This window comes from Shewanella sp. SM23, from assembly GCF_025654295.1.
GTDB classification, from domain to species: Bacteria; Pseudomonadota; Gammaproteobacteria; order Enterobacterales; family Shewanellaceae; genus Shewanella; species Shewanella oncorhynchi.
Genome location: NZ_JAKKRM010000011.1, coordinates 115,343 through 163,203, shown reverse-complemented (window position 1 = coordinate 163,203; position 47,861 = coordinate 115,343). Strand labels below are relative to the sequence as shown.

At 45.8% G+C, this 47,861-nt stretch carries 41 protein-coding genes, 8 tRNA genes and 1 pseudogene (1 of these 50 cut by a window edge); 28 read left to right on the top strand and 22 right to left on the bottom strand.

Translation table 11 applies throughout. The annotated features are described in order from the left end of the window. A pseudogene (locus L5L98_RS14640) lies at window positions 1–237 on the top strand (IS4 family transposase); the annotation flags it as partial. A 61-nt stretch (window positions 238–298) separates the two neighbouring features. On the opposite strand, the gene nadA reads toward L5L98_RS14640, so the two are convergent. The 5 genes from nadA to astE form a co-directional block, all read right to left on the bottom strand. After that, window positions 299–1,381 carry a quinolinate synthase NadA gene (nadA, locus tag L5L98_RS14635; protein WP_028759980.1) on the bottom strand — a complete coding sequence of 361 codons (1,083 nt, stop codon included), beginning with the start codon at window positions 1,379–1,381 and terminating at the stop codon, window positions 299–301. A gap of 132 nt (window positions 1,382–1,513) precedes the next feature. Next, window positions 1,514–3,151, bottom strand: a complete 1,638-nt coding sequence (locus tag L5L98_RS14630) for a dihydrolipoyllysine-residue acetyltransferase (protein ID WP_263141979.1) — start codon at window positions 3,149–3,151, stop codon at window positions 1,514–1,516. A gap of 9 nt (window positions 3,152–3,160) precedes the next feature. Continuing rightward, window positions 3,161–4,138, bottom strand: a complete 978-nt coding sequence (locus L5L98_RS14625; RefSeq protein ID WP_028759982.1) for an alpha-ketoacid dehydrogenase subunit beta — start codon at window positions 4,136–4,138, stop codon at window positions 3,161–3,163. A gap of 3 nt (window positions 4,139–4,141) precedes the next feature. Continuing rightward, the gene (locus tag L5L98_RS14620) at window positions 4,142–5,320 is read right to left on the bottom strand and encodes a thiamine pyrophosphate-dependent dehydrogenase E1 component subunit alpha (protein WP_263141975.1); all 1,179 of its coding nucleotides are present in this window, start codon (window positions 5,318–5,320) and stop codon (window positions 4,142–4,144) included. Window positions 5,321–5,512: 192 nt separating this feature from the next. Next, window positions 5,513–6,547, bottom strand: coding sequence for a succinylglutamate desuccinylase (gene astE / locus L5L98_RS14615; protein WP_263141972.1), 1,035 nt, complete (start codon window positions 6,545–6,547; stop codon window positions 5,513–5,515). A gap of 330 nt (window positions 6,548–6,877) precedes the next feature. Here astE and msrA point away from each other — a divergent pair, with 330 nt between their 5' ends. Then, window positions 6,878–7,357 carry a peptide-methionine (S)-S-oxide reductase MsrA gene (gene msrA / locus L5L98_RS14610; RefSeq protein ID WP_028759985.1) on the top strand — a complete coding sequence of 160 codons (480 nt, stop codon included), beginning with the start codon at window positions 6,878–6,880 and terminating at the stop codon, window positions 7,355–7,357. Between the two features lie 113 nt (window positions 7,358–7,470). On the opposite strand, the gene pgm is transcribed toward msrA, so the two are convergent. Both pgm and seqA read right to left on the bottom strand, forming a co-directional pair. Further along, window positions 7,471–9,123 carry a phosphoglucomutase (alpha-D-glucose-1,6-bisphosphate-dependent) gene (pgm, locus tag L5L98_RS14605; RefSeq protein ID WP_131524180.1) on the bottom strand — a complete coding sequence of 551 codons (1,653 nt, stop codon included), beginning with the start codon at window positions 9,121–9,123 and terminating at the stop codon, window positions 7,471–7,473. Between the two features lie 73 nt (window positions 9,124–9,196). After that, window positions 9,197–9,739 (bottom strand): replication initiation negative regulator SeqA, encoded by a 543-nt coding sequence (gene seqA, locus L5L98_RS14600; protein ID WP_105252468.1) that lies wholly within the window; start codon window positions 9,737–9,739, stop codon window positions 9,197–9,199. Between the two features lie 298 nt (window positions 9,740–10,037). Between seqA and L5L98_RS14595 the strand changes: the two genes are divergently transcribed. From L5L98_RS14595 to efp, 6 genes are all read left to right on the top strand, one after another. Further along, window positions 10,038–10,814: an alpha/beta fold hydrolase gene (locus L5L98_RS14595; protein ID WP_173496693.1), complete on the top strand. Its 777-nt coding sequence runs from the start codon at window positions 10,038–10,040 to the stop codon at window positions 10,812–10,814. Between the two features lie 101 nt (window positions 10,815–10,915). After that, entirely contained in the window at window positions 10,916–11,137 is a 222-nt protein-coding gene (locus tag L5L98_RS14590; protein WP_006081578.1) for a DUF2788 domain-containing protein, read from the top strand. A gap of 10 nt (window positions 11,138–11,147) precedes the next feature. Next, a complete protein-coding gene (gene ybfE / locus L5L98_RS14585; protein ID WP_006081577.1) occupies window positions 11,148–11,420 on the top strand; it encodes a LexA regulated protein in 273 nt (90 codons plus the stop codon). Window positions 11,421–11,474: 54 nt separating this feature from the next. Then, the gene (gene fldA, locus L5L98_RS14580; protein ID WP_006081576.1) at window positions 11,475–12,002 is read left to right on the top strand and encodes a flavodoxin FldA; all 528 of its coding nucleotides are present in this window, start codon (window positions 11,475–11,477) and stop codon (window positions 12,000–12,002) included. An 85-nt stretch (window positions 12,003–12,087) separates the two neighbouring features. After that, complete coding sequence (gene earP / locus L5L98_RS14575) at window positions 12,088–13,269, top strand: elongation factor P maturation arginine rhamnosyltransferase EarP (RefSeq protein ID WP_263141964.1); 1,182 nt, start codon at window positions 12,088–12,090, stop codon at window positions 13,267–13,269. Window positions 13,270–13,314: 45 nt separating this feature from the next. Continuing rightward, window positions 13,315–13,875 carry an elongation factor P gene (gene efp, locus L5L98_RS14570; RefSeq protein ID WP_105252465.1) on the top strand — a complete coding sequence of 187 codons (561 nt, stop codon included), beginning with the start codon at window positions 13,315–13,317 and terminating at the stop codon, window positions 13,873–13,875. A 132-nt stretch (window positions 13,876–14,007) separates the two neighbouring features. Here the strand turns inward: efp and L5L98_RS14565 are convergent, their stop codons facing one another. Then, a complete protein-coding gene (locus L5L98_RS14565) occupies window positions 14,008–15,342 on the bottom strand; it encodes a glutamine synthetase family protein (RefSeq protein ID WP_263141963.1) in 1,335 nt (444 codons plus the stop codon). A gap of 296 nt (window positions 15,343–15,638) precedes the next feature. Beyond that, window positions 15,639–17,021, bottom strand: a complete 1,383-nt coding sequence (locus L5L98_RS14560) for a Na+/H+ antiporter NhaC family protein (protein ID WP_263141960.1) — start codon at window positions 17,019–17,021, stop codon at window positions 15,639–15,641. A gap of 755 nt (window positions 17,022–17,776) precedes the next feature. On the opposite strand from L5L98_RS14560, the gene L5L98_RS14555 reads away from it, so the two are divergent. The 3 genes from L5L98_RS14555 to L5L98_RS14545 all read left to right on the top strand — a co-directional run bounded on the left by L5L98_RS14555 (window position 17,777) and on the right by L5L98_RS14545 (window position 21,163). After that, window positions 17,777–18,991 (top strand): pyridoxal phosphate-dependent aminotransferase, encoded by a 1,215-nt coding sequence (locus L5L98_RS14555; protein ID WP_105252462.1) that lies wholly within the window; start codon window positions 17,777–17,779, stop codon window positions 18,989–18,991. Window positions 18,992–19,200: 209 nt separating this feature from the next. After that, window positions 19,201–19,788 (top strand): 5'-deoxynucleotidase, encoded by a 588-nt coding sequence (yfbR, locus tag L5L98_RS14550; protein WP_263141958.1) that lies wholly within the window; start codon window positions 19,201–19,203, stop codon window positions 19,786–19,788. A 25-nt stretch (window positions 19,789–19,813) separates the two neighbouring features. After that, a complete protein-coding gene (locus tag L5L98_RS14545; protein ID WP_173244953.1) occupies window positions 19,814–21,163 on the top strand; it encodes an anti-phage deoxyguanosine triphosphatase in 1,350 nt (449 codons plus the stop codon). A 185-nt stretch (window positions 21,164–21,348) separates the two neighbouring features. Here L5L98_RS14545 and L5L98_RS14540 read toward each other — a convergent pair whose 3' ends face one another. The 4 genes from L5L98_RS14540 to zwf are packed head-to-tail and all read right to left on the bottom strand — an operon-like array spanning window position 21,349 to window position 26,042. Further along, window positions 21,349–21,990 (bottom strand): bifunctional 4-hydroxy-2-oxoglutarate aldolase/2-dehydro-3-deoxy-phosphogluconate aldolase, encoded by a 642-nt coding sequence (locus tag L5L98_RS14540; RefSeq protein ID WP_028759995.1) that lies wholly within the window; start codon window positions 21,988–21,990, stop codon window positions 21,349–21,351. A gap of 20 nt (window positions 21,991–22,010) precedes the next feature. Beyond that, window positions 22,011–23,837: a phosphogluconate dehydratase gene (gene edd, locus L5L98_RS14535; RefSeq protein WP_198573512.1), complete on the bottom strand. Its 1,827-nt coding sequence runs from the start codon at window positions 23,835–23,837 to the stop codon at window positions 22,011–22,013. A 24-nt stretch (window positions 23,838–23,861) separates the two neighbouring features. Beyond that, window positions 23,862–24,560: a 6-phosphogluconolactonase gene (gene pgl / locus L5L98_RS14530; protein WP_105252460.1), complete on the bottom strand. Its 699-nt coding sequence runs from the start codon at window positions 24,558–24,560 to the stop codon at window positions 23,862–23,864. A 9-nt stretch (window positions 24,561–24,569) separates the two neighbouring features. Next, window positions 24,570–26,042 carry a glucose-6-phosphate dehydrogenase gene (zwf, locus tag L5L98_RS14525; protein ID WP_028759998.1) on the bottom strand — a complete coding sequence of 491 codons (1,473 nt, stop codon included), beginning with the start codon at window positions 26,040–26,042 and terminating at the stop codon, window positions 24,570–24,572. A 311-nt stretch (window positions 26,043–26,353) separates the two neighbouring features. Between zwf and L5L98_RS14520 the strand changes: the two genes are divergently transcribed. Then, complete coding sequence (locus L5L98_RS14520) at window positions 26,354–27,208, top strand: MurR/RpiR family transcriptional regulator (RefSeq protein WP_006081563.1); 855 nt, start codon at window positions 26,354–26,356, stop codon at window positions 27,206–27,208. Between the two features lie 186 nt (window positions 27,209–27,394). Further along, the gene (gene pyk / locus L5L98_RS14515) at window positions 27,395–28,834 is read left to right on the top strand and encodes a pyruvate kinase (RefSeq protein ID WP_105252459.1); all 1,440 of its coding nucleotides are present in this window, start codon (window positions 27,395–27,397) and stop codon (window positions 28,832–28,834) included. A 244-nt stretch (window positions 28,835–29,078) separates the two neighbouring features. Here the strand turns inward: pyk and L5L98_RS14510 are convergent, their stop codons facing one another. Both L5L98_RS14510 and L5L98_RS14505 read right to left on the bottom strand, forming a co-directional pair. Beyond that, complete coding sequence (locus L5L98_RS14510; protein WP_263141949.1) at window positions 29,079–31,358, bottom strand: acyl-CoA dehydrogenase; 2,280 nt, start codon at window positions 31,356–31,358, stop codon at window positions 29,079–29,081. 16 nt (window positions 31,359–31,374) lie between these two features. Next, a complete protein-coding gene (locus L5L98_RS14505; RefSeq protein ID WP_028760001.1) occupies window positions 31,375–32,013 on the bottom strand; it encodes a TetR/AcrR family transcriptional regulator in 639 nt (212 codons plus the stop codon). Between the two features lie 220 nt (window positions 32,014–32,233). Here L5L98_RS14505 and L5L98_RS14500 point away from each other — a divergent pair, with 220 nt between their 5' ends. Beyond that, complete coding sequence (locus tag L5L98_RS14500) at window positions 32,234–34,099, top strand: M2 family metallopeptidase (RefSeq protein ID WP_263141945.1); 1,866 nt, start codon at window positions 32,234–32,236, stop codon at window positions 34,097–34,099. An 83-nt stretch (window positions 34,100–34,182) separates the two neighbouring features. Here the strand turns inward: L5L98_RS14500 and smrA are convergent, their stop codons facing one another. Continuing rightward, complete coding sequence (smrA, locus tag L5L98_RS14495; protein ID WP_263141943.1) at window positions 34,183–34,773, bottom strand: DNA endonuclease SmrA; 591 nt, start codon at window positions 34,771–34,773, stop codon at window positions 34,183–34,185. A gap of 118 nt (window positions 34,774–34,891) precedes the next feature. Between smrA and L5L98_RS14490 the strand changes: the two genes are divergently transcribed. Next, entirely contained in the window at window positions 34,892–35,467 is a 576-nt protein-coding gene (locus L5L98_RS14490; protein WP_028760004.1) for a DUF4440 domain-containing protein, read from the top strand. 104 nt (window positions 35,468–35,571) lie between these two features. Beyond that, complete coding sequence (locus L5L98_RS14485) at window positions 35,572–36,090, top strand: YchJ family protein (RefSeq protein WP_113939684.1); 519 nt, start codon at window positions 35,572–35,574, stop codon at window positions 36,088–36,090. Window positions 36,091–36,260: 170 nt separating this feature from the next. Here the strand turns inward: L5L98_RS14485 and L5L98_RS14480 are convergent, their stop codons facing one another. From L5L98_RS14480 to L5L98_RS14470, 3 genes are all read right to left on the bottom strand, one after another. Further along, window positions 36,261–38,444 (bottom strand): putative bifunctional diguanylate cyclase/phosphodiesterase, encoded by a 2,184-nt coding sequence (locus tag L5L98_RS14480; protein ID WP_198573477.1) that lies wholly within the window; start codon window positions 38,442–38,444, stop codon window positions 36,261–36,263. Window positions 38,445–38,688: 244 nt separating this feature from the next. Then, entirely contained in the window at window positions 38,689–38,976 is a 288-nt protein-coding gene (locus L5L98_RS14475; protein WP_113939682.1) for a DUF406 family protein, read from the bottom strand. Between the two features lie 208 nt (window positions 38,977–39,184). After that, on the bottom strand, window positions 39,185–39,673 hold the full coding sequence (locus L5L98_RS14470) for a VC2046/SO_2500 family protein (RefSeq protein WP_263141936.1): 489 nt from the start codon (window positions 39,671–39,673) through the stop codon (window positions 39,185–39,187). A gap of 125 nt (window positions 39,674–39,798) precedes the next feature. Between L5L98_RS14470 and L5L98_RS14465 the strand changes: the two genes are divergently transcribed. The 4 genes from L5L98_RS14465 to L5L98_RS14450 all read left to right on the top strand — a co-directional run bounded on the left by L5L98_RS14465 (window position 39,799) and on the right by L5L98_RS14450 (window position 41,642). Then, window positions 39,799–39,883, top strand: a tRNA-Tyr gene (locus tag L5L98_RS14465). A 71-nt stretch (window positions 39,884–39,954) separates the two neighbouring features. After that, window positions 39,955–40,039 (top strand) — tRNA-Tyr (locus L5L98_RS14460). A 143-nt stretch (window positions 40,040–40,182) separates the two neighbouring features. Beyond that, window positions 40,183–40,267: transfer RNA gene (locus tag L5L98_RS14455), tRNA-Tyr, on the top strand. Between the two features lie 229 nt (window positions 40,268–40,496). Beyond that, entirely contained in the window at window positions 40,497–41,642 is a 1,146-nt protein-coding gene (locus L5L98_RS14450) for a PLP-dependent cysteine synthase family protein (RefSeq protein ID WP_263141934.1), read from the top strand. 98 nt (window positions 41,643–41,740) lie between these two features. Here the strand turns inward: L5L98_RS14450 and queE are convergent, their stop codons facing one another. Next, window positions 41,741–42,409 (bottom strand): 7-carboxy-7-deazaguanine synthase QueE, encoded by a 669-nt coding sequence (gene queE / locus L5L98_RS14445; RefSeq protein ID WP_131524163.1) that lies wholly within the window; start codon window positions 42,407–42,409, stop codon window positions 41,741–41,743. Window positions 42,410–42,580: 171 nt separating this feature from the next. On the opposite strand from queE, the gene queC reads away from it, so the two are divergent. Together queC and rrtA are read left to right on the top strand one after the other, a co-directional pair. Continuing rightward, window positions 42,581–43,303 (top strand): 7-cyano-7-deazaguanine synthase QueC, encoded by a 723-nt coding sequence (gene queC / locus L5L98_RS14440; RefSeq protein ID WP_263141931.1) that lies wholly within the window; start codon window positions 42,581–42,583, stop codon window positions 43,301–43,303. Further along, the gene (gene rrtA / locus L5L98_RS14435; RefSeq protein ID WP_263141929.1) at window positions 43,300–43,896 is read left to right on the top strand and encodes a rhombosortase; all 597 of its coding nucleotides are present in this window, start codon (window positions 43,300–43,302) and stop codon (window positions 43,894–43,896) included. Before queC ends, rrtA begins: the two co-directional genes overlap by 4 nt. A 77-nt stretch (window positions 43,897–43,973) precedes the next feature. On the opposite strand, the gene uvrB is transcribed toward rrtA, so the two are convergent. Next, window positions 43,974–45,980 (bottom strand): excinuclease ABC subunit UvrB, encoded by a 2,007-nt coding sequence (gene uvrB, locus L5L98_RS14430; RefSeq protein WP_028760013.1) that lies wholly within the window; start codon window positions 45,978–45,980, stop codon window positions 43,974–43,976. A gap of 304 nt (window positions 45,981–46,284) precedes the next feature. After that, on the bottom strand, window positions 46,285–46,437 hold the full coding sequence (locus L5L98_RS14425; RefSeq protein WP_263141926.1) for a hypothetical protein: 153 nt from the start codon (window positions 46,435–46,437) through the stop codon (window positions 46,285–46,287). 610 nt (window positions 46,438–47,047) lie between these two features. Here L5L98_RS14425 and L5L98_RS14420 point away from each other — a divergent pair. The 6 genes from L5L98_RS14420 to L5L98_RS14395 form a co-directional block, all read left to right on the top strand. Next, a tRNA-Asn gene (locus L5L98_RS14420) sits at window positions 47,048–47,123 on the top strand. Between the two features lie 57 nt (window positions 47,124–47,180). Beyond that, window positions 47,181–47,256, top strand: a tRNA-Asn gene (locus L5L98_RS14415). A 32-nt stretch (window positions 47,257–47,288) separates the two neighbouring features. Further along, window positions 47,289–47,364 (top strand) — tRNA-Asn (locus L5L98_RS14410). A 43-nt stretch (window positions 47,365–47,407) separates the two neighbouring features. Continuing rightward, window positions 47,408–47,483, top strand: a tRNA-Asn gene (locus L5L98_RS14405). A 50-nt stretch (window positions 47,484–47,533) separates the two neighbouring features. Next, a tRNA-Asn gene (locus tag L5L98_RS14400) sits at window positions 47,534–47,609 on the top strand. 211 nt (window positions 47,610–47,820) lie between these two features. After that, window positions 47,821–47,861: the 5' end (the start) of a GGDEF domain-containing protein gene (locus L5L98_RS14395; protein ID WP_105252446.1), read on the top strand. The gene runs 1,864 nt beyond the window's last position; the window shows 41 of its 1,905 coding nt (coding positions 1–41); it begins with the start codon at window positions 47,821–47,823; its stop codon lies off the right edge, out of view.

The following is a 47,861-nucleotide window of genomic DNA, read 5'->3' as shown; positions in this document are numbered from 1 at the left end:
AGCCTGTTAAGCCCATTGGCCTGGAAGTTGTTATGGCTAAAGACGGAAAAAAGCCAACCGCCCGAACAAGTCCCCAGTGTGCATTGGGCTTATCTAAGATTAGGAAAACTCGCGGGCTGGAATGACAGCAAACGAAGCGGAATTGTAGGCTGGGAAAGGTTATGGCAAGGATGGTTTAAACTGCAAACCATCCTTGAAGGTTACCAGCTAGCCTTGTCTCTTGAGCAAAAGATGTGATCAAGAGACAGACGCTATGGTAGGGATTTTTATTAGGCTGAAGAAAAGCTAAATAATGGGCTTAGGCATTACCCTTCACTTTCATATTCAGTGTCTTGGCAAAATCAAGCATGCGCGTCAGCGGGATCAGCGCTTTAACTCTTAAGTCTTCATCCACAAAAATCTCATGGGTGGTTTTATCGCTGTCGGCGAGTGACGCTTCAATGGCCTGTAGACCGTTCATCGCCATCCAAGGACAGTGGGCACAGCTCTTACAGGTTGCGCCATTTCCGCCCGTTGGCGCTTCAATTAAAATTTTACCTGGCGCCGCCTGCTGCATTTTATAAAAAATGCCGCGATCGGTTGCCACGATAAAACGCTCATTCGGCATGGTCTGCGCTGCTTTAATCAACTGACTGGTTGAGCCAACCGCATCGGCCATTGCCACCACACTGGCTGGCGACTCAGGGTGCACAAGAATAGCCGCATCTGGGTAAACGCTTTTCATATCGCGCAACGCGTTCGATTTAAACTCGTCGTGAACGATACAATCGCCCTGCCACATCAACATGTCGGCGCCCGTCTGCTTGGCAATATAGCTGCCTAAATGACGATCTGGTCCCCAAATGATTTTTTTGCCTTCGCTGTCTAAGTGCTCAACGATTTCAAGGGCAATGCTCGATGTCACCACCCAATCGGCGCGCGCTTTAACCGCAGCCGAGGTATTGGCGTAAACTACCACAGTATGATCTGGGTGCGCGTCGCAGAAAGCGCTGAACTTATCGATTGGGCAACCTAAGTCCAATGAACAAGTGGCTTCTAAGGTCGGCATTAAAATGGTTTTTTCTGGGCTTAAAATCTTGGCGGTTTCGCCCATAAACTTGACCCCAGCAACGATTAAGGTTTTTGCTGGATGATCGCGGCCAAAGCGCGCCATTTCTAAGGAGTCTGAAACGCAGCCGCCAGTCTCTTCGGCAAGGGCTTGGATTTCAGGATCGGTATAATAGTGGGCAACCAGAACGGCATCTTTTTCAATGAGCAGTTGTTTGATACGCGCCTTGTAATCGGCTTTTTGCGCATCGGACAAAGGCACTGGTTTAGGCGGAAACGGGTAATCAATGGTTTCTATTGTTGGAGCAAATGGGCTGGGGGCTAACTGACTCATAACACATCCATCAGGATAACTACGTTCGGGAATTATACGTAATCGGGATCAAAAGATTAACCCATTTGTGCAAAGCAAATAAAAAAGGACGCTTTTAGCGTCCTTTTAGTGTCAGTTATTCGTGCCAGCGGCTTAGCGCATCGCTAATAACATCTCTTGAGGCTGCTCAAGATACTGTTTCCACAGATTACAGAAGCGAGCAATCGTACCGCCATCGATCACTCTATGGTCACCTGACCAGCTCACTTGCATAATTTGGCGAGCTTCGACTTCCCCTTTCGCGTTAAATCGCGGTAGGGTTTGCAACTTACCTAAGGCCACAATCGCCACCTCAGGTTTGTTGATAATAGGCGTTGCTACTGTGCCACCTAAGGCGCCAATGTTAGAGATGGAAATCGTGCCGTCTTTCAGATCCGCTGGCGCCACGCGGCCGCTGCGGGCTGCTTGGGTCAGGCGGGTGATTTCTGCCGCCACTTCTAAAATGCTCTTATCCTGCACATCTTTGATGTTGGGCACCAAGAGACCGACTTTAGAATCCACCGCCATGCCGATATTGTGACGTGCCTTGTAAGTTAGTTCAGTGCAATCCGCATTCACTTGACTGTTCATCACAGGGAACTGACTTAACGCGAGCGACATCGACTTCATGAAGAAAGGCATCATGGTCAGCTTCACTTCATCTGACGAATACTTAACCTTCATGCTTTCACGCAGTGCTACTAAGTCTGTTAAATCAAACTCTTCACAATAGGTAAAGTGCGGAATGCTCGACACAGACTCCACCATCATGCGTGCCATCACAGCTTTTACGCCGCGAATCGGCTCAACCGCGTCAGCGCGTTGAGTCACTGTAGATGTTGGAACTTGGGTTTGAGATGTTTGAGTCGCTTGAACTGGCGCCTCTTTTACCTGAGCCACACTTGGAGCAGAAACATTGCTCGCGCCTTGTTGGAAGCGGGTGATATCTTCCTTATACACACGGCCATGCTTTCCTGTACCAGGTACTTGGCTCAAATCGATATCTAACGACCGCGCCATACGGCGAACTGCGGGGCTGGCTAAGGCTTTACCTTGGCGAGCAGGCTCTGCACTCACAGCCTGCGCTGCAGGTGCCGCATTGACCACAGTATCTGTGTTTGTTGTTGCCGCAGGTGCAGAAGCCGTCTGTTCAACTTCAATGGCAAATAAAGGCGCATGTACTTTAGCTAGCTGACCTTTGCGATAATGCAGTTTGGCAATTTTACCCGCTTTAATGGCAGGAATTTGCACCAGTGCTTTATCTGTCATCACGTCGGCAATCGGTTGATCTTCCTCAACCCAATCACCTTCACTCACCAACCATTCGACTAGCTCACATTCAACTATGCCTTCGCCGATATCTGGTAGCAAGAATTCTTCAATGCTGACAGACGAACTGGATGACGTGGTCGCGTTCGTGACTGCCACTGGCTCAGCAGCCTTTGCAACTGTCGCAGCTGTCGCAGCTGCAGCAGGTTCAGCCGTAACAGATTCGCCCGCGATTTCAACGGCACCTTCAATTTGTACGGCATAAAGCGGCGCATGCACTTTCGCAATATCGCCCTTCGCGTAATACAACTTAGTGACCACGCCCGCAAAAGGCGCAGGGATTTGCACTAAGGCTTTGTCTGTCATGACATCGGCAATCGGCTGATCTTCAACGACAGTGTCGCCTTCTTTGACAAGCCATTCAACCAACTCACACTCCACAACACCTTCGCCAATATCCGGCAAAATAAAATCTTTAATCATACCGGACTCCTAGAAGGTCACTGATGCTTTGATGGCTTCAAACGTTTTGAATGCATCTGGCATGTATTCTTTTTCATGAATGAGTGGGTACGGGGTATCTAAACCACAAACGCGGCTGATGGGCGACTCTAGATACAAGAAGCATTCTTGCTGAATCGTCGCCGCTATCTCACCAGCAAAGCCACCGGTTAATGGCGCTTCATGGTTGACCAGTAAACGTCCGGTCTTTTTGACTGAATCGGCAACAGTATCAATATCCCAGGGTGACAAGGTGCGTAAATCGATAACTTCACAGGAGATCCCTTCTTTAGCGGCCATGTCGGCGGCTTTTTCAAGGATTTCCATTTGCGCGCCCCACGCCACTAAGGTGATGTCTTTACCTTCGCGAACCACTTCAGCCTTACCCAGTTCAATTTCATAATCGCCCGCTGGCACTTCGCCAACCGATGCACGATATAAACGCTTAGGCTCAAAGAAGATCACCGGATTTTTGTCACGGATTGACGCCAACAGCAGGCCTTTGGCTTGCTCTGGGTTACGTGGTACAACGACTTTTAACCCCGGCGTCTGGGTAAAATAGGCTTCAGGTGATTGTGAGTGATAATGTCCGCCCGCGATGCCGCCGCCATAGGGCGTACGGAACACTAATCCACCGACATCGAACTCATTACCGCTACGGTAACGGAATTTAGCTGACTCGTTGACGATTTGATCAAACGCCGGAAAGATATAATCGGCGAATTGAATTTCAGCCACGGCGGTCATGCCATTTGAGGCTAAACCATTGGCAAAACCGGCAATACCTTGCTCTGTCAGCGGCGTATTAAAGCAGCGAGCGCGACCGAATTTTTCTTGAAGACCGGAGGTGGCGCGAAATACCCCGCCAAAGTGGCCCACATCTTCACCAAAAACCACCATGCGTTCATCGGCTTGCATGGCAATCGACAAGGCCTCATTGACGGCCTGTAACATATTCATTTCAGCCACGGCTTATAGTCTCCCTGCACTTTTTGGATAGGCTTGCGGATATTTCTTGATATGTTCTTTAAGATCGGCAAGTTGCTTTTTCAGCACTGGCGTCGGCTTGTCGTACACATCTTCAATAATTTCATCCAGCATAGGCACAGGAATTTTTTCAGCCACTTTTACTGCAGCCAATACTTCTTCACGATATTTCTCATGCAATTTCACATCATCCGCTTCAGCCAACCAACCTTTGTTGATAAGCCATAATTTGAAGCGTTTAACCGGATCGTGTTGCTGCCACTTGGCTTCTTCATCTTTCGAGCGATAACCAGAGGGATCGTCTGAAGAAGAGTGCGCGCCGAGACGGTAAGTCATGGCTTCAATCAGCACAGGGACATTATGCTCAATCGCATAAGCGCGAGCTTGCTGGGTTGCGGCTAACACGGCCAGCATGTCATTGCCGTCAACACGAATAGTGTGCATGCCATAACCCACACCGCGACTCGCAATACCGTTTCCGGCAAACTGCTCTTCGGTTGGGGTTGAAATGGCGTAGCCATTGTTACGACAGAAGAAAATCACTGGGCATTTCAGTACCGCGGCCATGTTTAGGCCAGCATGAAAATCCCCTTCCGATGCAGCGCCTTCGCCAAAATAACAAACCGCGACTTTGCGCTTACCTTGCATTTTTAAGCTGTAGCCCACACCGGTCGCCTGCGGGATTTGCGTGGCTAACGGTGAAGAAATCGTTTGATAATGCAATGCCGCACTGCCGTAATGGATTGGCATTTGTCGACCTTTACCAAGATCTTTCTCGTTACTGAACATCTGATTCATAAACTGTTCAGTGGTAAAGCCGCGATAACGCAGCGCCGCATGCTCGCGATATTGCGCGAGGATCACATCTTCTTGATCGAGTGCGGCCACACTGCCGACAATCGCCGCTTCTTCACCCGTACAGGTCATGTAGAAGCTGATGCGCCCTTGACGCTGGGCGCCAAGCATACGTTCATCAAGTACCCGAGTGAATACACAGGTATCGTAAATTTTAGTGGCTAAGGTTTCATCTATCACAGGCAAAACCGCGGTTTCATAAGTGGTGCCGTCGGCTTGTAGAATTCGAAGGATAGGAATGTGTAGCGATGCCTTATCCAAGAAGCCGACACGGTGCACTGTATCAGTGTTGAGTGTTGCTTTGCTCATATTGTGCTCTTGTTATCTCATTACGCATCAAAGCGTTTTGATGCGTCTGTTTATACGAATATGCCCGACGAACATTACGTTACGTTACGTTACGTTACGTTACGTTACGTTAACGTAAACTACCTATCAACCATTGGCATAGCTCAAACCACAAGTTATCCCTGCCACGCATGTATATATTGCTTTACAAGCCTAACGCACGTCCGCATTCACCGCAGGGATCAGGCAAATCACAGTGCGATTGCCAATAGGCACTTTGGCATTAGGGAACACGACAGACTCAAACTCGTGCTCCACTTTAATTTCTTGCCCACCTTCCCGCGCTAAAACAAAGCCCTTCGGGAAAGATCTGAAGTTTTCGACATCAGTTGCGAAGGTAAATTCAAAATCATCGAAATGTTTATTGATAACGCGGCACACTTGGTACAAGTTAACCTTATCAGCATCAAATGCATCTAGCTCCAACGGCTTAGCGATGATCAAGCGCATGAACATTTCATGGGTCGCGATAAAACGCGTCATGTCGTTCTGCCCCATGGGATACACTTTGCCAAGCTCAATGGTGAAAGCATCGGCGCCGTAACGTTCAGAGGAAAAATAGCTAAACGTCGTGGTTGGTTCGTGGTGAAAAAGTACCGTATCGACGCCGCTTGCGGCTAAAAACATAATTTGCTCGCCGCTAAAGGCGCGCCCTGGACGATAGGGATAGATAGCGAACTTTTCATGCTTCGAGGCGCGCATCGCCGTGTGCAAATCATAATGGATGCGCTGACGTCCATCGGCAACCGTAGTATAAAAACGATCGACATAGGCTTCGAGTTTTTTCGCGCGTACTCGCTCAGGGTTCACTAACCCTGGTGGATTGGAATGCTCACCACTAAATAGACGATTCATATTTTCGTCAATAATCCGCGTGCCGTTATTAATCGCTAATGGGTTACCAATGAGAAATAAAGTGCGCTGCTTTGCGATGATCTTTTGCTGTAGAAGTTGTTTAATTAAGCTATTGCAGAGTTCAATGGGCGCGGTCTCGTTACCGTGAACACCGCAGGAAAGCACAATATCTTTTCCTTCATTCTGTATTGGTTCGAAAACAATAACACCGGTATCCCACACTTCCACTTGAGTATGATCGCCTAAGTTAAATGAAAATTCGCCATCGAACTGTTCAGGATGGGCTAAGGTGAGCGCTAAAAAATCCTTTGAATCTAACAGAGCTTGTAACACAGAATTCTCCTTATAATGGTGTGTAACAGTATTGGCGCAATAGCATAAGTACAGGCAGTAATAACCACTTAAGCATTTATCTCACCGCGGTTAGTCTCACTCGCACCTAAAAAACGGCTTCAATACTAACACATGTTTTTAGTGCTGTTCTCAGACATTTATTGCCGTAGGACCCAGTTTTAAGCGGAATGACATTCAACTAAGCTGATTGTTAAATTCTTAGGACATTCCCTAAGAATTTCCCATGATAAATATTCCAGCTTGAGGCTTGCTTTTGCACTCAAGTTTTATCACAATCCTTAGCCATCTAGACTTCTATTGGATTTAATTATGGCGTTAGCAACCTTTGGTGCCGGCTGTTTCTGGGGCGTAGAGTATTTTTTTAGACAAGTGAACGGCGTATCGAATGCCACCTGCGGCTATATGGGCGGCAATAATGCGGCGACAACCTATGAAGAAGTCAAAAAAGGCAAAACGGGCCATGCCGAAGTGGTGCAAGTGGAATTCGATCCCGCCCTTGTCAGTTATGAAGACTTGCTCGATGTATTTTGGAAAAACCACAATCCAACGAGTCTGAACATGCAAGGCGGAGATATTGGCACTCAATATCGCAGTACCATTTTCTTCCACGACCGAGAGCAAAAAGCGGCCGCAGAAGCCTCAAAGTTAGCTTTTGCCCGCTCGGGCCGTTGGGGATTACGCCATATCGTCACTGAAATAGTGCCACTGCAACAGTTCCATGTTGCTGAGGAATATCACCAAAATTACATCGATAAGAATAACTTACCGAGTTGTCATATCGAGTACTAAATACAGTCAAATCAGTATTAGATCAACTACTCACAGCTGAATTAGATACAAACAAAAACGCACTCAAATCTGAGTGCGTTTGTTTTTTGATACTTTATAAACCTACTGCTGCATTAAGCGTTTAGCGCCTTATCAATTAATGCCTGCGCATCTTTGATGATCTCAGCCAAATGCTGCTCACTGATAAAACTTTCGCCGTAGATTTTAAATAACGCTTCAGTGCCCGATGGACGCGCCGCAAACCACCCATTAGCTGTGGTAACTTTGATGCCGCCAATCGCCGCATTATTGCCTGGCGCATGGGTTAACACGTTTTCGATTGTCTCACCGGCAAGCACAGTGGCATTTAAGGTGTCAGCATTGAGCAAAGCAAACTTGGCTTTGTTTTCAAGACTGATTGGGCTATCGATACGCTTATAGAAACTTTGGCCAAATTGTTTTACTAACTCTCGGTGACGCTGACCTGGGGTTTTCCCTGTCACCGCAAGAATTTCTGCGGCAAGTAACCCTAAAATGAAGCCGTCTTTATCTGTGCACCATGTACTGCCATCACGACGTAAAAATGCCGCGCCAGCACTCTCTTCACCGCCAAAGGCGATTGTGGCTTCGGCTAAACCGTCGACAAACCACTTAAAGCCCACTGGCACTTCGAGTAACTTTTTGCCGTGGAAAGCACAGATTTTATCGATAAGCGCACTCGATACTAAGGTTTTACCTATGGCTAAGGTATCGCTCCAATCTGGTCTGTGTGTCAGTAAATAATCGATAGCGACCGCAAGATAATGATTCGGATCCATCAAACCCGTACCAGGGCAAACTATGCCGTGACGGTCATAGTCGGGATCATTACCAAGGCATAAATCAAAGGATTCTTTATGGGCGAGTAACCCGGCCATCGCGTAGGGAGATGAGCAATCCATGCGGATTTTGCCGTCTTTATCCAGCGGCATAAAGCTAAAGCTTGGGTCAACTTTATCATTAACTAACGTGATATCGAGCCCATAACGCGCGGCAATCGGTGCCCAATAGAAAATCCCTGAACCACCGAGCGGGTCAACGCCGATGCGCAGCTTAGCGTTGGCAATCGCCTGCATGTCGATAACATTCTCTAAATCAGCCACATAGGGTGTAATCAAGTCAATGGCTTGCACATAACCCGAAGTCAGCGCATCGGCATAGGCTGATTTTTGCACGCCAACTAATGCTTGGCGCAGGTAATCATTGGCCCGCGATTCAATCCAAGCCGTGATATTACCTTCGGCCGGTCCACCATGGGGTGGATTGTACTTGATGCCACCGTCCTGAGGCGGATTGTGGGAAGGCGTAATGATCAAACCATCGGACAATGCAGCACCCGTAATATTGGCTTCGCGATTGGCGCAAATCACCCCATGGGAAACCACTGGCGTAGGTGTAAATCCGTCGTTCTGTTGGATTTTCACTGTGACTTTATTTGCCGCCAGCACTTCAATTGCCGACAAATAGGCCGCATAGGATAACGCATGGGTGTCAATCCCAAGGATCAGCGGCCCATCGATATTTGCCGATTGACGGTAGTCCACTACAGCTTGGGTAATCGCCCAAATGTGTTGTTGGTTAAAACTGCCATTGAAGGCGCAGCCTCTGTGCCCAGAAGTGCCAAAGGTGACGCGTTGTTGTACGTCATCCATATTTGGCGTGATGCTGTAATAATGGCTCATCAGTTTTGGAATATTGACCAGATCCGTCTGATTAGCGATTTGTCCTGCCCTTTGATGTATTGCCACCGATGGCTCTCCTGCACTCAATTACAATTAGAAAAAGTAGAAAAATGTCGTACTAACTTGGCTCATCCGCGGATTAAACGCGCTCGGCGATACCCGCTGCTACTGTCGCATCACAACCAAATTGCACTAAAACTTCCGATAAAATAGTGCGTTTCTTGGCGGTATTGTTGTTACTCGTTACCCAGAAACCACTTGTACCAATTTCTTTTGGGTTAGCCGAAGCACTCGCTTCGAGCAGTTGCTCCTTAGAGCGAGCAAAATACAAACGATCGCGCCCTTGGATCTGCAAAATTTGTGAGAATTGCTCTGGGGCTAATTGATACAAACTTTCGAGCAAAAACAGAAAACGACCTACTGCGCCTTTTTGCTGCGATAACTGATGTTCATCGACTAAGCGACTAAAATCATTCACTGCTGGCACTGTTTGCGCCGCGACGGGCTGAATAGGTTCAGCTTCAAGGCTCGGTTGGCTAATCGCCAAAGGCTGAGGTTGTTCGACCGCATCGACGGACAGGCCGAGTAATCGACGAAGAATGTCAGAGGCGCTCTCACCAATTCGTTCTGTTTTGCTGGCAATATGACGATAGAGCTCTTCATCTACTTCGATATATTTCATAACCTTAATTATCCTTTGTTATTCAACAGGCTTAACCGAAAAAAGTGTACCACAGCGATCGGGGCAGATCATTGCGATCTGTTACCAGTGTATCTATCTCTATCAATCTGATAAAGCGCCATTATTCTAAAAGTGCGGGAAATAGCACAGCAAACTAGCAGTTAATCGACAATTGCCGAAAAAGCACACAAGTTACTGGCCGCCCCCACTATAGAAATAGCAACTGACTTGTCAAGCCAACGGCATTAAGGGCACAATTCGCGTCACGCTAAGCTAAAAATCTCCAACAGGAATCACCATGAACTTTGTTTCTACAGGCCAAGGACCCGCAGTGCTCTTGATCCACGGCTTGTTCGGTAATCTAGATAACCTCAAAGGTCTAGGGCAAGTATTAGAAAATCAGTATCAAGTTATTCGTGTCGATGTGCCCAATCATGGTTTAAGTGAGCATTGGGATCAAATGGACTACCCTCGCCTCGCCACTGCAATGATCAGCTTGCTCGACGAACTGGCTATTGAACGCGCCCATATTGTGGGTCACTCCATGGGGGGTAAAATCGCCATGGCGACGGCGTTAGCCTTTCCTGAGCGCATTATCAGTATGGTGGCAGCCGATATCGCCCCCGTCGCCTATGAGCCAAGACACGACACAGTGTTTGCGGCATTAGAAAGCCTGCCCTTAGAAGGCCATACCGACAGACGCTTTGCCCTAAACCACTTAATTGACAATGGTATTGACGAAGCAACGGCACAATTTTTACTCAAAAATCTACAACGCACTGATACTGGTTTTCGTTGGAAAATGAACTTAAGTGGTCTAAAGGCTTGTTATCCTAATATTATTGGCTGGCAAAATCAGACACTAAATCCAGTACAAAGCTATGCTGGACCAAGTCTGTTTATTCGCGGCGGCGACTCAAATTATGTCACTAGCGAGCACAGAAGCGCTATCATGGCGCAATTCCCCGCGGCACAGGCAAAAACACTTGAAGGATGTGGTCATTGGTTGCATGCGCAAAAACCCGTCATTTTTAACCGGATCGTGTCTGAATTTATTGACAAACATTCAATGTAAATCAGCAGCAAACTCGACCGAAAGCATATGGCAGCCGCCATCTTGTTGTGATATATTCGCGCCTCTTTTGGCCTTAGAACACTCTCAAGGACTAAGAAAGTATGTTATCTCAGTACATGGAACAAATTGAAACCATCGGCCTGAACCTGTTTTTTGCCTCGATATTTTTCTTTATCGGCATGGCCATCCACGATGTGCTTAAACAAGGTAACGTGCCAAAATTTGGTCGATTTATTGTTTGGTTAGTGTTATTTCTCGGCTGCGCCGGGTTTATTGTAAAAGGTATTATCCAGATCACTTGGGAAGGCTCAGGGATCGGTTAACAATAAGAACATGGCAAAAGAAGCAACTGACAGAACCACCATTGACCTTTTTGCCAATGAAAAGCGCCGGGGCCGACCACGTAGCAATCCTTTGTCCCGTAGCCAACAGCTTAAGGTCAACAAACGCAATCAAATCCAGCGCGATAAAGCCAACGGATTAAAGCGAATAGAGTTAAAGGTGTCACAAGATTTGTATGACGCCTTGAATGAGCAGGCATTGGCCAGTAACATCAGCCGTAGCCAGTTAATCGAATTAATTCTTCAGCAACAAGTTGAGTGCTGAACGAGTACCAGCAAGATTAACCTAATAAGTGAACTAGACATTAAAGGATAGACAATGGCAACTGTAGGTCTTTTTTTCGGTAGCGACACAGGTAACACCGAAGCTGTAGCCAAGATGATCCAGAAAAAACTGGGTAAAAAAATGGTTGAGGTGAAAGATATCGCCAAAAGTACCAAAGAACAGATTGCAGAGTATGACTTGCTGCTGTTCGGCATCCCGACCTGGTATTACGGTGAAGCGCAATGTGACTGGGATGATTTCTTCCCTGAATTAGAGCAAATTGATTTTACTGACAAACTTGTCGCTATTTTTGGTTGTGGTGATCAAGAAGACTACGCTGAGTACTTCCTTGATGCCATGGGCATGGTTGGCGATATTGTTCAGGCCCGTGGTGGCATCATCATCGGCCATTGGCCAACTGCAAGCTACAATTTTGAAGCCTCTAAAGGTCAAGTCGATGACGACCACTTTATTGGTTTAGGTATCGATGAAGATCGCCAGCCAGAGCTGACTGAAGAACGTGTTGATGCTTGGGTTAAGCAAATTTACGAAGAAATGTGTTTAGCTGAATTAGAAGATTAATTCTGTTAACCATTTGATTAAAGCGGCTTAACGCCGCTTTTTTTATGCATATATTTCTGACTAAGAATAACGACATACCACACTCATGACCAACACACTCCGCTCCACTCATTGGGATATCTTTTGTACCGTCGTCGATAACTATGGCGATATTGGCGTCACTTGGCGTTTAGCCAAACAAATGGCTAATGAGTACCACATTCCCGTTAATTTGTGGGTCGATGACCTCGCAAGCTTCTCGCATATCTTACCGACACTCTATCCACTAAAAGCCACTCAAACCTTCAATGGTGTGAATATTATTCATTGGAAAGAGCCTTTGCCTATAAAGTTTGTTGCAGGAGCTGTGCTCATCGAAGCCTTTGCCTGTGAATTACCCGAACAGGTAAAAGCGCAGCTGGTTTATTTACATCAGAACGCCCCAAAATCTGTACCTGTCTGGCTGAATTTAGAGTATTTAAGTGCTGAGGATTGGGTTGAAGGCTGCCATGGTTTGCCATCGTTACAAGCCAATGGTTTGAAGAAGTATTTCTACTTTCCCGGTTTTAGCGCCAAAACGGGTGGACTCATTTGCGAGCAAAATTTGTTTGCAGAGCGTGATGCTTGGCAAGCTGATACTGCCAATAAATTGCAGCTTTTTACTGATCTAGGTCTTAAGGACATTCAGGCACAAGACACTGTTATTAGCGTTTTTAGCTATGAGACCGAGGCGCTACCTGCATTATGTGAGTTATGGCAGCAATCGGCAGAAAAAATCCATGCGCTAATCCCAAAGGGGCGTAGCTTAAACAGTCTGACGCATTTACTGCCCTGTGAAATTGCCGCTCTAGTGCCGGGTCAACAGATAAATCATGGTAATTTAACCCTGCACATTTTACCTATGACAGACCAACAAGGGTTTGATCGCCTGCTCTGGAGCTGTGATTTTAATATCGTGCGCGGTGAAGATTCCTTTTTACGTGCCCAATGGGCCGCAAAACCCTTCATTTGGCACATTTATCCCCAAGAAGATGATTATCACCTCGTAAAATTAGAAGCTTTTCTCAAACTTTACTGCGATAATCTGCCACCTAAAATTGCTTGTTATTGGTCTGAATTGAATCTCGCGTTCAACCAAGCACAGCAATCAGCCGTGAGCCTTCACTGGCAAAACCTTAATCCTGTTAATTTGCCCTTGTTGCATCACCATGCTAAACAATGGCCAATTAATGCATTAAATGCTGCAGATCTCGCTACTCGACTAGTTCAGTTCGTTAAAAACAGCTAAGATACTGCGCGAAAACAGAAAAATCTAAATATAGGAAATAGTGTAATGAAAACTGCTCATGAAATCCGTCCTGGTAACGTGATCATGTTAGATGGCAGCCCATGGGTTGTGCAGAAAACTGAAACAACTCGTTCTGGCCGTAACGCTGCTATCGTTAAGTTAAAGTTGAAAAACTTGCTGCTTAACTCTGGTACTGAAACGACTTTCAAAGGTGAAGATAAGTTAGAAGACATCATCCTAGATCGTCTTGACTGCACATATTCTTACTTTGCAGATCCTATGTTTGTATTCATGGATGCAGAATACAACCAATACGACGTAGAAGCTGAAAACCTAGGTGATGCAGCGGCTTATATCGTTGACGGTATGGAAGAAACTTGCCAAGTGACTTTCTATGATGGCAAAGCTATCTCTGTTGAAATGCCAACCACTATCGTACGTGAAGTGATCTACACTGAGCCTTCAGCTCGTGGCGATACTTCAGGTAAAGTGATGAAGCCAGCGACTATCACTGGCGGTGGCACAGTAAGTGTTGCTGACTTCGTGAAAGTAGGCGACAAAATTGAAATCGACACTCGTACTGGTGAATTCAAGAAGCGCGTTTAATCGCCCTTCTCGTTTCCAGACGAAGAAAAGCCAGTGCTTGCACTGGCTTTTTTGTTGCTGTTTTTTTAGTGATGTGTCGAGTCACTCAAGGGAATAGGCGTTATCCAGCAACATCCCCTCATTAAATAAGCGTTAGCATTGCGGCCCTAAGAAACGTCGCTCCCAAGCCCCTATCTCACTCAAATAACTTTGGAATTCAATTTCCTTCACCGATACAAAGCCAGTGACAAAATCATCCCCGAGTAAGCGTCGTGCCGAGTCACTTTGGCACATTTGCGTTAACGCAGCTAAAAATGTCTGCGCGAGGTCATGGCTGCTATCGTAGGCGCTCCCGGTTTCTGGTGCACTTGGCGATAATTTTTCTTCCATTCCGGCAAGGCCCGCAGCCAAAGATGCGGCAATCATAAGGTACGGATTAGCATCGGCGCCCGCAATACGATTCTCTACCCGTCTCGCCACTGGAGCACTTAATGGCACACGTAGGCCCGTGGTGCGATTATCAACGCCCCAGCTTAAATTAATCGGCGCTTGACTGCCGGAAATGTAACGTCTAAATGAATTGATATTGGGTGCAAATAACAACATTAAATCAGGTAGATACTTTTGTAATCCGCCGATATAGTGGTGAAAACGGTCAGTGTCGCTACCATCTGCATGGCTGAAAATATTATTACCTTTATCATCGACGACACTTTGATGTAAATGCATAGAACTGCCGGGTTGACCCGCTATGGGTTTCGCCATAAAAATCGCATTCAAGCCATGTTTTATGGCGATTTCTTTCGCGGCGTATTTAAACATAAAGGCTTGATCTGCAAGAGCCAGCGGATCGCCATGCACTAAGTTAATTTCATATTGTGATAGCCCCATTTCATGGATCCAAGTATCACCTTTAATCCCAATCGCATCGATAGCGGCATTAAACTCATCCCAAAATGGTGCGAGTTCATTGAGCATATTCATGCTAAACGCGGATTGACCATTTTCAGCTCGGCCACTTTTTGAAATGGGTGCCTGATACGGCACACTCGGATCGGTATTGGCTTCAGTCAGATAAAACTCAATCTCAGGGGCCACCACGGGCGTTAACCCAAGGGCTTGGTAACGGGCCAACACATTTTTTAACATAGAGCGCGGCGCAAATGGACATAAATTGCCATCCAGTAATACGCAGTCATGGATGGCAAATGCGCGCGGCACTGTGCTCCATGGGATCATCTTGAGAGTGCTGTAATCGGGGACGAGTAAAAGATCAGGATCAGCATCAGGGAAAACAGTATCGTAGGAATACTCACCGGTAATCGCTTGCATCGAAATCGCTTGGGCAATACGTAATTCAGCACCCTGAGCAAAACTTCGGGCTGGCATAAGCTTTCCCCTTGGATAGCCTGAAATATCAGGGAATAAACATTCGACATCACGTATTGTGCCGTGCTCGAAAAACGCAGTAAGAAGAGTTGAGTCCATTTGATTCGTTTGCCACTAATGTTGAAAATAATGCCCTGAAGGTTGCAAAGTATAATCAGGCTTTGATTTGAAAAGCTACATGGCGACGATGAAATATGTAAAATATAAATGACAATTCCGTAAAATATAATTTGACATCAGTTGAAAATCTTCATTTAGCAGTGTAATCGTGTTTATTCTAATTCAAGCCTCATCACTCTTTACTCACCCTTTACTCACTCTAGCCGCCTAACCCCATTACGGCAGACATAAAAAAACCAGCCGTAGCTGGTTTCTTATATTAATCGTGACAGAAGTTATGCAATCACAATAAAGCCGATAAATGCTATTACTGCTGCGATAAGTGCATAAGGTAACTGACTCACAGCATGGCTCACTAAGTTACAACCTGAGCCTTGGGCGGCCAATACGGTTGAATCTGAGTAGAAGCACGCTTGACTACCAAATGATGATGCAGACAATAAGGCCCCAATGACTAATGGGATGTCCGCCCCAACCGCTTGCGCTAATGGCATCACGATAGGAATCGTCACGGCAAATATACCCCAGCTCGAACCTGTGGCAAACGCGAGTATAGCCATAGATAAAAACACTACCGCAGGCAGCAATTTAGGTGTCATAAATGGGCTTAATGACTCAATGACGTACTGCGGCAGTAACAACTGATCGCACACATCCTTAAACACAAACGCCGCAATCACAGTGCTAATGGCTGGTAGCATGCTTTTAAAGCCATCGATCATTTGGTCCATCATCTCTGAAAATGGCATCAAACGCTGCACTGCATAATAAGGAATCGTGATAACTAAGGTCGCCAGCAAGCCTTTCCACACGTCGATATCAAAGTACACGGTAAAGGCAACTAACAAACCAATAGGCACTAAAAAGTTATGCAGTTTGCCCTGATTATCGGCGTGCTTAAATTCCTCTTCTATGGCTTTAACCGCATATTCATCCGAAGTTTGCACTTGGTCGAAATCCACTTGCGCTTCAGCGGGTTCACCTTGGGCAGCGCGCAGCTGCGCAGTCTTCATTGGACCAATGGCGGGCACAATACCTAATGCGACAAGTAGCACCATAGCCACAGCTAACCAAGCATAAAGCATGTAAGGAATGGCTTGCATATAAACTGCAATGCCTTGACCTTCGGCTGCCACACCGTTATCCACCAGTAATCCACCAAAAAATACCGCCCAAGTCGATAATGGCACTAACACGCACACGGGCGCGGCGGTGGAGTCCACGACATAGGCGAGCATTTCACGGGACACTTTAAATTTATCCGTTACACGCTTCATGGTTTCACCCACGGTCAACGCATTGAGATAGTCATCGATAAAAATCACGATCCCAAGGATAAAAGTCATTAATAGGGAAGATTTAGGTCCTTTCGCCAATTTAAGTGCATTGCGGCCAAACGCTAATGCGCCGCCAGTTCGTACTAAAAGTGCGATGAGCGCGCCAAAACCACCACACACCAGAATCAACCAACCTATGGTTTCATCGGCCATAACCTTCAATGACACACTAGCAAAATTGTTTAAGACTTGACTGGGATCGAGTAACAGGAAACCGGTTACCGCACCTATGATCAAAGATAAAATAGGACGGCGTAACCAAATAGCTAACACCAATACCACCAAAGGTGGAATGAGACTTAACGCTGTCGGTTCAGACATGCACTTAGGTCCTCTAAATAAATCGCCTAAAAGGCAAATGGTTTTAGAATAACGCCTGAAATCAACACGATTCAGAACGTCAACACAGCTGCTTCATGATGACTAACCCTGAAGATAAAACCCGCGAATTGCTTGCTATCTAAGGTGCCTTGCCAAAAACATCGCGCAGAAAATAAAGCGCATCGAATATTGAGTCAACTATAAATTTAACTTGATAGAAAATAAATTTAATTCCCGCGAGACAATTTTACATAACCATATAATTTAGAAGACTTTTAACGCCATCGCAACTTAAACATTTATGATCTTCTTAGCTTAATAAGCATTCAATAAATATGCCTAATTATCACAAGATAAAATGCCGCTTGCATAAGTTTACCTTATCAAAAATCTGTGATTAAAAATCAACCATTAAGTATCAGCTAAAATACATTTTCTTCTGTCACGATTAATATGGCTAATATAGAGAAATCAAATATGAGTCAGCTAATGAAAAACGCATTTTCATCTTTCGAAATGAAAAAACATAAACAAGATTCCCCTACCAACCCAATAGATAAACAATCTTAAAATCATGCCAATGTCAGAACATAAAACTTGTGCAGATTTCTTTAATCGACTGTTAAAGCATATTTAACTGAGGGATATTTATAAAAAAAGCGCAATTCTGTGCTTATCCCCCCTTTCATCTGCAATGAAATTTCGTTATGGTGCGCTAACTTAAGCCAAAACTTTATGCATGTTCCGAGGTGTAAATGCGCCCTATCATCAAATCCAACAAGCTGGATACCGTTTGCTATGACATCCGCGGCCCAGTGCACAAGGAAGCCAGACGTTTAGAAGACGAGGGGCATCGAATCCTCAAACTCAACATTGGTAATCCGGCCCCCTTCGGTTTCGAAGCGCCTGAAGAAATTGTGCGCGATGTGATCCTCAATTTACCCAGTGCCCAAGGCTACTGTGAGTCAAAAGGATTATTCTCTGCCCGTAAGGCCATAGTGCAGCATTATCAAGCCCAAGGGATTTTTGGTGTCGATATCGAAGATATCTATATAGGTAACGGCGTTTCAGAACTTATTATGATGGCAATGCAAGGCCTGCTGAATACCGATGATGAGATCTTAATCCCCTCACCAGACTATCCCCTGTGGACAGCAGCGGCGAATCTCGCGGGCGGCAAGGCTGTGCATTATCGCTGTGATGAAGAAGCGGACTGGTTCCCCGATCTCAACGACATTAAAAGTAAAATTTCATCACGTACTCGCGGCATAGTGCTGATTAACCCGAACAACCCAACCGGAGCGGTATACAGCAGAGAATTACTGCTGCAAGTAGTTGAACTGTGTCGTCAACATGATCTGATCCTTTTTGCCGATGAAATTTACGATAAAATTTTATACGACGAAGCCAAGCATATTCCTGCTGCGGGTCTATCAGATGATATTTTAACTGTTACTTTTAACGGTTTATCAAAGGCTTATCGTGCAGCAGGATTTCGTGTTGGTTGGATGATGTTATCTGGCAATCTTAAGGCTGCTAAAAGTTACATCGAAGGCTTAGAGATGCTGTCCTCGATGCGCCTCTGTGCAAACGTGCCCAATCAACATGCAATTCAAACCGCGCTCGGCGGTTATCAGAGTATTAACGAGCTTATTTTGCCTAATGGCCGCCTCACAGTCCAAAGGGATGCCTGTTACGAATTGCTTAACCAAATTCCAGGCGTGAGCGTTAAAAAACCCAAGGGCGCACTCTATGCCTTCCCGAAACTGGATATGAAAAAATTCAATCTGCGGGATGATGAGCGTTTAGTGCTGGATTTGCTCAGAGAAAAGAAAATTCTGTTAGTGCACGGCACGGCCTTTAACTGGCCTGAGCCCGACCATTTACGAGTGGTTTTCTTGCCCTATAAAGAAGATCTGAAGAAAGCATTTACCGAGTTTGGTGCCTTCCTCGAAAACTATCGACAATAGAATATCCCTTTAACGGTTTGAGACATAAAGCGATCCTAGTGGTCGCTTTATTTTTAGCTATTTATTTAAATCCTCTACGCTCATGCTCACGTGTCATCCAAGGCTGTGATAATCTAAGACTTCACTAGCGTCAATACTGCCTATTCACTTGTTTCATGTCTTCCATTGCAGCTTGCCGCCTTCCGATTTCACTCTTTAGCAGGAAAACTATGAGTCATTTATTTGCCCATTTAGCTCGCATGAAACTTATCCAACGCTGGCCTTTGATGTACAACGTTCGCACTGAAAATGTTCAAGAACACTCGCTGCAAGTTGCCATGGTGGCCCATGCACTGGTGATCATCAGCAATAAAAAGTTCGGCACAACGCTCGATCCCCATCAAGCCACCAGTTTGGCGATTTTCCACGATGCCAGTGAAATTCTCACCGGTGACTTACCGACGCCAGTGAAATACTTCAATAAAGAAATCGAAGCCGAGTATAAAAAGATTGAGGCGATTGCCGAGCAGCGCATGTTAGATATGGTACCTGAGGAATTTAAAGAAGATTATCGCAATCTGTTCATCAGTGATTACGCCGATCCCGTTTACAAGACCATAGTTAAATCCGCCGATACTCTGTGTGCCTATCTTAAATGCCTTGAGGAAAACCGCGCTGGCAACAGTGAATTCAATACTGCCCGTAAGCGTCTCGAAGACATGCTGGCGACAAATCCAGATCCCGCAGTACAGTATTTTATGAGCTGCTTTGTGCCCAGTTTCACCTTGAATTTAGACGAAATTAACAAGATGCTTTGATTTTCCACTCTCGCTAGGAATGCATATGACTTCAAGTGTTTGGCAAGAACGCCGTCATGGTGAAGATAAACAACGGCGCTTTGATCACCGCAGCCCCTACCAAAGAGACAGGGCGCGTATTCTCCACTCGGCCGCCTTTCGCCGCCTTCAGGCCAAGACCCAAGTGCTCGGCGTTGGCATGAATGACTTCTATCGCACCCGATTAACCCACTCACTCGAAGTCTCGCAAATTGGCACTGGCATAGCCGCGCAGCTCAGACGCAAATATCCACAACATAAACAACTGCTTTGCTCTATGAGCTTATTAGAGTCCCTGTGCTTGGCCCACGATATTGGTCATCCTCCCTTCGGCCACGGTGGCGAAGTGGCATTAAATTACATGATGCGCGACCACGGCGGTTTCGAAGGCAATGGCCAAACTTTTCGTATTTTATCGAAACTTGAGCCCTATACCTTAGATTTTGGCATGAACTTATGCCGCCGAACTATGCTCGGGATTTTGAAATACCCTGCGCCGCACTCGAAGCTATTTGTCGCGGGTGAACATAATGAAATCACCAACCACAGACAGTTAAAACCGTCACAATGGCCGCCGGTTAAGGGCATTTTCGACGATGATAACGACATCTTCGCTTGGGTGCTTGAGCCTTTGTCTGAGGCGGATAGCCGTCGTTTTACATCGACTCAGCAAGGTTCACACCCCGCCCTGCACCACTATCCACATCTGCGAACCCAGTTTAAATCCTTCGATTGCTCGATTATGGAACTGGCAGATGACATCGCTTATGCGGTGCACGATCTCGAAGATGCGATTGTGATGGGCATAGTCACAGCGTCCCAGTGGCATCAAGATGTGGCGCCGACACTGACGAACAGCAGTGATGCTTGGATAAAACAAGAGCTGGCAGATATTGGCAACAAGCTGTTTTCACATGAGCATCACCTACGTAAAGATGCCATAGGCACACTCGTTAATGGCTTTGTCACCGCTATTGTTATCTCAGAAGATGACGTGTTCGAAGAGCCATTATTGCGCTTTAATGCGACGTTAGAGCCAGAATTTGCCATTGCGCTCAATGTGCTCAAGCAACTGGTTTATAAATACGTGATCCGTAAACCTGAGATCCAAATGCTCGAATATAAAGGCCAGCAAATTGTGATGGGATTATTTGAAGCCTTCGCTTCCGATCCCGAGCGTTTACTGCCACTGAACACCCAAGAGCGCTGGCGCGAAAGTGAGCAACAAGGCTTAAACAGTCACAGAGTGTTGGCGGACTATATTTCGGGGATGACAGATGAGTTTGCGGGGCGACTGTATCAACAGCTATTTAGCCCCAAAGCGGGCTCGAATGTGGAGCTGAGCAAGGAAATGTAGGCAAGCAGACATTGCACGGCCGACTTGCTATAAATCCAGACCGTTTGTAAATGTGCGAGTTACTGTAAAAACCAGACTTTCTACAGAGTCAGCTATCGCCGCCGTTCTTTATCAAAATGCGAAAAATAAAAGACAAAAAACCACCTCGCGGTGGTTTTTTATTTTGTCACTATTTCAAGCTCGATTTATAAAGCGCCAATGGCATCTTTACAAAGTTGAGTGATACGATCCCAATCGCCGTGTTCCATTGCATCCGTTGGCGCAATCCAGCTGCCACCAATACAATCGACGTTTTTCAGCGCTAAATAATCTTTATAGCTACTTGGCGTAATACCACCTGTTGGGCAGAAGCGAATATCCGCTAGCGGACCCGAGAAGGCTTTAAGAGCATCAACACCACCCGAAGCTTCGGCTGGGAAGAATTTAAAGTGGGTGTAACCGAGCGCCATACCCGTCATCACTTCTGAAATGCTCGCAACCCCTGGAATTAAAGGGATTGGACCATGCATACCCGCTTTGAGCAGTTCAACCGTTGCACCTGGGGTAATAATAAACTGCGCACCCGCGGCAATCGCAAGATCAAGCTGAGCTTCGTTTAAAATAGTACCCGCGCCCACTAAGGCCTCTGGCACTTCTTTGGCGATTTTAGTGATAGCTTCGAGTGCACAAGGAGTACGCAAAGTCACTTCTAATACGCTAATGCCGCCGGCAACCAGTGCTCGCGCTAATGGCACCGCATGTTCAATCTTGTTAATCACCATAACAGGAACAATAGGGCTGCGTTTAAAAATATCTTGTGGCTGTAGTGACCAGTTATTCTCAAGCATTGCGTTATTCTTCCTTTGTATTAATAAAGTTCATCGATGGCATTAGTACAACGCGCACCAGTTTCTGGACTACTTAGATTTGAACGTAGCGCACTAAATAACTCTCGGCCCATGCCATAACGTGAGCGATGTAAATCCACAATTCCCGCGGCTCTGGTGGCAAGTTCAGCTTCAGATACAAGCAAGCTCAGTTCGCCAGTTAACGCATCGACACGGATCAAGTCGCCATCTTGGACTTTGGCAATTAAACCGCCATCTAAGGCTTCTGGCGTTAAATGAATGGCCGCAGGGACTTTACCCGACGCGCCAGACATACGACCGTCGGTCAGCAGCGCGACTTTAAAGCCTTTGTCCTGAAGCGTTCCCAATAATGGGGTTAACTTGTGTAATTCTGGCATACCGTTGGCTTTCGGGCCTTGACCTTTAACCACCACAACACAATCTCTATCCAGAGCACCGGCTTGGAACAAGGCATCGAGTTTGTTTTGATCGTCAATCACCACTGCGGGCGCTTCAACGACACGATGTTGTTCTTGTACTGCTGACACTTTGATCACAGCGCGGCCTAAGTTACCTTTGAGTAATTTTAAGCCACCGTTGCCTTGGAAAGGTGATGCGACTGACGTTAACACTTCAGTATCTAAGCTAGTCGTTGGACCATCGACCCAGCGCAGTTCACCGTCGAGCAGCCTTGGCTCTTGGGTATAACGGCGTAAACCAAAACCCGCAACGGTATTCACATCTTCATGCAATAGACCCGCATCAAGCAATTCTTTGATTAAGTACGCCATGCCACCGGCTGCATGGAAATGATTAATATCGGCATGACCGTTTGGATACACACGCGCCACTAATGGGACAGCATCGGATAATTCAGAAAAATCATCCCAGTTCACAATAATACCGGCAGCACGAGCCGCGGCGACAATATGCATCGTCAAGTTAGTTGAACCACCAGTAGCCAAAAGTGCCACAATGCCGTTAACCACAGATTTTTCGCTGACCACTTCACCGATTGGGGTATATTGAGTCCCCATTTCAGTTAAACGGCACACTTGCTTAGCCGCCATCTTATTTAACGCTTCGCGCAGTGGATCGTCAGGATTCACAAAAGATGATCCCGGTAACTGCAGACCCATCACTTCGAGCATCAGTTGATTTGAGTTTGCCGTGCCGTAGAAAGTACAGGTTCCCGCACTGTGGTAAGACTGGGCTTCAGCTTCTAACAGCTGTGCACGGTCTACTTTACCTTGAGCAAATTGTTGACGAATACGGGCTTTTTCTTTGTTCGGGATACCTGATTTCATCGGCCCTGCCGGCACGAATAACATAGGTAAGTGACCAAAACTTAAGGCCCCTATGAGTAAGCCTGGAACAATTTTATCGCAAATACCGAGCAGTAAAGCGCCATCGAACATGTTGTGAGACAAGCCCACAGCCGTTGCCATCGCAATCACTTCACGACTCAGTAAGCTCAATTCCATACCGGGTTGACCTTGAGTCACACCATCACACATGGCCGGAACACCGCCTGCCACTTGTGCAACACTGCCAACTTCCTGACAGGCTTTTTTAAGCAATTCAGGATATTTTTCATAGGGTTGGTGCGCAGATAACATATCGTTAAATGCCGTCACTATGCCGATGTTCGCTTTATTCAATTGACGCAATGCATTTTTGTCGTCTGGATTACAGGCGGCAAAACCATGGGCTAAGTTGCCACAGCTCAATGAGCTACGGTGTACACCATGGTTACGGGCATCATTCAATGCGGCGAGATAACCTTCACGTGACGCTTTGCTACGGGCAATAATTCTGTCGGTAACAGCTTGAACTACTGAGTGTATTTCTACTGAGTGCATAGTGACTCCTTAAGCGCTCCAGAACACATCAACGGGCGTTTTACGCTGCGCTAATACGGCTCTGATAGGCATAGCATGGACATCATCACTTTCTAACGCTTGACGATATACGGATAATTTCTGTTCCCCGACCAAGTGCAGATAAATTTGTCTGCTGTTCAGAATCGCACTCTTAGAGAGCGTAATTCTGCCATGGGGCGCTGTGGTGGGGTTCGTCGCCACACACAAGGCTTGGGTTGTGAGCGCATTTTCAAGCTCAGCACTGCAGGGAAACCAAGAGCAGGTATGACCATCGTTCCCCATACCTAACACCACCACATCAAAAGGACGTGGGAAGTTAGACAAGGACTCGGCGGCCATATCGGCGCCCGCTTCTGCGGTCGAAAACATGTTTTTTAAACCGCGAAATTTGGCATTCGCCGCACGGTTTTGTAATAAATGTTCACGCACGAGACGCTCATTAGAAGCATCAGCGTCGGCTTCAACCCATCTCTCATCGGCAAGCGTGATATAAACATCACTCCAATCGATGGATTTCATGCTCAATAGTTGAAATAACTTAAGCGGCGTCGAACCACCGGAAACGACTAAGCTCGCTTTTCCGCGGGCATCGACGGCTTCCTGCAACTGGCTCGCAATTCTATTCGCAAGCTGTTGTTCTAACGCACTTGGCGTATCGAAAGATTTGAATACGGTTTCTTTAATCATCAAAGTCTCCTACTCGTCCCACGAACGGCCATCTTTGGTGATCAAAGCAACTGACGCAACTGGACCCCAAGTACCCGCAGGATAAGGTTTTGGTTTTTCGTTGCTTTGTTCCCACGATTGGATAATGCCATCCACCCAAGTCCATGCCTGCTCGACTTCGTCGCGGCGCACGAACAGCGCTTGATTACCGAGCATAGCTTCGAGTAATAGACGCTCGTAGGCATCGGCGATACGTTCATTTTTAAAGGTATCAGAGAAGCTCAAATCGAGTTTAGTGGTTTGTAGACGTTGTTTTTGCTCCAAACCTGGCACTTTGTTCATCATCTGGATTTCAACCCCTTCATGGGGCTGCAGACGGATCGTCAGCTTGTTCGGTGGCAGATTTCGGTAGCTTGAGCGATATAAGTTATGCGGTGGATTTTTGAAATACACCACAATTTCAGAGCTCTTAAACGGCATACGTTTACCGCTACGTAAATAGAAAGGCACACCCGCCCAACGCCAGTTGTCGATATCCACACGAATAGCCACGAAGGTTTCTGTGTGTGATTGAAGGTTGGCGCCTTCTTCTTCTAAATAACCCGGGACTGGGCTGCCCTTTAAGAAGCCTGCGCTGTACTGACCGCGTACGGTATTTTCATACACATTGTCAGAATTAATCGGACGCAGTGATTTCAGCACTTTAACTTTTTCATCACGGATACTGTCAGCGTCTAAGTTAACAGGTGGGTCCATGGCAACGAGTGTTAACACTTGCAGCAAATGGTTTTGGATCATATCGCGCATCTGACCCGCTTTGTCGAAGTAACCCCAACGACCTTCGATGCCCACTTCTTCTGCGACTGTGATCTGGACGTGGTCAATCGTACGGTTGTCCCACTTAGAAGCAAATAAAGAGTTCGCAAAACGCAGGGCAATCAAGTTCTGTACGGTTTCTTTACCTAAGTAATGGTCGATACGGTAAACCTGACGTTCTTTGAAGTAAGCGGAAACTTGGTCATTGATAACGCGAGAAGAGTCTAAATCTGAGCCGATGGGCTTTTCGAGCACCACGCGTGAATCTGGGTGGATAAGATCTTGTTCATGCAAACAACGGCAAATGTCGCCGAATATTGCAGGTGGCGTAGCAAAGTAACTGACCATAACGCGCTCTTCTGGTTTGAGCAGATCATGGAAGGCACTGTAGCCCGCTGAATCGGTAAAGTTAGTGCCTATATAGTGGCAGCGGGACAGGAAACGTTGGAGAGTCTCTTCGCACAAAGGCTCTTTCACGAAGGTGTTTAATGCAAGCGTGACTAATTCGATAAACTCATCTTGAGTAAACTCGTCTTTCGCGACACCGATCACTTTCGTATCTTTATCGAGAAGTTCAGCTTTATCTAGCTGGTATAAAGAAGGTAACAACTTGCGTCGTGCCAAATCGCCTTTAGTACCAAAGAGTACGAAGTCACAAGCTTTGGCGCCTGATGTTGTTTTGCCCATTGCGTTACGATCTCCTTTGTATGTCGTGTCCCTTCATGTCGATGAAGAAATCCACACTTTTGTTGTAATATAACAACAGAATTTGTTAAATGCATCTATTTTTATAAATATTAACATTCTTGCTAACTAGTCACTTGCTGCATAAATCTGATATGCTTTTTGTGCTTAAATTACTGAAGGTAGTAAAGTCTTATTTCAAAATTGTACTGAAAAGTTACTACATAGAGTCTATTAGTGGGCCGCCAGTCTGATCTGCTCCCACGAAATAAAAATAAATAAAATTACATTCTCAATTTAGCGGACATACGCGTATGAATACCCTAGAAAAGGTTCAAAAAAGCCTCACCCATTTTAGTAAATCAGAACGCAAAGTTGCAGAGGTGATCTTAGCATCACCACAGACAGCTATACATTCTAGCATTGCCACACTGGCTAAGATGGCAGATGTCAGTGAACCTACTGTGAATCGTTTCTGCCGCCGCTTAGATACTAAAGGTTTCCCTGATTTTAAGTTACATCTAGCACAAAGTCTTGCGAACGGTACACCTTATGTGAGCCGCCACGTTGAAGAAGATGATTCGACTGAGTCTTACACGACAAAAATATTCGAATCTTCAATGGCTTCGCTCGATACCGCACGTCAAAGCCTAGACATTTCAGCCATTAATAAAGCCGTTGATATTCTCACTCAAGCTAAGACTATTTCCTTTTTTGGCCTAGGCGCATCCGCTTCAGTTGCCCATGACGCGCAAAATAAATTCTTCCGCTTTAATGTCCCTGTCATCTGTTTTGACGATGTTCTAATGCAACGCATGAGCTGCATTAACAGTAATGAGGGCGATGTGGTGGTATTGATTTCCCACACTGGCCGCACTAAGTCATTGATTGAAATAGCGCGTTTAGCGAGAGAAAATGGTGCAGCTGTGATTGGTATTACCGCCCGCAACTCGCCTTTGTCAATGGAATGTACACTGCCCGTGACAATGGAAGTGCCAGAAGATACAGACATGTATTTACCTATGGCCTCGCGTTTAGCCCAATTAGTCACTATAGATGTATTGGCAACGGGTTTTACCTTACGTAGAGGCCCACGTTTCCGCGATAATTTGAAACGAGTGAAAGAAGTGTTAAAAGAGTCTCGCATCAATAAAGATCCGATACTGTAACTCACTTCCTTTTCTAAAAATGGCTAGTGTTGATCCTTAACCTAGCCATTTATCGTGCAAATATCAGCGATACCTCACAATTTTCATACATAACTTTAGATCAATTTGATTGTAACTTTACTACAAAATTTGGAATTGCATGGTAATATAGTCCCAAGATTTTTTTAACTTTAACGGAGTATCCTTATGTTCCGCAGAACCAAAATCGTCACCACTCTAGGTCCCGCTACCGATCGTGATGATAACCTACGCCGCATCATCGCGGCAGGTGCAAACGTTGTACGTCTTAATTTCTCCCACGGTTCCCCCGAAGATCATCTAAAACGAGCAACTCAAGCGCGCGAAATCGCTAAAGAGTTAGGCGTTCATGTGGCCATTCTTGGTGACTTACAAGGCCCTAAAATCCGCGTTTCTACTTTCAAAGACAATAAGAAAGTACAACTCGTATTAGGTCAAGCCTATGTACTTGATGCCGAGTTAGCCAAAGGTGAAGGCGACGAGACCCAAGTGGGTATCGATTACAAGCAATTGCCAGACGATGTGACTGTTGGTGATATCCTGATGTTAGATGATGGCCGTGTTCAATTACGCGTTGAGCGTGTTGAAGGCCGTAAAGTGCATACCACAGTGACTGTGGCAGGCCCTTTATCTAACAACAAAGGTATTAACAAACAAGGCGGCGGACTTTCTGCTGCTGCGCTGACCGAAAAAGACAAGGCTGACATTCTCACTGCAGCAATGATCCAAGTGGATTATTTAGCCGTGTCTTTCCCGCGCAGTGGTGCTGACTTGGACTATGCACGCGATCTTGCCCGTCAAGCAGGTTGTAATGCGTTGATCGTTGCTAAAGTTGAACGTGCTGAAGCGGTTGCGACCGATGCCGCTATGGATGATGTGATCTTAGCGTCTGACGTTGTTATGGTTGCCCGTGGTGACTTAGGTGTTGAAATTGGTGATGCTGCACTCGTTGCAGTGCAGAAGAAGTTAATCGCCCGTTCACGCCAACTGAATAAAGTCGTCATCACTGCCACCCAGATGATGGAATCGATGATTTCAAGCCCAATGCCAACCCGCGCCGAAGTGATGGACGTGGCGAACGCTGTGCTTGATGGTACCGATGCTGTGATGTTATCTGCTGAAACTGCTGCCGGTGACTTCCCAGAAGAAACCGTTAAGGCAATGGCAAACGTGTGTGTTGGCGCAGAATCTCACCCAAGTGTGATTGTGTCTAAACATAGATTAGATGTGCGTTTCACTTCAGTTGAAGAAACCATTGCGCTATCAACTATGTATGCGGCTAACCACCTAGAAGGCGTTAAGGCGATTATCGCTCTGACTGAATCGGGTGCAACACCACAGTTGATGTCTCGTATCAGTTCTTCACTGCCAATCCTGGGTTTATCACGTCACGCAACAACCTTAGCCAAAATGGCCTTGTACCGCGGCGTGTTGCCAATTTACTTCGATTCAACTATCCACCCAGCCGATGAGCTAGCGCAAAAAGCGTTAGAAGCATTAACAGCGGCTGGTTATTTGAATAGCGGTGATATGGTGCTGATGACCAAAGGCGATGCAATGGAAACGATTGGCGGCACTAACACCTGTAAAGTGTTGATCGTAGCTTAAGTTGCTTAAGCTTCCTCTAACAACTCAAGCTCGTTAGAAAACAGCCAATAAAAAACCACCTCATGAAGGTGGTTTTTTTTATATTGACTGTTTTCTGTAAGCGCTTATTTCTGTTGATTAAAATTTGCTATACTCTCATTACTGAGGAAAATCCAAGCGGCCAAAGCGGCGTAGCCATCGAACTTAATACCGCTTAGACCAAACTGCACTAACATTAAACGCTAACATCAAACACTAGCAATCACTATAACGCTTCGAAATCATTCACATTAATTGCCGCTAAGCGCAGCTTATCAGCATGCTGTAACTTTTGTTCTTCGTCGGCAGTGATAACGCCAGTCTCGAGTGCTTTTGCAAACAAGACTAGATTCGGCACTTTTGCTGGCAACTCACCGGCACGCTGCGCTTTCTTCAGTTTTTTATAGATATCTTTACAGGCATATTGCGCGATAAATGCTTGCTCAACTTCAGCAATACCACCCTTATCCCCTTCAAATTCAGGACATAAGAAAGTAATACGTTCACGAGCAGGGCCAGGCTTCAACATACCGCTAACTAAATCGGTCGCCATTTTGTCGCTCGGTGCAGTGAAGTGATTACCCAGTGGAAAAATTAAGCCGCGCAGTAACCAGGCCACAGGACGGCTCGGGAAGTTACGAATCGTGTCTTCCAACGCTTTAGCCGCCAAGTGCAAACGATTGGCCATTACATAACGTACCGCAGGCAAATCGTCCTGTTGACGGCCATTATCTTCAAATAACTTCAAGGTCGCTGAGCCTAAATACAACTGGCTGAGCACATCACCCATACGTGCCGACAGCATTTCTTTACGTTTTAAATCGCCGCCCATGATCAGCATTGATAAATCTGTCATTAAGGCTAATGCAGACGAAATACGCGACATATCTTTATAGTACTGCTTAGTTTCACCGCTCACTGGCGCACTGCCAAAACGGCTACCGCTTAACGCGCTAAACAACGCACTGAAAGCATTACGCGTGGCATAACCCATGTGACCCATTAATAGCGCATCAAAACGCTCTAAGGCTTCATGTTGGTTTTCCATCGCTGCGGCTTCCATTTCGGCAAGTACGTAAGGATGGCAGCGAGTCGCACCTTGACCAAAAATCATCAATGAGCGGGTTAGAATATTCGCGCCTTCCACAGTGATCGAAATTGGATTCGACATATAAGGGTGGCCTAAATAGTTTTTAGGTCCTAATTGAATGCCCTTACCCGATTGAATATCCATGGCATCGTTCATCACAGAACGGCCTAATTCAGTCATGTGGTACTTAGCTATCGCGGTCACGACCGAAGGTTTGACTTTAAGATCGATACCCGTGGTTGTTAAACGGCGTGCGGCTTCTAACTGATAAGTGTTGGCAATAATACGCGCCAGCGCTTCTTGCACCCCTTCAAACTGACCAATTGCCATTCCAAACTGGTGACGCACATAGCTGTAAGCCGTTGTCGTCTTCGTCGCCATGTGACCAGAAGCCGTTGCCAATGCTGGCAATGAAATACCGCGGCCCGCAGACAAACACTCAACCAGCATACGCCAGCCTTTACCGGCAAACTCAGGGCCACCGATAATCCAATCGAGCGGAATAAACACTTCTTTACCTTGAGTAGTACCGTTCATAAACGCCATTCCCAGCGGATTATGACGACGACCAATCACCACACCAGGATGATCCGTTGGGATCAGCGCACAGGTAATGCCTAAGTTTTTCTTATCACCAAGCAGACCTTCAGGATCGCGCATTTGGAACGCTAAACCCAGAACTGTTGCTACAGGCGCCAACGTGATATAACGCTTATCCCATGTAAGTTTAAGCCCAAGCATTTCTTCGCCGTTGAAAGTATCACGACACACAATACCGACATCGGGGATAGCACCGGCATCACTGCCCGCTTCTGGACCAGTTAATGCAAAACAAGGAATTTCATCGCCTTTAGCTAAAGCAGGTAACCAACGTTCTTTCTGCTCGCTAGTACCATAGTGGGTTAGCAACTCACCAGGGCCTAAAGAGTTAGGCACCATCACAGTCACAGCAGCGCTTACGCTACGGCTGGCTAATTTGCTGACAATGGTCGAGTTTGCATAGGCAGAGAAAGCTTTACCACCAAATTTCTTCGGAATGATCAGTGCGAAGAAACCTTCTTTCTTAAAGTATTCCCACAGCTCTGGCGGTAAATCCTTGCGGTTATGCACTATGTCGAAATCATCGATCATCGTCAGTGCTGTCATTACTTGATTATCAATAAAGTCTTTTTCTTCTGCAGTTAGCGTGGGTTTGCCATAGCTATGCAAGGTATTCCAGTTAGGATTTCCGCGAAATAACTCCCCTTCCCACCATACATCACCCGCTTCCATCGCTTCACGCTCGGTATCGGAAAGTGGCGGCAAGACCTTCTTGAAAAAACTAAAAACTGGGCGGGTAATAAACTGCATCCGGATATTTTTCACTGTAAACAACACGACAATGGCTATCAGGGCAAGAATTATAATCGTCAACATTATCAAGACCTTTTAATTAAGAAGAAACGGGGACTGATACGCCAGCCGCCATGTAGGGGATCACTTTACGGATCACGGCTTCGATGTCGTTATGCTCACCAAACTCAGCAGCAGCAATGTCATTTAGGGCATCAGCGGACGCCATAGTGAACACGATAGTGCCTAAGGTAAAGTGTAAGCGCCAAAACATTTCAGCGGGTGGAATATGTGGTGCACTGGCCGAAACGGCTTTAACAAAAGCATCGAGATGCTGGCCGTAATGGGTAGTAATAAACCAACGTAAATGCCCTTGGCTTTCGATATAGCCACGGCCTAAAAGCTGCAGGAAGATCGTGGTACCTTCGGTACGTAGCGCGTTTAAATCCAATAAAGGATCGACCAAAGAAGACAGGATCTCTTCGAGTGTAGCTTGTGCTGGAGCGGCATTTAAACGGTGAATTTGGCTTGAAGCAGCAGGCATAAATACGTCTAAATAGCGGGCTAACACTGCACGGATCAGCTCTTTTTTAGAACCAAAGTGATAATTGACCGATGCTAAATTCACCTCAGCTTTGCTGGTAATGAGTCGCAAGGAAGTCTCAGAAAAGCCCCGTTCGGCGAACAGTTTTTCTGCGGCATCAAGTATTCTAGTTTTTGTATCGGATCGACTTGCCATTCCGTGACCTTGAATTAATTTAAAACACTCGTTTAAATTAAACATTGGCACCACGGATGTCAAACTAAAATTGGACAAATTCACCGCTTTCTAGTCTGTGATACAAACGGTATGTCGTACATGTCCGAATAAGTGTTAAAAACAAGTCTATTAACCCTTGTGCAATAACCCTGCGGTTTAGGTAAACTGTGTAACACAAAAACAACAAGGACAACTAGACATGGTTATTTCATTGAATCGTCGCAGTAAAATCGCCCTCACAGTGGCACTCGCGCTGGGATTAACGGCCTGTAATGATGCTCAAAGTAAAACAGACAAGACAGCTACTACAGAAGCAGCTGTCATCAATACCGCCCCAGATAAAGCACAAGCCATTGCTTTTATTAATGATGCTGAAGCCAAGATGGCCGAATTATCGATTGAATCTAATCGCGCCGAGTGGATTTACAGCAACTTTATTACTGATGATACCGCGGCCCTGTCTGCCGCAGTCGGCGAAAAGGTCAGTGCCGCGTCGGTAAAATTTGCAACTGAGGCGGCTAAGTATGCCAATGTGCAACTCGATCCCGTAAATGCCCGCAAGCTCAATATACTGCGCAGTGCATTAGTGTTACCCGCGCCGCTCGATCCTGCGAAGAATACCGAGCTGGCGCAAATTAGTTCAGAATTAAATGGCTTGTACGGCAAAGGAAAATACTGTTTTGCCGACGGCAAGTGTATGACTCAGCCTGAGCTATCGAGCTTAATGGCCGAATCACGTGATCCCGTAAAATTACTGGAAGCGTGGAAAGGCTGGCGTGAAATAGCTAAACCCATGCGCCCCTTGTTTCAACGCGAAGTTGAACTGGCCAATGAAGGCGCAAAGGATCTCGGTTATGCCAACCTGTCTGAACTATGGCGCAGTCAATACGATATGAAGCCCGATGACTTTTCACAGGAACTCGACCGTCTTTGGGGCCAAGTTAAGCCACTTTATGAGTCCTTGCACTGCTACGTGCGGGGAGAATTGAATAAAGAGTACGGCGATACCGTCGCACCGACCACTGGCCCCATCCCTGCACACTTACTTGGCAACATGTGGGCCCAGCAATGGGGCAATGTGTATGATCTCGTCGCCCCTGACAATGCCGATCCGGGTTACGATGTCACTGAGTTACTGGCAAAGAAAGGCTATGACGAGCATAAAATGGTGAAACAAGCCGAAGGCTTCTTCACATCATTAGGGTTCGCACCATTGCCAGAAAGTTTTTGGGCGCGTTCTCTATTCGTACAACCAAAGGACCGTGATGTGGTTTGTCACGCTTCGGCGTGGGATCTCGATAATCTCGACGATATCCGCATTAAAATGTGTATCCAAAAAACTGCCGAAGATTTTAGCGTTATCCACCACGAACTTGGGCATAACTTCTATCAACGCGCTTATAAGCAACAACCCTTCCTATTTAAAAACAGCGCCAACGATGGTTTCCATGAAGCCATTGGTGACACGATTGCACTGTCGATTACGCCAAGCTATTTAAAGCAAATCGGCTTATTAGAAGAAGTACCTGATGCATCTAAGGATATCGGCCTCTTACTAAAACAAGCCTTAGACAAAATTGCTTTCTTGCCCTTTGGCCTGATGATAGATCAGTGGCGCTGGAAAGTGTTTAGCGGCGAAATCACGCCCGCCCAATATAACCAAGCTTGGTGGGATCTGAGGGAAAAATACCAAGGCGTCAAAGCACCGACTGAACGTAGTGAAGCAGATTTTGATCCGGGTGCTAAATACCATGTACCAGGCAATGTACCCTACACCCGTTACTTCCTAGCGCATATTTTGCAATTCCAATTCCATCAAGCGCTGTGTGAAACTGCAGGCGATAAAGGTCCGGTACACAGATGCAGTATTTATGGTAATCAAGCCGCGGGAGAGAAACTCAATAAGATGCTCGAGTTAGGCTTAAGTAAACCTTGGCCAGAAGCATTGAAAGAAGTCACCGGCAAAGAAGCCATGGATGCAAAAGCGGTGCTCGATTACTTCGCCCCACTTAAAACATGGTTAGATGAGCAAAATACCACCGCAAACCGCCAGTGTGGTTGGTAAGGCTTCATTAAATCATCACCCAATAACATAAAACAAAATGCCCAATAAAATTGGGCATTTTTATTCAATACTTATCTGTTTAATCAACGCCATCCCATGCCTTTACGATTAGCTTCACGGTTTTCAAGCTTGAGCTGTTCTGACTTAGTTAACATCACATAAAGTGCCCCAGCACCGCCCTGCTCGGTTTTCGCCGAATGATAGGCAAGCACCATATCGAGTTGTGATAACCAATAGCACACAGCGGATTTGAGCAATCCCGCAAAGGGTTGACTCTGATAGCCTTTACCGTGGATCAACATGACACAGCGTTCACCATGTGCCTGCGCTGCCAGTAAATAGTTAAGGACGGCATCACGAGCTTGGTTTAACCGATAAGCATGCACATCAAGCTCCATCTTGATGCTGTATTGCCCCATTCGGAGTCGTTTAAAAACGCCGCCTTGTACCCCTTCACGTTTAAAGCTCACAATGTCATCTGGCGCTTGCTGTGGAAACGCTTTTAAATCCAGTGGCATACACGCTAGGAAGGCTTCCCGTTGTAAAGCATCGCGTCTGTGTATTTGCTCAGTCGTCAACGCTTTCGGTGCTAAATTTACCACTGGCATATCGCCTTTTAGTGGCACGACTCCAGCCATTTCCTCAAAAAACAGTGCTGATTCATCATCCAGCATGGCAAGCTCCTTTACTTCACACTCTTGTACAGAAACACACTTTGTAAACATTCAAGGCTTTAGTTCAGCGGGCGCCTCCATTATAGTGACGCCATGATTGCCAGATTAGAATAAAGTAATGAAATTTTTGCCGCTAGTCCTGATGTGCTTATTGTCACTGCCAAGCTTAGCCAATCCAGCTAAAACTCATACAAAATCCACTGATGATCAATTGATCAACGCTAATTACCCTTTGTTTATTAGCGCTTTTAATCAATTGTCCCCTGAGGTGACCCGTGAGATTTACGCTGATGACGCTAGCTACTTATCTGAGAGTCAAAGTAAAGAAATTTACTATGGACGAGACAATATTGTCGCCATTTACAAGAAGTTTTTCGATAAAATCCGCGCCAAAAAAGCCACTATTGACGTGGATTTCCGCATTACTAAACGCAAAATTATCGGTAATGGTGCCATAGATACAGGCTATTATTTGGTTCGATTTTACCCGGCACAAGAAACTGGCGAACCTGTGAGTGAATTTGCTGGCAAATTTGCTATTGGTACAGAAAAAGTCTCATCCACCCAATGGAAAGTGAGCTTAGATACCAATAACCGCGCAGAACCTAGCTATTATCTGAATGCGAAACCAGTGCCTAACTTGTATTATGGTCGCCAATTTCCGCCTTTACCTGCGGGTAAAAAATTACCCTAATGTTAATGCTTATTACGTTTAAATGGATTGTCTAACATCTAACGCATTTAGATAGAAATCGAACAAATTTAAACAAATACAATTAAATTAAAGACTTAGAAAACATGACTACAACTAAGCAAGCCTGCCCCTGTGGCAGTGGGATAAGCTATCAAGATTGCTGTGGTCCACTGCATACGCATGTAGACTCTGGGCAAGTGATTGCCCGTACACCTGAACAGCTTATGCGCTCACGCTACTGCGCATTTGTATTGAAAAATTTTGATTACATTTTAAAAACACATCATCCAGACTATCTAAATGGCCTTACTCTCACGAGCCTCAATGCTGATCCTCATCCACATTGGTTAGGATTAGATGTACAGAGCAGTACTGAAACACCAAGCCACAATGCTCAAGCGGCGATAGTTGAACAACGACATGGCACTGTTACTTTTAAAGCTTGGTATAAGCTCGATGGTGAAATTGATGCTATCTATGAGCGATCAGAATTCATCTACCAAGCAAGTCGCTGGTATTACAGCCAAGGCCAGCAAATGACGGCTAAATTACCCGGTAGAAATGATCTCTGTATTTGCCATAGTGGCAAAAAATTCAAACAATGCTGCTTAAAATCTCGATAGGTATACAGTGCTGAACTGCACTGGAAAATTACGATGAAGGTTTATAGTGCTAATTGAACAAGCACAGAGATGAATAATAAAGGCAACCTAGATTACAAACCTAGGTTGCCTTTATTTTATCGTGAGCAGCACATTTGAAATAATTGTGACTTAGTGGGTTATGTGTAACTTTAGTGAGTTATGACCGAAGCGCTTTTAGCCGACAAGATAAATTGTGCAAACTCAGGCTCCCGTAATGCAGGACTATAGAGATAACCCTGTGCCTGATGACAAAAACTTTTCGCTAAAAATGCTTCTTGCTCAAGGGTTTCAACCCCTTCTGCCGTCAGAGATATATTTAATGCATTCGCCATGGCGATAATGGCTGACACAATTTCGCGACTTTCGCGGCTGACGGTAAGATCTGAAATAAACGAACGATCAATCTTAAGTTTACTGATCGGAAACTGCTTCAAATAACGCATAGAGCAGTAACCCGTCCCAAAATCGTCAATCGCGAGCCCTACGCCTAATTCCGCTAATTCTTGGCATAACAAGGTCGCGTGGCGAATATCACCCATCAATTCAGTCTCTGTGATCTCTAAGATTAACGTCTTAGGTTTCAAGCGATAACGTGTCAACAACTGCCACACTTGCTCGAATAAATTACCACTGAAGAACTGGCGGGCCGACACATTCACATGCATTGTCATATCGGCATTATGATGCTGCCATAGGTTTAACTGTCGACATGCGGCCTCTAAAACCCAGCTGCCGATAGAATTAATCATCCCCGACTGCTCAGCAATATCAATAAAGGAAGCTGGAAATAACACGCCTCTTTTAGGGTGGTGCCAACGGATTAAGGCTTCGGCGCCAATATAGGTATTCTGCTCAAGATCCCTCAGAGGCTGATAATAAAGCTCAAACTGACGACCACGGATCGCACTGTGTAAATCACGTTCTATCTGCGCATCCTCTTTAAATGCACTCAATAACGTGCTGTTAAATACTTGGATTGCAGTGCCTTTTTTCTTTTTAGCATACTGCACTGCAATATCGGCACAGGTTAATGGGGCAAACAAACTCGCCACAGAGGCAATATCAACCACAGCTAAAGCAGGCTTTGGTTCGACTTGCTCACGGCCGATTAAAATAGGCATAGCAAGATGTTGATACAGGCGCGTACTAAAATAATCGAGATCGTAAACCGCATTATCATCGGTCAATAGCACGGCAAATTCATCGCTGCCGACGCGGGCAATTTCGGTGGCCTTATTAATCTCAGAAAAATGTTTCAAACGGCGGGCAATTTCTATCAACAAACTATCGCCATTTTCATGACCATAGGTATCGTTAAAACGCTTAAATCCCACTAAATCAACTAATAACAACAGTCCCTTCGTGGTACGTTCAAGGACTCGATTAAAATGAGTACGGTTATGTAGTCCCGTTAATCCACAACGCCAAGCAAGCCGTTCAAGCTCTGACTTATAGTTATGCTCGTCGGTATTTTCTTCACACGAGACCAAGGCATAATGATTGCCGCGATCGGTAATGAACTGACTCAGCACGTATGTCAGCCAATAACGACTGCCATCGGCACGACTAAACTGCACTTCGCCTTTGGCAATTTCGCCCCTAAAGATTTGCGCTAGAGTTTGCTCGGCTAATTGGGCATGCTGCTTGAAAAAAGCCAACTCACGGATATTCGCGCCGATAATCTGCTCACGAGGCATGCCGGTGATTTCACTGTGCGCCTGATTCACATACTCGACTTTTTCAGTATGCAGATTAATTAACATACTGATTTGTCGCGATTGTTCAGTGGCACAGCGAAATAAACTCAAGCTTTCTTCTTTATCGTAGCTGTGTTTTGTCGCTAAGGTCAGGGCTAATTGGTCAGCCATCTGGCACGCGAGGTGAATTTCACTGTCATGCCAGTGGGGAGTCAATTGTGCCCGTTCGATGCAGAGCACACCTTCGAGATGGCCATTGATACGAATAGCGATGTCAAGACTCGAGTTGATTTGCCTCGGGATAAAATAGCACTCAGCCAATTCACTTAAACGTGGATCGGTGAGGGCATTGCCTGCATCGATATGGCGCAGAGTTTTGAGCTCGTGTACATACCGGGGGCAATCTTGTAATAACTTAGGTCTATGAATGTCTTGCAACATCATAGAACCAAATTGTGCGACGAGTGATTGGGTTTGTTGATCAGATGAAAAAGTCCACACTGATACCAAAGAAACCGCTAAATTCTGGCACAACAACTCTGTGGTTAACTCTGCCGTCTTTGTGAAATCGCCCTGCTGTTTTGCAGTTGACTGTACCAAAGACTCCAATAAATGCTGATGCTGACGTCGCTTCACGCTGGTTCCCTACAAAACTTCGTGTTGGGCTAAAGGTCTTTGCTGTTAGCAAACTTACCTTGAAATTTAGAATTAAGCTGATTGAATTATTCTTATTTGGAGGCAGATTACACTAACTGTTGTAAGCACAGCAACATGTGGCACAATTTATTACAATTTGGTTAACAATAGCAGCATTTTTAGGCAATTAGCGCGATTTCCGGATATCCATAACCGACTAAAAACTAAAGTGCTGCTTTAAAAATTACAGGCCGTTTTCCAATTGAAAAATCATTTTTTCCGCGCTGACATTGAAGGTCAGCAGTAAGTCGACGCCTTCAGTCTTAGTCACAAATTCAGTTTGCACTTCAGCAAATCGAGTTTGAGCGCGTGTTGCCATGCTTTCGGCATCCGCTTGAGCGCTATCGCCAACAAAATTTAACGTCAATAACGTATCGTGTTCATCAATAACGGCGCCGATATCGACAAAGCTGCCGCAATCGGTGCAAGTGTCATTCACTGTCGGGCTCTGTGCTTCTATTATGCCTTTCATCTGTATTCCTTAATGTATAGAGCGACTGATTAACGGCATCACTAAAATATGCTCGTTAAATTTTTAACGCGGTAAATTTTAACTCGATAGGTTAATACGAATTATAGGTAATTAAGCTTCAAGATAACTGGCTTTAGCTCACGCTTATTTATCGAAATGGATCAGATTGACTTGATGGGTATTGAAGACCACTTGCGGGAAGACGGCCTTAGGCTGAAGCGAGCAAAGACACAAGATTACGTTGGATTGCCAATTGATCAGCAAAGTGCATGATCTCGACTTTGGGCGCGGTTAGTTGGCCCCTTTGCCTCAGCTGAGTGACATGGTCACAGTTACTTAACGCTTCTGCCATTGCGACTGACTCGCCGCCACGGATGACTAAGGCTTCCGGTCGCAATGCTTGTTGTAATTGAAACGCACGTGGACCTTGAGCCATAAAAATACTGCTGTTATCAACCACTGGTTCAGCAGACGATAAATCCGCCATTAAACTTTGCTGCGGTGGCAATTCGAACTGACGTTGTAATTTTTGCGCCATATCAAGTTCATTTTGCCATTGGAATTGCGCCATGTCCCGAGCGTCAACCGACAGTAACGACAGCAACAGGGCGAATTCGCCCCGTCTGTCGTTTTCTATCGCCGCGTTTAAGCGGGTGCCAATTTGGGCTTCGTTGACTAAAGGAACATCAATTTGCATAAAAAAACATCGTCAAAACAATTCGTTGTTAGTTAATCGACCATTTGATACATAACTTTAGTAATATTTTTAAATTGGGTATTTACATGGAAAAGGTTTCTGACTACTATGGCGGCCGCAATTGAGGAGGGGTTCCCGAGTGGCCAAAGGGATCAGACTGTAAATCTGACGGCTCAGCCTTCGAAGGTTCGAATCCTTCTCCCTCCACCATTTGCACTGCAAGTTTTATCGTGTTGTTCGAAAATGATGTAGAGTTTTACAAAAGCGTTAAAGGTATTCGTGGAGGGGTTCCCGAGTGGCCAAAGGGATCAGACTGTAAATCTGACGGCTCAGCCTTCGAAGGTTCGAATCCTTCTCCCTCCACCATCTTTATCTCTAACGCAGATAATCATTTTTCAAAAGCTAAACATGGCCAATGTTTAGTTTTGTCTTGATAAACAAGTCCGTTATTGATGATGTTTTGAAAGACAATTTTAAAAGTTAGTTGTAAAGCTAAAAAGAAAGTTTGTGGAGGGGTTCCCGAGTGGCCAAAGGGATCAGACTGTAAATCTGACGGCTCAGCCTTCGAAGGTTCGAATCCTTCTCCCTCCACCATTTCTTTCACTCTCGCATATCCTTCTTGTTCCACTTCCGCTTAGTCTGTTCCAACTTAATCTGACTGTTCCAGCTTAAATCTGATTAAATTCTTAGTATTTCTATGTTAAGTAAACCTCTTGGTTAACGACATTTTTTGATTTCAATTACGTCGTGCTCGACTTTAAGCGAATGACTTCAAGCTCATCCAATAAAACCGCTTTGCCCGTCCCTGTGATATGCTCTGAAAATGATCCCTTTCGATGTGACTACTATGATTTCTAACACGATTCAACCACCAGTGGATTCTCACAGCGCTCACAGACTCTGCCCAACATGGGAAGCCCACGCGATAGGCAAGATTGAAGCGGATTTTCAGCGCAGCGCCGATACCCACTTGATTAAGCTTGAATTACCTATGCTCGATGGCATAGATATTTATCTTAAAGATGAAAGTACCCACCCGACAGGGAGTTTGAAGCATCGCCTCGCCCGCTCACTCTTCCTCTATGCCCTGTGTAACGGCTGGATTAAGCAAGGCACGCCAATTATCGAATCCTCATCGGGCAGTACGGCGATTTCTGAAGCCTACTTTGCCCGCTTACTCGGTTTACCTTTTATTGCCGTAATGCCCAAAAGCACAGCTAAAAAGAAGATTGAGCAGATCACTTTCTATGGCGGTCAATGTCATTTTGTCGATCATTCCAGTGAGATTTACGCCGAATCGGCGCGCCTTGCCGCAGAGCTTGGCGGCCATTATATGGATCAATTCACCTACGCCGAGCGTGCAACCGACTGGCGCGGTAATAACAATATCGCTAACTCGATTTTCAATCAGATGGAGCGCGAGCCACACACTATCCCGCGGTGGATAGTGATGAGCCCAGGCACTGGCGGCACATCGGCGACCATAGGCCGCTACATTCGCTATCAGAGGTTGGCAACACAACTTTGCGTGGTCGACCCGCAAAACTCCGTTTTTTTTGATTTCTATCAGAGCGGCGATGCCAGCTTAACCTGTTGCAATGGCAGTAAGATTGAAGGCATAGGTCGACCGAGAGTCGAGCCATCGTTTATTCCTGGAGTTGTCGATACTATGCTGCAAATTCCCGACGCCGCATCAGTGGCGACGATTCATTGGTTAGAACAATTGATTGGCCGTAAAACCGGCGCATCCACAGGAACCAACCTGTACGGCGCATTGCAACTTGCAGTACAAATGCAAGCGCGTGGAGAGCAAGGCTCAATAGTGACCCTCATTTGTGACTCGGGTGAGCGTTACCTTGATACTTATTACGATACAGATTGGATTACAGCTAACATCGGCGATATTGCGCCCTATCAGCGCCAACTTGTAGCATTTAATCATTTCGGCCAGTTAAGTGAGCTTGATTAAGCAACTGTATTAAGTCGTTAGGTTTAGAATCCACAAAACATCCACCATAAAAAACGCCCCACAACTGTGAGGCGTTTTTTATGCTTTGCAGATTAGCATTAATCAATATTCAAATACTTATGAGTCTGGATCGATAAGCGCCAATTACGGGCGATACACACTTTCATCGCCAGTTCTGTCGCTCTAGGCTTTTGACTAATCGGCTGCAGGCAAATCGTTTTCGCTGAAATATCGATGTCATGCAGTAACTCATCAAGTTCATCGATGTGATTTTCAGTAGCGATAGGATGCTTAATCTCATTGGCGCGGTTCAGCGCCTGTGCTAATACCTGATAGCCCCCTTTCATGTTCACCTTGGGTGATACTGTCACCCAAGTGTCATCGGCACAGTTGATTTCAAAGGTGCCACTGGTTTCGATTTGAGTCGCAAAGCCTTGACTGTGCAAGGTCTCGGTTAATTCGCGTAAATCGTACATACAAGGCTCACCGCCGGTGATCACGATATGCCGCGCAGTAAAGCCTTTAGCGTGAAAAGCAGCAATAAGACTTTGCGCCGTATGATCAGCCCAGCGACCAATGGTGCCGTCCACGGTAATCACTTGCTCTGGCGACACCTTATTGGCTTCAAGCACATCCCATGTCTGTTTCGTATCGCACCAAGCACATCCCACGGGACAACCTTGTAGGCGGACAAATATGGCGGGCACTCCGGTAAAGACACCTTCACCTTGAATGGTTTCAAATACTTCGTTGACAGGGTAATTCATACTGACGTTCCACTTTTCTGGGGCGGCATTTATAGTGGATTTTAGCTTGAGCTGCAAGTCTTTGCGCCGAGAAAGCCTATTTCGGCCCTATAGTCAGAGTTTGCAAGCCCTATGGCCTGAGTTACACTAACGCCCTATTTATACCTGTTCTACGGTGAAGTGAAATCCTTTATGTCAACGAGCTTAGTGTCAAAAACAGTGGTGTCCAAAGCAGTGGTGGTATTCAGTGGCGGACAAGACTCAACAACTTGCCTTATTCAAGCCCTAACCCAGTACGATGAAGTACATGGGATCACTTTTGACTACGGTCAACGCCACCGCGAAGAAATTGAAGTTGCCAAATCCTTAGCAAAACGCTTGAAGATCACCAGTCATAAAGTCATGGATGTCACCTTACTCAATGAGTTAGCTATTTCAGCCCTCACCCGTGATGCGATACCCGTTTCACACGAGTTGATGGAAAATGGCTTACCCAATACCTTCGTGCCCGGCCGTAATATTTTATTTTTAACGCTTGCAGGTATTTATGCCTATCAATTAGGGGCGCAGGCGATTATCACAGGCGTGTGTGAAACCGATTTTTCAGGCTACCCTGATTGTCGTAACGATTTTGTCAAAGCGATGGAATCCGCCTTAGTTCAAGGCATGGATAAGCAACTAAAAATCATCACGCCTTTAATGTGGCTCAATAAGGCACAAACCTGGGCACTGGCGGATAAATATCGGCAACTTGATCTGGTTCGCCACCATACTCTCACCTGTTATAACGGCGTGATTGGCGATGGCTGTGGTGATTGCCCTGCCTGTCATCTTCGCAAACGTGGATTAGATGACTATCTACAGAATAAAGCAGCGGTCATGGCTGAGCTTGACGCCAGCGAGCCTAAAGCATGACACGCAGTCCCTATTGGGTCGCGCTGATGGTGAGTCTGATCTGTGCGGGTTTGTATGCCGCAGGCTTAGCAAGCCCCGATGTCGATAACTTACTCGCCTATCGCCGCAGTGCAATTAGTGAGGGTGAATGGTGGCGATTAATCACAGGAAATTTACTGCACACGAATCAATGGCATCTATTGATGAATCTTGCAGGGCTGTGGGTGGTGCTATTTTTGCACCATTTTCATTATCATCTCAAAGGCTTAAGTGCACTATTTTTCGTGTTATGTTTACTTGAAGGTATAGGCTTGTATTTAGGCTATCCGCAATTGCTTGGTTATGTCGGCTTAAGTGGTATGTTGCATGGCTTGTTCGCCTACGGCGCAGTGCAGGATATTGTCCGTAAGCTGCGCTCAGGCTATCTGCTGCTCGTTGGCGTTATCATCAAAGTCGGTTACGAACAGCTTTATGGTGCCAGCAGTGATGTCACCGCCATGATAGGTGCGCGCGTAGCAACCGAGGCGCATTTGGTCGGCTTAATCTGCGGGTTGATTTGCGCTTTAGCGGTGTTTATCAAGCTAAAAATGAGCCCATCAAAAGTCCCTGCTTAATCCAAGTCAAGATATTAAAAAGCCGTCGCAGCATGATTGCTGGACGGCTTTTTTTAATGCAGAGCGCAAGAATAAATCTAGGCTTTGATTAACAGGTCCCGCAGGTGCTTGACTTCATCACGCATTGCCGCCGCTTGTTCAAACTCTAAGTTGCGCGCATGTTCATGCATCTTCTTCTCAAGCTGATCGATTTGATGGCTCAACTCTGCCGCATCGGCTTTATGGTAATGGGACTTAGGCTCAGCCACTTTGCCATACACAGCTTTACTGTCGCGGCCATCGTCCACATCCATCACATCAGTGATCCGTTTAACGACGCCCTTAGGCGTGATACCGTGTTTTAAGTTGTGCGCCCGCTGACGTTCACGACGTCGGTCAGTTTCACCTATCGCTTTCTCCATCGAATTGGTGATGCGATCGGCATAGAGAATCACTTTACCATTGACGTTACGCGCCGCGCGGCCAATTGTTTGGATGAGCGAGCGTTCAGAGCGCAAGAAGCCCTCTTTATCGGCATCTAAAATACACACCAATGACACTTCAGGCATATCTAAGCCTTCGCGCAATAAGTTGATCCCAACCAGCACATCAAACTTACCTAAACGCAGATCGCGGATGATCTCAACCCGTTCGACAGTGTCAATGTCCGAATGTAGATAACGCACTTTTACGCCATGTTCGTCGAGGTATTCAGTCAAATCCTCCGACATACGCTTAGTCAGCGTCGTCACTAGCACCCGCTCATTGACGGCCACTCGCTTGGCGATTTCAGACAATAAATCGTCCACTTGGGTCCCAACAGGGCGCACTTCTAATTCAGGATCGAGTAATCCCGTTGGCCGCACAACCTGCTCAGCAATCTCGCCTTCGCTCTTTTCCAGCTCGTAGGCACTCGGTGTTGCCGACACATAGATAGTTTGCGGCATCAATTGCTCAAACTCTTCAAACTTGAGCGGCCGGTTATCCAAGGCGGACGGTAAGCGGAAACCGTATTCGACAAGTGTGGTTTTACGGGAACGGTCACCTTTGTACATAGCGCCGATTTGCGGCACAGTCACATGGGATTCATCGATAATTAATAAGCCGTCGGCAGGCAAATAGTCGAGCAAGGTTGGTGGCCCTTCCCCCGGTGCGCGGCCAGACAAATAGCGCGAGTAGTTTTCGATGCCAGAGCAATAACCCAACTCCACCATCATTTCCACATCGTATTGCACCCGCTCATGGATACGCTGGGCTTCAATTAACTTGTTGTTATCGAGTAGATATTGCTTACGCTCGCGTAGTTCTTCTTTAATAAACTCAGTGGCGGCGATGATTTTTTCCCGCGGCGTGACATAGTGTGTTTTAGGGTAAACCGTCGTACGGGCGATACGTTTAATAATATGGCCCGTTAACGGGTCAAACTCACTTAAACGTTCAATCTCATCGTCGAACAACTCGACTCTAATAGCATTACGCTCAGAATCGGCGGGGAAAATATCAATCACTTCACCGCGCACACGATAAGTACCACGTTGTAGCTCAATATCATTGCGCTTGTACTGCAATTCACTGAGACGAATTAAGATGTCACGCTGCCCCATCACATCGCCTTGGCGTAGATGCAGCAACATTTTTAAATAGGAATCGGGATCGCCCAAGCCATAAATGGCTGACACCGAAGCAATCAGCACCACATCTTTACGCTCTAACAGCGCCTTAGTGGCGGATAAACGCATCTGCTCAATGTGAGCATTAACCGAAGCGTCCTTTTCGATAAAGGTATTTGACGCAGGTACATAGGCTTCGGGCTGGTAGTAATCGTAGTAAGAAACGAAATACTCGACCGCATTATGGGGAAAGAACTCTTTCATCTCGCCATAAAGCTGCGCCGCCAAGGTTTTATTAGGCGCCATGATAATCGTGGGCCGACCTAACTTTTGGATCACATTGGCAATCGTGAAGGTTTTACCTGAGCCCGTCACCCCGAGTAAGGTTTGGCAGGCCAGACCCGCTTCGAGTCCATCGACTAATTTGGCAATCGCTGTAGGTTGGTCGCCTGCGGGGGCGAATTGCGATTCAAGCTGAAAAACAGATTCTGACACGCGCACATATCCTTTTAGTGAGTCGCCCCATTCTAATCAAGTCACCGACTAAGCTCCACAGTTATCCTTCCTGTCGTCATATCAATACGATCTAAAACCGCAAGATGACAATTTAAAGGAAGAAACATGAAACTTTTAAACTAAGGCGTTTTCAGCGTTTTTGCTCACAAAACACCCGCAAACTAAGCAAAAATGCCAATTTAATACACAAGAAATCAATTTCGTTCGATTACAAAATTGCAACCTTGTTTTCACCCTCAACAAAAACCACTTGCTTTTAGTATGCAGTTGATAATACTTAAATTTATTTTTGAACCTCAAAATAGTGCATTTTAAGTCCGCCGCCCATACCCCAAGGCTTTGGCGGCCATTTTTCAGGACAACTCACAGGGTTATCCACAGATTTTGTTGATAAGTCGAAATAACCTAGAAACCACGCGGGATTGGAGGCTGTCATGTGTCTTAACAACCGTCTCTCGGCATTTAGTAATTTAATTACATTTGATAAATGTTGCTACTTGTATCAATTTCACTAACTGTAATTAACACGCGCTGTAGTAGCGCATCTGGTGCCACAACTTATAGTGAAGTGCATCACTTAATTTGAAAAACAGCTCACGCTAATTCGATAAAGCCTCAATTAACACCTCCATCAACAACAGCAAACTTGTTAAAACAGAAAAACGGGCTTTAACAGCGAAAAGATAACCCACGTTTTCTATCGGTATAAAGAACTGAGTAAATTCACATTACCCCACCTGAGATCCTTTTTTGAGCGGTTTGAGTCTTAAGTATTCGACCAAGTACCGAAAACGGTGTCGATTATTTAGCGAATGATTTCAATTTCATAGAATCACCGCTTAAAAACGATGGACTCAATTATGGCTATATTGCGAATTGTTAAGTGGTTTTTCACGAAAAATGTCGAATTCTGCACCACGATGCACATTAGATGAGCACTTAACAGCATAATTACACTTTTTTTAGTAACTCGAGTTGACTCATCCAACAGAGCGTTTTACTATGCGCTCCGTTCTCAACGAGTCGCTACGATTGTGTGAAACGATTCCCCTGTAGTTCAGTCGGTAGAACGGCGGACTGTTAATCCGTATGTCACTGGTTCAAGTCCAGTCAGGGGAGCCACTTTAAGCACATGATAAAAATGAGTTAGAACAAGCAGTAAGATAACTTGTAAACAATTCCCCTGTAGTTCAGTCGGTAGAACGGCGGACTGTTAATCCGTATGTCACTGGTTCAAGTCCAGTCAGGGGAGCCAATTACGTTATCAAGCTGAAGCATTAAAATGATTCCCCTGTAGTTCAGTCGGTAGAACGGCGGACTGTTAATCCGTATGTCACTGGTTCAAGTCCAGTCAGGGGAGCCAATTTAAGCAAGCTAAAAAGTCGATAGTAATATCGCACCTCGATTCCCCTGTAGTTCAGTCGGTAGAACGGCGGACTGTTAATCCGTATGTCACTGGTTCAAGTCCAGTCAGGGGAGCCATTTAAGAAGTGTTGTTTCTGTAAAGTCGATAGCAATATCGCACCCTCTACTCCCCTGTAGTTCAGTCGGTAGAACGGCGGACTGTTAATCCGTATGTCACTGGTTCAAGTCCAGTCAGGGGAGCCAATTTATTCTTCGTTTTGTTCCCGTGTCTTTGCCTCTTCTGGCTTCTAGTTACCCTATTCTTTTCCGTTTTGTTTTTAAGCAAATGCAGTTACACTGTTATCAGCTTATTAATAAAAATTTATGAGTGTCATCACACAGATAGCAGCAGTTAAGTATTCTTGACTTAAACTTATCCTGTTTGAGCTCACCCAAAAAAATAGAGCGGATTTTTATGGCCATGTCAAAATCATATCCAATTTTTTTACTGCTTAT

What these genes read in the sequence shown, in the direction of transcription:
- nadA (WP_028759980.1), bottom strand. Translation starts at nt 1,381, where the DNA reads ATGAGTCAGTTAGCCCCCAGCCCATTTGCTCCAACAATAGAAACCATT.
- L5L98_RS14630 (WP_263141979.1), bottom strand. Translation starts at nt 3,151, where the DNA reads ATGATTAAAGATTTTATTTTGCCGGATATTGGCGAAGGTGTTGTGGAG.
- L5L98_RS14620 (WP_263141975.1), bottom strand. Translation starts at nt 5,320, where the DNA reads ATGAGCAAAGCAACACTCAACACTGATACAGTGCACCGTGTCGGCTTC.
- msrA (WP_028759985.1), top strand. Translation starts at nt 6,878, where the DNA reads ATGGCGTTAGCAACCTTTGGTGCCGGCTGTTTCTGGGGCGTAGAGTAT.
- seqA (WP_105252468.1), bottom strand. Translation starts at nt 9,739, where the DNA reads ATGAAATATATCGAAGTAGATGAAGAGCTCTATCGTCATATTGCCAGC.
- L5L98_RS14595 (WP_173496693.1), top strand. Translation starts at nt 10,038, where the DNA reads ATGAACTTTGTTTCTACAGGCCAAGGACCCGCAGTGCTCTTGATCCAC.
- L5L98_RS14590 (WP_006081578.1), top strand. Translation starts at nt 10,916, where the DNA reads ATGTTATCTCAGTACATGGAACAAATTGAAACCATCGGCCTGAACCTG.
- ybfE (WP_006081577.1), top strand. Translation starts at nt 11,148, where the DNA reads ATGGCAAAAGAAGCAACTGACAGAACCACCATTGACCTTTTTGCCAAT.
- fldA (WP_006081576.1), top strand. Translation starts at nt 11,475, where the DNA reads ATGGCAACTGTAGGTCTTTTTTTCGGTAGCGACACAGGTAACACCGAA.
- earP (WP_263141964.1), top strand. Translation starts at nt 12,088, where the DNA reads ATGACCAACACACTCCGCTCCACTCATTGGGATATCTTTTGTACCGTC.
- efp (WP_105252465.1), top strand. Translation starts at nt 13,315, where the DNA reads ATGAAAACTGCTCATGAAATCCGTCCTGGTAACGTGATCATGTTAGAT.
- L5L98_RS14565 (WP_263141963.1), bottom strand. Translation starts at nt 15,342, where the DNA reads ATGGACTCAACTCTTCTTACTGCGTTTTTCGAGCACGGCACAATACGT.
- L5L98_RS14560 (WP_263141960.1), bottom strand. Translation starts at nt 17,021, where the DNA reads ATGTCTGAACCGACAGCGTTAAGTCTCATTCCACCTTTGGTGGTATTG.
- L5L98_RS14555 (WP_105252462.1), top strand. Translation starts at nt 17,777, where the DNA reads ATGCGCCCTATCATCAAATCCAACAAGCTGGATACCGTTTGCTATGAC.
- yfbR (WP_263141958.1), top strand. Translation starts at nt 19,201, where the DNA reads ATGAGTCATTTATTTGCCCATTTAGCTCGCATGAAACTTATCCAACGC.
- L5L98_RS14545 (WP_173244953.1), top strand. Translation starts at nt 19,814, where the DNA reads ATGACTTCAAGTGTTTGGCAAGAACGCCGTCATGGTGAAGATAAACAA.
- L5L98_RS14540 (WP_028759995.1), bottom strand. Translation starts at nt 21,990, where the DNA reads ATGCTTGAGAATAACTGGTCACTACAGCCACAAGATATTTTTAAACGC.
- pgl (WP_105252460.1), bottom strand. Translation starts at nt 24,560, where the DNA reads ATGATTAAAGAAACCGTATTCAAATCTTTCGATACGCCAAGTGCGTTA.
- zwf (WP_028759998.1), bottom strand. Translation starts at nt 26,042, where the DNA reads ATGGGCAAAACAACATCAGGCGCCAAAGCTTGTGACTTCGTACTCTTT.
- L5L98_RS14520 (WP_006081563.1), top strand. Translation starts at nt 26,354, where the DNA reads ATGAATACCCTAGAAAAGGTTCAAAAAAGCCTCACCCATTTTAGTAAA.
- pyk (WP_105252459.1), top strand. Translation starts at nt 27,395, where the DNA reads ATGTTCCGCAGAACCAAAATCGTCACCACTCTAGGTCCCGCTACCGAT.
- L5L98_RS14510 (WP_263141949.1), bottom strand. Translation starts at nt 31,358, where the DNA reads ATGTTGACGATTATAATTCTTGCCCTGATAGCCATTGTCGTGTTGTTT.
- L5L98_RS14505 (WP_028760001.1), bottom strand. Translation starts at nt 32,013, where the DNA reads ATGGCAAGTCGATCCGATACAAAAACTAGAATACTTGATGCCGCAGAA.
- L5L98_RS14500 (WP_263141945.1), top strand. Translation starts at nt 32,234, where the DNA reads ATGGTTATTTCATTGAATCGTCGCAGTAAAATCGCCCTCACAGTGGCA.
- smrA (WP_263141943.1), bottom strand. Translation starts at nt 34,773, where the DNA reads ATGCTGGATGATGAATCAGCACTGTTTTTTGAGGAAATGGCTGGAGTC.
- L5L98_RS14490 (WP_028760004.1), top strand. Translation starts at nt 34,892, where the DNA reads ATGAAATTTTTGCCGCTAGTCCTGATGTGCTTATTGTCACTGCCAAGC.
- L5L98_RS14485 (WP_113939684.1), top strand. Translation starts at nt 35,572, where the DNA reads ATGACTACAACTAAGCAAGCCTGCCCCTGTGGCAGTGGGATAAGCTAT.
- L5L98_RS14475 (WP_113939682.1), bottom strand. Translation starts at nt 38,976, where the DNA reads ATGAAAGGCATAATAGAAGCACAGAGCCCGACAGTGAATGACACTTGC.
- L5L98_RS14470 (WP_263141936.1), bottom strand. Translation starts at nt 39,673, where the DNA reads ATGCAAATTGATGTTCCTTTAGTCAACGAAGCCCAAATTGGCACCCGC.
- L5L98_RS14450 (WP_263141934.1), top strand. Translation starts at nt 40,497, where the DNA reads ATGATCCCTTTCGATGTGACTACTATGATTTCTAACACGATTCAACCA.
- queE (WP_131524163.1), bottom strand. Translation starts at nt 42,409, where the DNA reads ATGAATTACCCTGTCAACGAAGTATTTGAAACCATTCAAGGTGAAGGT.
- queC (WP_263141931.1), top strand. Translation starts at nt 42,581, where the DNA reads ATGTCAACGAGCTTAGTGTCAAAAACAGTGGTGTCCAAAGCAGTGGTG.
- rrtA (WP_263141929.1), top strand. Translation starts at nt 43,300, where the DNA reads ATGACACGCAGTCCCTATTGGGTCGCGCTGATGGTGAGTCTGATCTGT.
- L5L98_RS14425 (WP_263141926.1), bottom strand. Translation starts at nt 46,437, where the DNA reads ATGACAGCCTCCAATCCCGCGTGGTTTCTAGGTTATTTCGACTTATCA.